At 73.4% G+C, this 57,356-nt stretch carries 50 protein-coding genes, 1 tRNA gene and 2 pseudogenes (1 of these 53 running past the window's edge); 39 read left to right on the top strand and 14 right to left on the bottom strand.

The window, feature by feature from the left end; genetic code table 11:
* Positions 1-233, top strand: partial view of an alpha-amylase family protein gene (locus GA0070214_RS12270; RefSeq protein ID WP_091262254.1) — the final stretch only. 1,420 nt of this gene lie to the left of the window's left edge; only the last 233 of its 1,653 coding nucleotides appear in the window; its start codon lies beyond the left edge, outside the window; its stop codon occupies positions 231-233.
* Between the two features lie 55 nt (positions 234-288).
* Complete coding sequence (fabG, locus tag GA0070214_RS12265; protein ID WP_091262252.1) at positions 289-1,047, top strand: 3-oxoacyl-ACP reductase FabG; 759 nt, start codon at positions 289-291, stop codon at positions 1,045-1,047.
* Here the strand turns inward: fabG and GA0070214_RS12260 are convergent.
* Positions 1,020-1,482: pseudogene (locus GA0070214_RS12260) on the bottom strand (hypothetical protein). The gene fabG and the pseudogene GA0070214_RS12260 overlap by 28 nt on opposite strands.
* Positions 1,475-1,870: a hypothetical protein gene (locus GA0070214_RS12255; RefSeq protein ID WP_091262248.1), complete on the bottom strand. Its 396-nt coding sequence runs from the start codon at positions 1,868-1,870 to the stop codon at positions 1,475-1,477. The pseudogene GA0070214_RS12260 and the gene GA0070214_RS12255 overlap by 8 nt, the downstream one beginning before the upstream one ends.
* Positions 1,871-2,044: 174 nt before the next feature.
* Here GA0070214_RS12255 and GA0070214_RS12250 point away from each other — a divergent pair, with 174 nt between their 5' ends.
* Positions 2,045-2,941, top strand: coding sequence for a Gfo/Idh/MocA family protein (locus tag GA0070214_RS12250; RefSeq protein WP_091262246.1), 897 nt, complete (start codon positions 2,045-2,047; stop codon positions 2,939-2,941).
* A gap of 367 nt (positions 2,942-3,308) precedes the next feature.
* On the top strand, positions 3,309-4,130 hold the full coding sequence (gene erm, locus GA0070214_RS12245; RefSeq protein WP_091262244.1) for an ErmE/ErmH/ErmO/ErmR family 23S rRNA (adenine(2058)-N(6))-methyltransferase: 822 nt from the start codon (positions 3,309-3,311) through the stop codon (positions 4,128-4,130).
* Between the two features lie 6 nt (positions 4,131-4,136).
* On the opposite strand, the gene GA0070214_RS12240 is transcribed toward erm, so the two are convergent.
* Entirely contained in the window at positions 4,137-4,328 is a 192-nt protein-coding gene (locus tag GA0070214_RS12240; RefSeq protein ID WP_091262242.1) for a DUF2795 domain-containing protein, read from the bottom strand.
* Positions 4,329-4,418: 90 nt separating this feature from the next.
* On the opposite strand from GA0070214_RS12240, the gene GA0070214_RS12235 reads away from it, so the two are divergent.
* Complete coding sequence (locus GA0070214_RS12235) at positions 4,419-5,675, top strand: erythromycin esterase family protein (protein ID WP_091262240.1); 1,257 nt, start codon at positions 4,419-4,421, stop codon at positions 5,673-5,675.
* A gap of 21 nt (positions 5,676-5,696) precedes the next feature.
* Here the strand turns inward: GA0070214_RS12235 and GA0070214_RS12230 are convergent, their stop codons facing one another.
* From GA0070214_RS12230 to GA0070214_RS12220, 3 genes are all read right to left on the bottom strand, one after another.
* Positions 5,697-7,877: an MMPL family transporter gene (locus GA0070214_RS12230; RefSeq protein ID WP_091262238.1), complete on the bottom strand. Its 2,181-nt coding sequence runs from the start codon at positions 7,875-7,877 to the stop codon at positions 5,697-5,699.
* A 31-nt stretch (positions 7,878-7,908) separates the two neighbouring features.
* Positions 7,909-8,454, bottom strand: coding sequence for a TetR/AcrR family transcriptional regulator (locus GA0070214_RS12225; RefSeq protein WP_091263071.1), 546 nt, complete (start codon positions 8,452-8,454; stop codon positions 7,909-7,911).
* A gap of 80 nt (positions 8,455-8,534) precedes the next feature.
* Positions 8,535-8,930 carry a winged helix-turn-helix transcriptional regulator gene (locus GA0070214_RS12220; protein WP_091262236.1) on the bottom strand — a complete coding sequence of 132 codons (396 nt, stop codon included), beginning with the start codon at positions 8,928-8,930 and terminating at the stop codon, positions 8,535-8,537.
* An 82-nt stretch (positions 8,931-9,012) separates the two neighbouring features.
* Between GA0070214_RS12220 and GA0070214_RS12215 the strand changes: the two genes are divergently transcribed.
* Positions 9,013-10,458, top strand: coding sequence for an MFS transporter (locus GA0070214_RS12215; protein WP_091262234.1), 1,446 nt, complete (start codon positions 9,013-9,015; stop codon positions 10,456-10,458).
* Positions 10,459-10,601: 143 nt separating this feature from the next.
* On the opposite strand, the gene pdxR is transcribed toward GA0070214_RS12215, so the two are convergent.
* Positions 10,602-12,008, bottom strand: a complete 1,407-nt coding sequence (pdxR, locus tag GA0070214_RS12210) for a MocR-like pyridoxine biosynthesis transcription factor PdxR (protein ID WP_091262232.1) — start codon at positions 12,006-12,008, stop codon at positions 10,602-10,604.
* Positions 12,009-12,055: 47 nt separating this feature from the next.
* On the opposite strand from pdxR, the gene GA0070214_RS12205 reads away from it, so the two are divergent.
* From GA0070214_RS12205 to GA0070214_RS12195, 3 genes are read left to right on the top strand one after another with little or no spacing between them, the layout of a single operon-like run.
* Positions 12,056-12,844 carry an isocitrate lyase/PEP mutase family protein gene (locus tag GA0070214_RS12205; RefSeq protein WP_091262231.1) on the top strand — a complete coding sequence of 263 codons (789 nt, stop codon included), beginning with the start codon at positions 12,056-12,058 and terminating at the stop codon, positions 12,842-12,844.
* Entirely contained in the window at positions 12,841-13,320 is a 480-nt protein-coding gene (locus GA0070214_RS12200; RefSeq protein WP_091262228.1) for a cupin domain-containing protein, read from the top strand. Before GA0070214_RS12205 ends, GA0070214_RS12200 begins: the two co-directional genes overlap by 4 nt.
* A gap of 58 nt (positions 13,321-13,378) precedes the next feature.
* Complete coding sequence (locus GA0070214_RS12195; protein WP_091262226.1) at positions 13,379-14,338, top strand: DNA polymerase domain-containing protein; 960 nt, start codon at positions 13,379-13,381, stop codon at positions 14,336-14,338.
* A gap of 44 nt (positions 14,339-14,382) precedes the next feature.
* Here GA0070214_RS12195 and GA0070214_RS12190 read toward each other — a convergent pair.
* The 4 genes from GA0070214_RS12190 to GA0070214_RS12175 all read right to left on the bottom strand — a co-directional run bounded on the left by GA0070214_RS12190 (position 14,383) and on the right by GA0070214_RS12175 (position 17,010).
* Positions 14,383-14,454, bottom strand: a tRNA-Arg gene (locus GA0070214_RS12190).
* Between the two features lie 181 nt (positions 14,455-14,635).
* The gene (locus GA0070214_RS12185; RefSeq protein WP_091263069.1) at positions 14,636-15,331 is read right to left on the bottom strand and encodes a winged helix-turn-helix domain-containing protein; all 696 of its coding nucleotides are present in this window, start codon (positions 15,329-15,331) and stop codon (positions 14,636-14,638) included.
* Between the two features lie 178 nt (positions 15,332-15,509).
* Positions 15,510-16,178, bottom strand: a complete 669-nt coding sequence (locus tag GA0070214_RS12180) for a DUF305 domain-containing protein (RefSeq protein WP_091262224.1) — start codon at positions 16,176-16,178, stop codon at positions 15,510-15,512.
* 10 nt (positions 16,179-16,188) lie between these two features.
* Positions 16,189-17,010, bottom strand: a complete 822-nt coding sequence (locus tag GA0070214_RS12175) for a DUF3105 domain-containing protein (RefSeq protein ID WP_091262222.1) — start codon at positions 17,008-17,010, stop codon at positions 16,189-16,191.
* Positions 17,011-17,109: 99 nt separating this feature from the next.
* On the opposite strand from GA0070214_RS12175, the gene argS reads away from it, so the two are divergent.
* The 10 genes from argS (at position 17,110) to GA0070214_RS12120 (ending at position 35,174) form a co-directional block, all read left to right on the top strand.
* Positions 17,110-18,774: an arginine--tRNA ligase gene (gene argS, locus GA0070214_RS12165; RefSeq protein ID WP_091262220.1), complete on the top strand. Its 1,665-nt coding sequence runs from the start codon at positions 17,110-17,112 to the stop codon at positions 18,772-18,774.
* Entirely contained in the window at positions 18,774-20,159 is a 1,386-nt protein-coding gene (gene lysA / locus GA0070214_RS12160) for a diaminopimelate decarboxylase (protein WP_091262218.1), read from the top strand. Before argS ends, lysA begins: the two co-directional genes overlap by 1 nt.
* Positions 20,156-21,466, top strand: a complete 1,311-nt coding sequence (locus GA0070214_RS12155; protein WP_091262217.1) for a homoserine dehydrogenase — start codon at positions 20,156-20,158, stop codon at positions 21,464-21,466. The genes lysA and GA0070214_RS12155 overlap by 4 nt, the downstream gene beginning before the upstream one ends.
* A 112-nt stretch (positions 21,467-21,578) precedes the next feature.
* Positions 21,579-22,628 carry a threonine synthase gene (gene thrC, locus GA0070214_RS12150; protein ID WP_091262215.1) on the top strand — a complete coding sequence of 350 codons (1,050 nt, stop codon included), beginning with the start codon at positions 21,579-21,581 and terminating at the stop codon, positions 22,626-22,628.
* Positions 22,629-22,751: 123 nt separating this feature from the next.
* Positions 22,752-26,018 (top strand): efflux RND transporter permease subunit, encoded by a 3,267-nt coding sequence (locus GA0070214_RS12145; protein ID WP_091262213.1) that lies wholly within the window; start codon positions 22,752-22,754, stop codon positions 26,016-26,018.
* A gap of 164 nt (positions 26,019-26,182) precedes the next feature.
* Positions 26,183-27,004: a polysaccharide deacetylase family protein gene (locus tag GA0070214_RS12140; protein WP_091262211.1), complete on the top strand. Its 822-nt coding sequence runs from the start codon at positions 26,183-26,185 to the stop codon at positions 27,002-27,004.
* Positions 27,005-27,013: 9 nt separating this feature from the next.
* Positions 27,014-28,258: an MFS transporter gene (locus GA0070214_RS12135; RefSeq protein ID WP_091262209.1), complete on the top strand. Its 1,245-nt coding sequence runs from the start codon at positions 27,014-27,016 to the stop codon at positions 28,256-28,258.
* 72 nt (positions 28,259-28,330) lie between these two features.
* Entirely contained in the window at positions 28,331-29,275 is a 945-nt protein-coding gene (gene thrB, locus GA0070214_RS12130; protein WP_091262208.1) for a homoserine kinase, read from the top strand.
* A gap of 293 nt (positions 29,276-29,568) precedes the next feature.
* Entirely contained in the window at positions 29,569-31,587 is a 2,019-nt protein-coding gene (gene rho, locus GA0070214_RS12125) for a transcription termination factor Rho (RefSeq protein ID WP_091262206.1), read from the top strand.
* A 140-nt stretch (positions 31,588-31,727) separates the two neighbouring features.
* Positions 31,728-35,174 carry a phosphodiester glycosidase family protein gene (locus GA0070214_RS12120; RefSeq protein ID WP_091262204.1) on the top strand — a complete coding sequence of 1,149 codons (3,447 nt, stop codon included), beginning with the start codon at positions 31,728-31,730 and terminating at the stop codon, positions 35,172-35,174.
* 88 nt (positions 35,175-35,262) lie between these two features.
* On the opposite strand, the gene GA0070214_RS12115 is transcribed toward GA0070214_RS12120, so the two are convergent.
* Positions 35,263-36,159 (bottom strand): phosphatase domain-containing protein, encoded by an 897-nt coding sequence (locus GA0070214_RS12115; RefSeq protein WP_091262202.1) that lies wholly within the window; start codon positions 36,157-36,159, stop codon positions 35,263-35,265.
* A 242-nt stretch (positions 36,160-36,401) separates the two neighbouring features.
* On the opposite strand from GA0070214_RS12115, the gene rpmE reads away from it, so the two are divergent.
* Together rpmE and prfA are read left to right on the top strand one after the other, a co-directional pair.
* Positions 36,402-36,626, top strand: a complete 225-nt coding sequence (gene rpmE / locus GA0070214_RS12110) for a 50S ribosomal protein L31 (protein ID WP_091262200.1) — start codon at positions 36,402-36,404, stop codon at positions 36,624-36,626.
* Between the two features lie 109 nt (positions 36,627-36,735).
* The gene (gene prfA / locus GA0070214_RS12105; RefSeq protein WP_091262197.1) at positions 36,736-37,824 is read left to right on the top strand and encodes a peptide chain release factor 1; all 1,089 of its coding nucleotides are present in this window, start codon (positions 36,736-36,738) and stop codon (positions 37,822-37,824) included.
* A 12-nt stretch (positions 37,825-37,836) separates the two neighbouring features.
* On the opposite strand, the gene GA0070214_RS12100 is transcribed toward prfA, so the two are convergent.
* The gene (locus GA0070214_RS12100; protein WP_091262195.1) at positions 37,837-39,390 is read right to left on the bottom strand and encodes a GGDEF domain-containing protein; all 1,554 of its coding nucleotides are present in this window, start codon (positions 39,388-39,390) and stop codon (positions 37,837-37,839) included.
* Between the two features lie 73 nt (positions 39,391-39,463).
* On the opposite strand from GA0070214_RS12100, the gene prmC reads away from it, so the two are divergent.
* The 4 genes from prmC (at position 39,464) to GA0070214_RS12080 (ending at position 43,891) form a co-directional block, all read left to right on the top strand.
* On the top strand, positions 39,464-40,411 hold the full coding sequence (gene prmC, locus GA0070214_RS12095) for a peptide chain release factor N(5)-glutamine methyltransferase (RefSeq protein ID WP_208602745.1): 948 nt from the start codon (positions 39,464-39,466) through the stop codon (positions 40,409-40,411).
* Complete coding sequence (locus GA0070214_RS12090; protein ID WP_091263067.1) at positions 40,411-41,055, top strand: L-threonylcarbamoyladenylate synthase; 645 nt, start codon at positions 40,411-40,413, stop codon at positions 41,053-41,055. The genes prmC and GA0070214_RS12090 overlap by 1 nt, the downstream gene beginning before the upstream one ends.
* A complete protein-coding gene (locus GA0070214_RS12085) occupies positions 41,056-41,667 on the top strand; it encodes an arsenate reductase/protein-tyrosine-phosphatase family protein (RefSeq protein WP_091262191.1) in 612 nt (203 codons plus the stop codon).
* A 112-nt stretch (positions 41,668-41,779) separates the two neighbouring features.
* Complete coding sequence (locus GA0070214_RS12080) at positions 41,780-43,891, top strand: transglycosylase domain-containing protein (protein ID WP_091262190.1); 2,112 nt, start codon at positions 41,780-41,782, stop codon at positions 43,889-43,891.
* A gap of 6 nt (positions 43,892-43,897) precedes the next feature.
* On the opposite strand, the gene GA0070214_RS12075 is transcribed toward GA0070214_RS12080, so the two are convergent.
* Positions 43,898-45,367, bottom strand: a complete 1,470-nt coding sequence (locus GA0070214_RS12075; RefSeq protein ID WP_091262188.1) for an SDR family oxidoreductase — start codon at positions 45,365-45,367, stop codon at positions 43,898-43,900.
* A 35-nt stretch (positions 45,368-45,402) separates the two neighbouring features.
* Here GA0070214_RS12075 and GA0070214_RS12070 point away from each other — a divergent pair, with 35 nt between their 5' ends.
* The 14 genes and pseudogenes from GA0070214_RS12070 to GA0070214_RS12005 all read left to right on the top strand — a co-directional run.
* Positions 45,403-46,692, top strand: a complete 1,290-nt coding sequence (locus GA0070214_RS12070) for a serine hydroxymethyltransferase (RefSeq protein WP_091262186.1) — start codon at positions 45,403-45,405, stop codon at positions 46,690-46,692.
* Positions 46,685-47,116 (top strand): hypothetical protein, encoded by a 432-nt coding sequence (locus GA0070214_RS12065; protein ID WP_091262183.1) that lies wholly within the window; start codon positions 46,685-46,687, stop codon positions 47,114-47,116. The genes GA0070214_RS12070 and GA0070214_RS12065 overlap by 8 nt, the downstream gene beginning before the upstream one ends.
* Before the next feature lie 210 nt (positions 47,117-47,326).
* The gene (locus tag GA0070214_RS12060; RefSeq protein WP_091263065.1) at positions 47,327-47,563 is read left to right on the top strand and encodes an AtpZ/AtpI family protein; all 237 of its coding nucleotides are present in this window, start codon (positions 47,327-47,329) and stop codon (positions 47,561-47,563) included.
* 11 nt (positions 47,564-47,574) lie between these two features.
* Positions 47,575-48,372 carry a F0F1 ATP synthase subunit A gene (atpB, locus tag GA0070214_RS12055; protein ID WP_091262181.1) on the top strand — a complete coding sequence of 266 codons (798 nt, stop codon included), beginning with the start codon at positions 47,575-47,577 and terminating at the stop codon, positions 48,370-48,372.
* A 65-nt stretch (positions 48,373-48,437) separates the two neighbouring features.
* Positions 48,438-48,671, top strand: a complete 234-nt coding sequence (locus tag GA0070214_RS12050) for an ATP synthase subunit c family protein (protein ID WP_046563803.1) — start codon at positions 48,438-48,440, stop codon at positions 48,669-48,671.
* A gap of 29 nt (positions 48,672-48,700) precedes the next feature.
* A complete protein-coding gene (locus tag GA0070214_RS12045) occupies positions 48,701-49,240 on the top strand; it encodes a F0F1 ATP synthase subunit B (protein WP_091262178.1) in 540 nt (179 codons plus the stop codon).
* The gene (locus tag GA0070214_RS12040; protein ID WP_091262176.1) at positions 49,240-50,061 is read left to right on the top strand and encodes a F0F1 ATP synthase subunit delta; all 822 of its coding nucleotides are present in this window, start codon (positions 49,240-49,242) and stop codon (positions 50,059-50,061) included. Before GA0070214_RS12045 ends, GA0070214_RS12040 begins: the two co-directional genes overlap by 1 nt.
* An 85-nt stretch (positions 50,062-50,146) precedes the next feature.
* Positions 50,147-51,799, top strand: a complete 1,653-nt coding sequence (atpA, locus tag GA0070214_RS12035) for a F0F1 ATP synthase subunit alpha (protein ID WP_091262173.1) — start codon at positions 50,147-50,149, stop codon at positions 51,797-51,799.
* 2 nt (positions 51,800-51,801) lie between these two features.
* Positions 51,802-52,731: a F0F1 ATP synthase subunit gamma gene (locus tag GA0070214_RS12030; RefSeq protein ID WP_091262171.1), complete on the top strand. Its 930-nt coding sequence runs from the start codon at positions 51,802-51,804 to the stop codon at positions 52,729-52,731.
* On the top strand, positions 52,731-54,167 hold the full coding sequence (atpD, locus tag GA0070214_RS12025) for a F0F1 ATP synthase subunit beta (RefSeq protein WP_091262169.1): 1,437 nt from the start codon (positions 52,731-52,733) through the stop codon (positions 54,165-54,167). Before GA0070214_RS12030 ends, atpD begins: the two co-directional genes overlap by 1 nt.
* A gap of 215 nt (positions 54,168-54,382) precedes the next feature.
* Positions 54,383-55,525: an LCP family protein gene (locus tag GA0070214_RS12020; protein ID WP_091262167.1), complete on the top strand. Its 1,143-nt coding sequence runs from the start codon at positions 54,383-54,385 to the stop codon at positions 55,523-55,525.
* A gap of 136 nt (positions 55,526-55,661) precedes the next feature.
* Positions 55,662-55,940, top strand: coding sequence for a F0F1 ATP synthase subunit epsilon (locus tag GA0070214_RS12015; protein WP_091262164.1), 279 nt, complete (start codon positions 55,662-55,664; stop codon positions 55,938-55,940).
* Positions 55,941-55,952: 12 nt separating this feature from the next.
* Positions 55,953-56,408, top strand: a complete 456-nt coding sequence (locus GA0070214_RS12010) for a DUF2550 domain-containing protein (RefSeq protein WP_091262162.1) — start codon at positions 55,953-55,955, stop codon at positions 56,406-56,408.
* Positions 56,409-57,072: 664 nt separating this feature from the next.
* Positions 57,073-57,356: pseudogene (locus GA0070214_RS12005) on the top strand (hypothetical protein); the annotation flags it as partial.

Below are 57,356 nucleotides of genomic sequence, written 5' to 3'. Positions count from 1 at the left end.
CGCCCGGCGTGCTGGCGCACCGGGCGGACGGGCCGACCGGGACTATGGTCTTCCTGCACAACCTCGGCACCGAGGACGCCGAGGTGGACCTGAGCGTCCTCGCTCCCGAGGCCGACCTGCCGATCGACGTGCTCACCGACCGCAACTACGAGGAGGTCGGCAAGCTGGACCGGCTGAAGCTCGCCGGTTACGGCTACCGGTGGATCCGCATCTGCCGGGGCAGCGGCCTCTGACGGCGGCCCCGGCGCTAAGCTCCTTCGATCGAGCCCAAGTTACCGGGAGGTAATCATGTCGGAGGAGCCCCGCGTCGCCATCGTGACCGGAGCCGCGCGCGGCATCGGCGCGGCCACCGCCCGGCGGCTGGCCGCCGACGGCATGGCCGTCGCCGTGGTCGACATCGAGGAGTCGGCGACCAAGGAGACCGTGGACGCCATCGCCGCTGCCGGCGGGCGGGCGCTCGGCGTGGGCGCCGACGTGTCCGATCGCGCCCAGGTGGAGGCCGCCGTGGAGCGCGTCGCCGCCGAGCTGGGCGCGCCGACCGTGCTGGTCAACAACGCCGGCGTGCTCCGCGACAACCTGCTGTTCAAGATGAGCGACGCCGACTGGGACACGGTCCTGGGGGTGCACCTGCGCGGCGCCTTCCTGTTCAGCCAGGCCGCACAGAAGCACATGGTCGAGCGGAAGTGGGGCCGGATCGTCAACCTCTCCAGCACCTCGGCGCTGGGCAACCGGGGCCAGGCGAACTACTCGGCCGCCAAGGCGGGCCTCCAGGGCTTCACCAAGACGCTCGCCATCGAGCTGGGCCCGTTCGGGGTGACCGTCAACGCCGTCGCGCCGGGCTTCATCGTCACCGACATGACGGCCGCCACCGCGGCCCGGATGAAGGTCGACTTCGCCGCGCTCCAGCAGCACGCCGCCGCCGAGATCCCGGTGCGCCGCACCGGCCGCCCCGAGGACGTCGCGCACACCATCTCGTTCCTGGCCAGCGAGGGCGCGTCCTTCGTCTCCGGCCAGGTCATCTACGTCGCCGGCGGCCCCAAGGACTGACGCGTACGCGTGCCGCCCGGCACGGCCCCGTCAGGCGGGGTCGTGCCGGGTGCGCCAGAGCCAGAACAGGCCGAGCACCGGCAGCACCAGCGGGATGTAGCCGTAGCCGCTGCCGAAGCCCGACCAGACCGTCTCGTCCGGGAACAGCTCGCGGTCGGCCAGGCTGAGGATGCCGACGCCGACCACCCCGACCAGCTCCACCGAGCAGCAGGCCAGCGCGACCCGGCGGCCGGTGTGCCCGGCCCGGGCCAGCCCGACCGCCGCCACGATGTAGATGAGGGCGGCGAGCGCGGAGAGCAGGTACGCGACCGGCGCCTCGTCGAACTTCGTGGCGATCTGAAGCCCGGCCCGCGAGGTCGCGGCGATCGCGAAGAGGATGTAGACCGCGATCAGCAGCCGGCCCGGCCCCCGGTTCGTCGCGCGCTGCTCAGCCACCGACGACCTCCCAGGTCTGCTGCAGGCGGACCACCACCACCGGGGTGACCAGGCAGACCGCGCAGACGATCGCCGAGCCCCACCGGGTCGGCTCCATCCGGGCCAGGACCCAGGCCAGCGGCGGCAGGCAGACCAGCGTCACCAGGTAGCCGAAGAACGCCCCCGGCTCGCCCGGCCGCTCGCCGCCGCCGAGCGCCACCAGCGCCACCACGGTGAGCGCCAGCAGGGCCACCTCCAGCACGGCCAGGCCGACGAACTGGAGCCGGTCCGGCGCGCGGTGGCGGACGGCCGCCACCAGGGCCCAGACCGCGACGAGGAGCGACAGCACGATCGAGGCCGTCGCGAGGATCCCGTCCACCGGCGAGCCGGCCGCCGCCGCGGTGGTCATCGACGCCGTCCCGGCGCAGTCGAATTCACCGGCACAGCCTACTAACCCGCGTAGTAGCCACCGTCGCCCGGCTCACCGGCGGGGTCGCGGCGCGCCGGCCGCGCCGGACGACTAGCGTGGATCACGGCCACCGGCGTACGCCGGTGGCGCAGGAACGACAGCAGGGGGTCCGCGGTGCGGTTCGGCTTGTTCGGCACGGGTCACTGGGCGGCGGAGACGCACGCCGCGGCCATCGACGCGCACCCGCGGGCCGAGCTGGTGGGGGTCTGGGGGCGCGACCCGGTGAAGGCCGGCGTGCTGGCCACCCGGCACGGCGTACCGGTCTTCGAGGACGTGGACGCGCTGCTCGGCGCGTGCGACGCGATCGCCGTGGCGCTGCCGCCGGACGTGCAGGCCGAGATCGCCGTCCGGGCCGCCACCGCCGGGCGGCACCTGCTGCTGGACAAGCCGCTCGCGCTGAGCCTCGCCGACGCCGACCGGGTGGTCGACGCCGCGCAGGCGTCCGGGGTGGCCTCGGTCGTCTTCTTCACCCAGCGGTTCCACCCGAACGTCACCGGCTTCCTCGCCGCGACGGCGGCGGCCGGCGGCTGGCAGCACGCCCGGGGGACGATGTTCGCCTCGATCTTCCAGCCGGGGAACCCGTACGGGAGCTCGCAGTGGCGGCGGGACCGGGGCGCGCTCTGGGACATCGGCCCGCACGCGCTGTCGCTGATCCTGCCGGTGCTCGGCCGGGTCAACCGGGTCACCGCCACGGACGGCCCGAGCGGTCTCGTGCACCTGCTGCTCACCCACGACGGCGGCGCCACCAGCTCGCTCTCGCTCACCCTCGACGCGCCGGCCGAGGCGGTCACCCGGGACTTCGTCTTCTTCGGCGAGAACGGCATCGAGACCGTCCCGCCGGGCGACGGCAGCGTCCTCCAGGCGTTCGGCACGGCCATCGACCAGCTGCTGGAGGAGGTCGAGGCGGGCACCCGTGACCACCGCTGCGACGTCCGGTTCGGGCGCGAGGTGGTGGCGGTGCTCGAGGCCGCCGAGACCGCCCGCAGCCAGCGGTGCAGCGTCGACCTCTGAGGAATTCCGTCGCGCGCCGGCCGGGCCGCCGCTAGCCTGGCCGGCATGTTCACGCACGCCCTGATCGACGTGGCCGTCGCGCCGGCCGCGTGGGGGCTCCTCCTGGTCGCCCGCCCGCGGGTCCGGCGCCCGGCCCTGGCCGGCCGGGACGCCCACCGCGCCTGACCTGACCGTCCGCACCGCCGGCCCCTGACCGGGCCGGCCGCCGCCGGCTGCCCGGTGCGCCGCCGCCCGCCCCGATCCGGGGTGTGCCGTCGCGTCCCCGCCGAACCTCCAGGGTCGTCCGAGTCCCGATCCGCTCGGACAGGCCCGCCTTCGCGCCGCCTGTCCGTTCCCGTCGCCGTCCGGCGACAGACAGGACGATCTCGTGGCGCCCCGCCGACCCACCGCGCGCGACCGGTTCCGTCGCGTACTGTCCCAGAACTTCCTCGCCGACCCGGCCGCCGTCGCGCGGCTGGTCCGGGCGGCCCGCCCCGGCCCGGACGACCTGCTGCTGGAGGTGGGCGCCGGGCGCGGTCAACTGACCCGGCCGCTGGCCGTCCGGTGCGGCCGGCTGCTCGCCTACGAGGTGGACCCCGCCGTGCTGCCGGAGCTGACCGCCGCCTGCGCGGACCTGCCGCACGTCGAGGTCCGGGCGGCCGACTTCCTGACCGCCGTCGCGCCCCGTGAGCCGTTCGCGGTGGTCGGCAACATCCCCTGGTCGCTGACCGCCGCCGTGGTCCGCTGGTGCCTCGCGGCGCCCGGCCTGCGGTCGGCCACCCTGCTCACCCAGCTCGACTACGCCCGCAAGCGCACCGGCGACCACGGGCGCTGGAGCCGGCTGACCGTGCTCACCTGGCCCGAGCACCACTGGCGGCTGGCCGGCCGGGTGCCCCGGGGCGCGTTCCGGCCGGTGCCCGCCGCCGACGGAGGGATCCTCCGGCTGGACCGCCGTCCCGAGCCGCTGCTGCCTCCGGCGGCGCTGCCCGCGTACCGGCGGATGGTGGAGCTGGGCTTCGGCGGGGTCGGCGGCTCGCTGGCCGCCTCGCTGCGCACCGGCCACCCGCGCCGGCGGGTCGACGGGGCGCTGCGGGCGGCCCGGCTCGCCCCGGACACCCCGGTCGGGCTGGTCTGGCCCGAGCAGTGGCTCGTGCTGTTCCGGCTGCTGCACGCCGTGGATCCCGGGCGGGCCGTGGACTCCGGGCGGTGACCGGGCTCAGACCAGGGTGTTGAGGGCCTCGCCCAGCTCGGCGGGGGTGTCGAACTCCTCCGCCGGCAACGCCTTGAGCATCTGCAGCATCTCGGTGCTGGCGCCGTTCTCCTGGCCCCAGCGGATGAGGTCCGCACGGGAGACCGGGTAGTCGAGCCCGGCCAGGAACTCCTGCAACTGCACCCCGGTGACGGTCATGCCGGCGGGCTACCCGCTGCGCCGGGCACCATGCCCGCCGGCATGGCCGCACCGGCGGTTTGCCCGGACGGGTCCCGGGTAGCCGCTCGCATGCTGGTACAGCGGCTCGGCGCGCCGAGCGACTTCGACCCGCTGCTGGAACGCGTCCGGGACGCGCGGATCGTCATGATCGGCGAGGCGACGCACGGCAGCTACGACTACTACCGGCTGCGCGAGCAACTGACCCGGCGGCTCATCGCCGAACAGGGCTTCGACTTCGTCGCGGTGGAGGGGGACTGGCCGGACTGCGACCGGGTGAACTGCTCGGTGGTGGGCGCGCCGGGCGGGCTGGCCGATCCGCAGACCGCGCTGGAACGCTTCGAGCGCTGGCCGACCTGGATGTGGGCCAACGCCGAGGTGGCCCGGTTCTGCCGCTGGCTGCGGGCGTGGAACCTGGAACGCCCCGAGGGGGAGCGGGCCGGCTTCCACGGGCTGGACGTCTACAGCCTCTGGGAGTCGATGCAGGCCATCTTCGACTACCTGGGCGAGGAGGACCCCGCCTCGCTGGAGGCGGCGCAGGAGGCGTACCGGTGCTTCGAGCCGTACGGCAAGCGGGTCGAGGACTACGGGACGGCCAGCCGGTTCGTCTCGGCCCGGTGCGAGGAGGAGGTGGTCCGGCTGCTGGCGCGTACCCGGGAACAGGCCGCCACCGACGGCGCGGACCGCTTCGCGGCCTGGCAGAACGCGGAGGTCGTGGCCGGCGCGGAGCGCTACTACCGGGCCATGGTGGGCGGCGGCCCGGAGTCCTGGAACATCCGCGACATCCACATGGCCGACACCCTGGACCGGCTGCTCGACCGCTACGGCCCGCAGGCGCGCGGGATCGTCTGGGCGCACAACACCCATGTCGGCGACGCCCGCGCCACCGACATGGCCGCGGACGGGCTCGTGAACATCGGCCAGCTCGGGCGGGAACGGCACGGCCGGGACGCGGTGGCGCTGGTCGGCTTCGGCAGCTACCGGGGCACGGTCGTCGCGGCGCCGCGCTGGGGCTCGCCGTCCGAGGCGATGATCGTGCCGCCGGCCCGGGACGGGTCGGTGGAGCGGCGGCTGCACGAGCTGATGCCGGAGCGGGCGGTGCTGGTCTTCGGCGGGGAGGACCAGCCGGAGTGGGTGACCGCGGCGACCGACCACCGGGCCATCGGCGTGGTCTACGACCCGAGCTTCGAGGCCTGGGGCAACTACGTGCCGACGAAGCTGGGCGAGCGCTACGACGCGTTCATCTGGTGCGACGAGGCGACCGCGCTGCACCCGCTGCCGGCGCCGGCCGCCCCCGGCGAGATGGAGACCTACCCGGCCGGCGTCTGACACCGGCCGGGCAGGTCCGCGTCACAGCCGCGCGGGCTCGCGTTCGGCGAGGTGGGCGCGCAGGCCCTCGCCCTCGACGTCCACGTTGGGCAGCACCCTGCCGAGCCAGCGCGGCAGCCACCAGGCGGCGTTGTTCAGCAGCGACATCACGGCCGGGACGATGGTCATCCGGACCACGAACGCGTCGATGGCGACACCGATCGCGAGCGCGAAACCCATCGACTTGATGACCGGGTCCTCCAGGAAGACGAAGCCACCGAACACCGAGATCATGATGAGTGCGGCGGCGGTGACCACCCGGGCGCCGTGCCCCATGCCGTTGATGGTGGCCTGCCGTGCCGTGTCGCCGTGCACGAAGTCCTCGCGCATCCGGGAGACCAGGAAGACCTCGTAGTCCATGGCCAGGCCGAACAGGATGCCGATGAGCAGGATCGGCAGGAAGCTGACCAGCGGGCCCGGGGTGTCCAGCCCGACCAGGCCGGCCAGGTGACCCTCCTGGAAGACCGCGACCGTGATGCCGAAGGTGGCCGCCACGGTGAGCAGGAAGCCCAGCGCCGCCTTGACCGGCACCAGGATCGACCGGAACACCAGCATGAGCAGCAGCACCGACAGGCCCACCACGAGCAGCAGGTAGACCGGGAGCGCGTCGGAGAGCTTCTCCGACACGTCGATGCCGATGGCGGTGACACCGGTCAGCAGCACGTCGGCGTTCTGGATGCCGCCGACCTGCGCGCGGATGTCGTGCACCAGCGTCTCGGTGGCCGCGTCGGTCGGCCCGGTCTTCGGGATCACCCCGAGCAGCGCGGTACGGCCGGTCTGGTCGACCTGCGGCGGGGCCACCGCCAGCACCCCGTCGGTCTTCTGGATCAGCGCGGTGACCTGCGGCAGGGCGGCCTGGGTGGCCTGCGGCGAGTCGGCGGTGACGACCACCGCGAGCCGGCCCGTGAAGCCCTCACCGAAGCCCTCCCGGATCAGGTCGTTGCTGACCCGGGCCGGGCTGCCCTCGGCGGCGGTGGCGGCGTCCGGCAGGGCCAGCCGCATGTCCTGCGCCGGGATCGCGAGCAGGCCGAGGCCGAGCAGGCCGACCAGGATGACCGGGATGCGCAGCCGGGTCACCCAGTGCGCCCAGCGGAACCCGAACCCGGACCGGTCCTCCGAGCCGGTGGCCGGGGAGGCCACGGCGTCCCGCCCGCGCAGCTTGCGGGGGAGCACCTTGCGCCCGGCGAAGCCGAGCAGCGCCGGGGCCAGCGTGATGGCCACCAGCACGGCCACGGTGACGGTGCCGGCGGCGGCCAGGCCCATCACGGTGAGGAACGGGATGCCCACCACGGCCAGGCCGGCGAGCGCGACCACCACGGTGGCGCCGGCGAAGACCACGGCGGAGCCGGCCGTGCCGACCGCCCGGCCGACCGCCTCCTCGGGGGAGAGGCCGTCGAGCAGGTTCTGCCGGTGCCGGGAGGTGATGAACAGCGAGTAGTCGATGCCGACCGCGAGGCCGAGCATCAGGGCCAGGATCGGCGCCGTGCTGGTGAGCTCGACCGCGCCGCTGAGCGCGTACAGGCCGGCCATGCCGACGCCGACGCCGATCAGCGCGTTCAGCATGGTCATGCCGGCCGCGACCAGCGAGCCGAAGGTGACGATCAGGACGATCGCCGCGACCAGCACGCCGAGCGCTTCGGTGGAGCCGACCTCCGGCTCGGCGTTGAGCACCTCGCCGCCGGGGGCGATCTGCCAGCCCTGGGCCTCGGCCTGCGCGCCGACCTTCTCGTACGCGTCGCGCTGGGCGTCGGTCACGTCGTCGGCCCGGCCCTGGAACTGCACCTGGATCAGCGCGTACCGGCCGTCCGGGGTGAGCGCCTGCGCCTGGTAGGGGTCGACCGCGCCGACCACCCCGGGCAGCGTGGCCGCCTCCTGGGTGACCTGCTTGACGATCGCCTGCCCCTCGGGCGTGGTGAGCTGGCCGGCCTGGGGCGCCTTGACCGCGATGGTGCCGGTCGCGCCGCTGGCCGCCGGGAACCGGTCGGCGAGCAGGTCGAGGGCCTTCTGCGACTCGGTGCCCGGCATGGTGAAGTTGCTCGCCGTCGGGCCCTTCAGGGTGGCCGCGGCGAGGCCGAGGCCGACGAGTACGACGAGCCACACGACGGCGACGAGCCGCCGGCGGCGCAACGATGCCCGGCCGAGCCGGTACAGCAGGGTCGCCATGGGTTTCCTTGTCCTCGGGTCGGAACGGGGATCAGGTGACGGGTTCGAGGGCCCGCCGGACCACGGCCAGCAGGGCGGGCCGCAGTTCCTCGTCGGGGATGTCGATGAACTCGGCGCACGTCTCGGCGATGCCGGCGAGCACCACGAGCGCGGCGATCCGCGCGGAGGGCCGGTCGGAGTTGCCGGCGAACGCGGCGATGAGCCGCTCCGAGATCTGCTGGACGTGCGCGAACGCGGGCTGCTGGAGCAGGTCCGGGAACTCGCCCCGGAGCAGCGCGATCTGCCGCCGGAAGCGCACCGCCAGGTCGACGAAGCCCTCGCCGGCGATCTCCTGCGCCGTCGCGCCGGTGGTGCCCGCGAGGCGGGCGTCGAGCGCCTCCAGCACCGCGATGGCGGGGGCCATCAGCTCACTAAGCAGGGCTTCCTTGTTGGCGAAGTGGTAGAGCACGGTCGCCTTGGAGCAGCCCACCGCACGGGCGATGTCCTGGAGCGAGGTGCCCTTGTAGCCGGTGACGGCGAAGCGCCGCGCCGCTGCCGCGAGGATCTCGCCGTGGGTCTCCGGTACCGCTCGTGCCATGCTCTCCAGCATGCCTGACCGATCGGTCAGCGCCTGACCGATCGGTCAGACGGATTGGGTGGCCTTCGCCACAGCGGCGCTCAGCCGACCGGTGCCCCGTGCTCCCGGTCGTACGCCGCCCGCGCCGCGCTGATCCCCTCGCGGTGCCGTTCCGCCCAGCGGGTGAGCGCCACCAGCGACTCGTAGAGCTCGCGGGCCATCGGGGTGGCCGTGTACTCGACCCGGGGCGGCACGGTGGGGTGGACGTGCCGGTGCAGCAGCCCGTCCCGCTCCAGGTTGCGCAGGGTCAGCGTGAGCATCCGGCGGCTGATCCCCTCGACCTGGCGCTCCAGCTCGGTGAAGCGGATCGGGCCCTGGGAGGCGGCGATGAGGATGCCGATGCTCCACTTGCCGCCGACCCGGTCCAGCGCCTCCCGCACGGTGCAGGCCCGCGCCTGGTCGGCCTGGATGGACACACACCTGTTCCCCTGGGACATCAAAGTGCCTCCTTCCGCTCCGCCTCATGGTCACAGACGATGGCCTCAGTAACAAACCGTGCACCAAGGAGGCGCTTCCACAATGACGGGGACCAACCGCTGGCCCGCGCTGCTCGTGCTCTGCGCCGGCAGCCTGATGATCATCCTGGACGGCAGCATCGTCGCCGTGGCGCTGCCGGCCGTCCAGGCCGACCTCGGCTTCCCGGCCGCCGGGCTGGCCTGGGTGGTGAACGCGTACCTGGTGGCCTTCGGCGGGCTGCTGCTCCTGGCCGGGCGGCTCGGCGACCTGCTCGGCCGGCGCCAGGTCTTCCTGGTCGGGGTCGCCCTGTTCACCCTCGCCTCGCTGCTCTGCGCGGTCGCCGCCGGGCCGGGCACCCTGGTCGCCGCCCGGTTCGCCCAGGGCGTCGGCGGAGCGCTCACCACCGCGGTCAGCCTCGGCATGATCGTCCGGATCTTCCCCGAGCCGGCCGAGCGGGCCCGCGCCATCGCCGTGTTCAGCTTCACCGGCGCGGCCGGTGCCTCGCTCGGGCTGCTGGTCGGGGGAGTCCTCACCGACCTGGCCGGCTGGCGGTCGATCTTCCTGATCAACCTGCCGATCGGCGTGGCCATCGTGGCCGGCGCCCTACGCCTGATCGCGCCGGACCGGGGCACCGGGCTGCGGGCCGGGCTGGACCTGCTCGGCGCCGTGCTCGCCACCGCCGGGCTGATGGCCGCGGTGCTGGCGATCGTGGGCGCCGGCGAGCACGGCTGGACCGCGCCGCGCACCCTCGGCGCGGGTGCCCTCGCCGCGGCGCTGCTCGCCGGCTTCGCCGCGCGGCAGCGGCGCGCCGCCACCCCGCTGCTGCCGCCCCGGGTGCTGCGCGCGCCCGGCCTGGTCGCCGCCAACGTCACCCAGTTCCTCATGGTGGCCGCCTACTTCGGCTTCCAGTTCCTGCTCGCCCTGCACCTGCAACTCGTCCTCGGGCTGGACCCGGCCGCCACCGGCTTCGCCTTCCTGCCCACCCCGCTGGCGATCGCGGCCGTCTCGCTGGGGCTGGCCGGGCGGCTGGTGGCCCGGTTCGGCGCCCGGACCGTGCTGGCCGGCGGCCTGGCGCTCGCCGTGATCGGGTTCCTGCTGCTGGCCCGCCTCCCGGTGGACGCCCGCTACGCGGCCGACGTGCTCCCGGCGCTGCTGGTCTTCGGCGTCGCGGGCGGCCTCACCCTGCCGGCGGTCACCACCCTGGCCATGGCCGGGGCGGAGCCCGCCGACGCCGGGCTCGCCTCCGGGCTGGCCAACACCACCCAGCAGGTCGGCGGGGCGCTCGGGCTGGCCGTGCTGGCCACCCTGGCGGCGAGCCGGACGGACGCCCTGCGCGCCGCCGGCACCGACCCCGTGGCCGCCCTCGGCCTCGGTTACCGGTACGCGTTCGCGGTCGCCGCGGGCCTGGTGGCCGCCGCCCTGCTGGTCGCCCTCCTCACCGCCCGCACCGCCCGCCACCCCGCCGCGCTGCCCACTCCCGCGGTCCCGGACACGCGCCCGGCCCGCTGACCCGTCGGGGCGTCGTCGCGTGATGCGATCCTGGCGAGTTCCCGTTGGCAACGAACGGGAACTCGCCAAGATCCGTGCGGCGCGGAGCCAGCTCCACGTCATCGACGCGGTGGGCATGTCGCCTTCCGCGTCGCCGCGCCCGGTCAGGCGCCCAGGTCGCGCAGCACCCCGCCGAGCAGGTCAACGGCGCCGGGGTACGCGTGCGCGGGCGGGCCGGCGTAGCCGACCACCAGGCCGGGCGGGCCGCTCTCCGGGTCGTGCCGGTGCATGCGCAGCCCGCCGACGGCGAGCCCGCGGGCGGCGGCCGCGGCCAGCACCGCCGCCTCGCCGGGGCCGTCCGGTCGGAGGTGGACGGTGGCGTGCAGGCCGGCCGCCACCCCGTCCAGCGCCGACCGGCGGCCCAGCCGCTCCAGAAGCAGGTCCCGTCGTTCGCGGTAGCGGCGCCGGACGGTGCGTACCTGCCGGTCGTAGCCGTGGTCGTCGATCAGCTCGGCGAGGGCGAGCTGCCCGATCGTCTCGCTGTGCAGGTCGAGGTGGCGCTTGGCCTCCACCACCGGCTCCACGAGCCGCGCCGGCAGCACCAGCCAGGCCAGGCGCAGCGCCGGACCCAGCGTCTTCGCCGCCGTGCCCACGTAGGCGACCTGCTCCGGCGCGGTGCCCTGCACCGCGCCGACCGGCTGCCGGTCGTAGCGGAACTCGCCGTCGTAGTCGTCCTCGATCACCAGGCCGCCGCTGGACCGGGCCCACTCCGCGAGTGCGTGGCGGCGCGCGGGGTGCAGGGTCACCCCGGTGGGGAACTGGTGTGCCGGGGTCACCACGGCGGCGCCCACCGGGGCCAGCGGCCCGGTGCCGAGCAGGTCGGTGCGGGCGCCGAGCCCGTCCACCGGAAGCGGCAGCACGGTGCCGCCGTGCCGGCGGACCACCGCCCGGTGGAAGGGCAGCCCGGGGTCCTCCATGGCCAGCGCCGGCGTGCCGGCGTCCCGGAGCACGCCGGTGAGCAGCACCAGGGCCTGGACGTAGCCGGTCGTGACCACGATCCGCTCCGGGTCGGCCAGCACGCCCCGGGCCCGCCCCAGGTAGCCGGCGAGCGCCCGGCGCAGCTCCGGCCGGCCACGCGGGTCGCCGTAGCCGTACGCCTCGACGGGGGCCACGGCCAGCGCCCGGCGGGTGGCCCGCAGCCAGGCGGCGACCGGGAAGAGCCCGACGTCGGGGCTGCCGGGGCGCAGGTCGTACCGGAAGGCCGGGGGTCCGGGCGGCGGCGCGGCCGGCGGCGGGGCGGCCCGGCGCAGCGCGCTCACCTGGGTGCCCGCGCCGATCCGGGCGACCAGCCAGCCCTCGGCGACCAGCTGGTCGTAGGCGGCGCTCACGGTGCCCCGGGACAGGCCCAGCTCGGCGGCGAGGGTGCGGGTGGCCGGCAGCCGGGTGGCGGGCGGGAGCCGGCCGTCGCGGATGGCGTCCCGCAGCGCCCGCTCCAGCCCGGCCCGCCGGCCACCGGTGGTGTCCAGCTCCAGGTGCAGGTCGACGCCGAGATCGGCCCAGTCCGTCGGCACGGAATTGGAGCTTACGGGTGGGCCGCAGGCCCGGCGAGACTGGCGGTATGACCGAGCTGATCCGGCGGGCTGCCGCGCTGCGCGCGCTGCACCGCCCCGGGGACCCGCTGACGCTGCCCAACGCCTGGGACCCGGGGTCCGCGCGGGCCGTGGTCGCGGCAGGCTTCCCGGCCGTCGCCACCAGCAGCGCCGCGGTCGCCGAGGCGCTCGGCCACACCGACGGCGAGGCCACGCCGGTGGGCGAGCTGTTCGCCGCGGTCGCCCGGATCGCCGCCGCCGTGCCGGTCCCGGTCACCGCCGACCTGGAACGGGGGTACGGGCTGCGCCCGGCCGAGCTGGTCGAGCGGCTGCTGGCGGCCGGCGCGGTGGGCTGCAACATCGAGGACTCCGACCCGCGTACCCACGAGTTGTCCGACGTGGCGGAGCAGGCCGAGCTGCTGGCCGGGATCCGGGCCGCCGCCGCGGCGGCCGGCGTGGATCTGGTGCTCAACGCCCGGGTCGACGTGCACCTGCGAGCGTACGGGCCGGCGGAGGGGCGGCTCATCGAGGCGGTCCGTCGGGCCCGTCGCTACCTGGCGGCGGGAGCGGACTGCGTCTACCCGATCCTGCTGGCCGGCCCGGAGGAGATCCGCGCCCTCGTGGCCGAGGTGGGCGCTCCGGTCAACGTCCTGGCCCGGCACGGTGCCCCGGCCCCGGCCGAGCTGGCCGCCCTCGGTGTGGCCCGGATCAGCTATGGCTCCGGCCTGTACGCGGCCGCCCGCGCCCGTATGGTCGGGATGCTCGCCGCGATCCGGGCGGGCGACGAGGTGTTTCCCAGCGGAGAGGAGGCCCCGTGACCTACCCACCGCCGCGCTACGCCGGGGACCCGGGCGAGCAGTCGGCCACCTACCGCCCGGCGGATCATCCCCCGGAGCTGGTCTACCCCTCCGGCGGTACGGCGCACTACCTCGCCACCGGCGCATCGACCAACGGGCAGTTCGGCCTCTACCGCTGGGAGATGGGGCCGCAGCCGAGCGGCCCGTCGCCGCATTTCCACCGGTCCATCTCGGAGTCCTTCTTCATCCTGTCCGGTTCCGTACGCATCTACGACGGCCGGCGCTGGATCGACACCGTGCCCGGGGACTTCGTGCACGTCCCCGAGGGTGGTGTCCACGCGTTCCGCAACGAGTCCGGCGAGCCGGCCTCGATGTTGCTGCACTTCGCCCCGGGCGCGCCGCGCGAGGGCTACTTCGAGGGCCTGCTGGACCTGGCCGACCGGAGCGAGGAGGAGAAGGCGGAGTTCTTCCTGCGGCACGACACGTTCTGGGTCTGACCCCGCCGGGACCCGTGTCGGGGTTGCCGACCCGCTCCCGGCCCGGGAAGGTGGGCGGATGGGTGCCGCTGACGAGACCCGGGCCGGGGTGTCGCTGACCAATCTGGACCAGCCGCTGTTCGACGGGGCCGGGGCCACCAAACGCGACTTGGTCGACTACCTGGACGCCGTCCACGAGCGGATCCTGCCCGGCCTGCGGGACCGGCCGCTGTCGGTGGTCCGGGTGCGGCCCGGCCAGGACCCGTTCATGCAGAAGAACCTGCCGAAGTACACGCCGGACTGGGTGCGCCGCACCTCGGTCTGGGCGGAGGCCTCGCACCGCAGCATCTCCTACGCGCTCTGCGACGACCGGCGCACCCTGCTCTGGTTCGCCAACCAGCGGGCCGTCGAATACCACCCGACGCTGGGCCACGCCGGCCACCCCGAACACCCCACCCACCTGGTGCTCGACCTGGACCCGCCACTGGGCGACTCGTTCACCGTGGCGGTCCGCACCGCGCTGCTGGTCCGGCAGGCGCTCACCGACGCCGGGCTGGCCGGGGCGGTGAAGACCAGCGGGGCGAAGGGGCTGCACGTGATCGTGCCGGTGGACCCGGCGACGACCGCCGAGGAGGCCGCCGCGGCGACCCGCGCCCTCGCTGCCCGCGCCGAGCGGCTCGATCCGGCACTGGCCACCACGGCCTTCATCGTCGAGGACCGGGGCGGCCGGGTCTTCGTCGACTCCACCCGGTCGTACGGGGCGACCGTGGTGGCCGCGTACAGCCCGCGGATCCGGCCGGGCACGCCGGTGTCGTACCCGGTCGGCTGGGCCGACGTCGAGTCGGCGACCCCGGCCGACTTCACCGTGAAGACGGTGCCGGGGCTGCTCGGCGACCGGGACCCGTGGGCCGAGGCGCTGCCCGCGCCGCAGCGGCTGCCGGAGGAACTGGTGGCCGAGGGCCGGACCATCCCGGTGGCCCGGGTGCAGGCCATGCACGAGGGCAAGCGCCGCGCGAAGGCCCGCCGCGAGGCCGGCTGAGCAGCGAAAAAGCCCGGGCCAGCGGCCCGGGCTTTTCGTGTCTGTGCCCCCGGCAGGATTCGAACCTGCGCCCCCGCCTCCGGAGGGCGGTGCTCTATCCCCTGAGCTACGGGGGCTCAGCGACCCGAGAAGACTAGCAAACGCCCACCCGGATCACCCAATCGGCATCCCACGCCGGCGTTTCTGCCGATCATGAGGTTGGCGGCGCAAGCGGAGATCCACATCGCCGCCAACCTCATGATCACCGGGCCGGGCGGGCGGGTGGCCCAGGCCGGGGCCGGGGCCGGGGTCGGGGGGTCAGGCGGCGGCGACGGGGCGACCGCAGCTCGGCAGCGGGTGGAGGACGATGCGGCGGGGCAGGCGGCGCGGCCACTCGTTGCGCGGCCAGGACCCGTCGACGATCAGGTGGACCGTGCGCTCCTCGGCGCCGCTGAGCCGCAGCACGAACTCGCGGGGGAGCGGCGGGTCGACCGTGGGCGTCGTGATCATGAAACGTACCCGGCCGCGCGATGAGACCGCGGAGATCACGTCCGCCGCCGGCATGGTGCCCCGCAGGCGTACGCGGCCGATCCAGTAGACCTCGGCGGCGTGCTCCTGGGCGGACCGGGTGATCGACGGGTACTCGCTGCGTACCCAGCGCTCGACCGCGCCCACGCAGAGCCCGCAGGCCCGCTCGCGGGGCTCCCGCGGACCCAACCCCCAGGCCCGCAGGTACGCCCCGACCGTGCCGGCGTCCATGGTCAACTCGAACTGGCGCTCGATGAGGGTGGTCAGGCTCTGTCGCGTCCAGAGCTCCTCGTCCAGGCCGAACTCGTCGGGGTGGACGCCCCGTAGCACGTCGATCAGTTCGAGTTCCTGTTCGCGGCTGAGCGTTCCCGGCTCGCCCTGCCGCAGTCCGCGACGGACGGCTGCCACCGCCCCGTCACCGCCGATAGTGTGCCGCCGGCACCAACTGGTGACCGACCGCCCTGCGTCTCTGAGTGCAACCCCCACGTCCTGCGCAACGAGCCCGAATCGCAACTGGTCACGATATGTGTGGAGAAAAGTCTCCAAGCAGTGCAATGGGTTGTTCAACCCAAAACGTTATAAAGCGGCGAAACGGGCGCGGCCCGGCCCGGGGTACGCGAAGGGCCCGCGTCGCGCACGACGCGGGCCCGCGGACGAGCGGTTGCTAGACCGTGCCGCCCAGGCGCTTGAGTGCCGCCGTGAGGTTGGCCAGATCCTTCTGCTGGGTGTTCTTCATGACCTGGGCGACGGCCAGCACGTCGTCGTCGTGCCCCTGGTCGAGGATCCCGTCGATCATGTGCACCCCGCCGACGTGGTGCCGGATCATCATCTGCAGAAAGAGCACGTCGAACTCGCGCCCGCTCGCGGCGCGCAGCTTCGCCATCTCCTCCGGCGTGGCCATGCCCGGCATCAGCCCGTTCTTCACCGCCGCGCCGTCGGACATCCAGGCCATCGGCGGCTGGTCGCCGGTCGGGTCCAGCTTCCAGGAGCGCAGCCAGGTCTGCATGGTGCCGATCTCACCCTGCTGCCCGGTGGCGATGTCGCTGCCGATCTGGCGGACCTCCGGGTCCTGGCCCTGCCGGAACGCCAGCAGCCCCATGGCCACGGCCTGGGAGTGGTGGCTGGTCATGTCCCGGGCGAAGCCGGCCTCGGCCGAGTTGTCACCCGGACGGGTGAGCGTCGGGGTGAGCAGGCCGCCCGCGTACCCGAGGAGGAGGCCGACCACGACGGCGACGGCCAGCGCCAGGACGCCGAAACGCCGCGCCGACCCCCGGTCACCGGCGTCGGTGACCGGGGCCTCGTCGAGGTCGGTGTCCGTGGTCGCGGCGGTCATCGCGGCGTCCTCACTGGGTCGGCTGCTCGGGCATGTTGTTGCCGAGGTTGTCCCGCGGAGTGGTGCCGGTGGCGGTGACGCCCTGGTCGCACAGCGCGGTCGGACCCTCGACGGAGGCGTTCACGCGCAGCGTCTTGATGAACTCGTCGATCCGGCCGTCGTCGGCGTTGTCGACCTTGAGCTGGAAGCCCCAGGCCTGGAGCGAGATCGGCTTGTCCAGCCCCTCGAACGGGCTGAGCATCAGCTTCTCCTTGCCCTCGACCTTGGCCTTGAGCTTGGCCACCTGGTCGGCGGGCAGGTCGGGGCGGTAGGTGATCCAGACCGTGCCGTGCTCCAGGCTGTGCACCGCGTGCTCGTTGGCGATCGGGGCGTCGTAGACGTCGCCCATGCAGTTCTGCCAGGCCTGGTTGTGCGGGCCGCCCACCGGGGGAAGCACGTCGTACTTGATCGAGCCCGCCTGGTGGTTGCCGCCCTTGACCAGGTCCTTGTCCTTCTTGCGGAAGTCGACGATGCCGTTGATCGCGTCGGCCCGCTTCTGCCAGGGCTGCGAGCCCTGGTAGACCGCCCACGCGCCCACGCCGATGATGCCGACGGCCAGCACGCCGACCGCGACGAACAGGGCGATCGGACCCCACGCGCGACCCTGGCTCACCTTCACCGGGGTGACCGGCTTGCGGCCCTTGCCGCCGGTCCGCGGCGGGGTGCCCTTGCCGGCCCCGGCCTTGCCGCCGGCGGGCTTGTCGGCAGCCGCGGGCCGGCCGGCGGCCGGCTTCTTGCCGGTGCTGACCACGGTCGGACGGCGCTCCGGGCCGCCCGGGGTGCTGATGCTCATCGTGCCTCGTCAGGTCGGTCGGTCAGGGGAGCCGCGGGGCCGGTTCACATGCTGGGTCGCCGCCGCGGGGACCGAGTCTACCCCCGATAACATGGTTCGGTGACTCCCGCAGAACTCGCCGAGGTCGTCCTCTCCGCAGCCCACGCCGTCTTCGAAGACCGGGGCCTGGATCGCTCCGCGCTGCCCGCGCAGACCACCGTCGAGCGACCCCGCAACCCCGAGCACGGCGACTACGCCTCGACGCTGGCGCTGCAGCTCAGCAAGAAGGTCGGCGTGCCCCCGCGGGAGCTGGCCACCGCCCTGGCCGACCAGCTCGGCAAGGCGGCCGGGGTCAAGTCGGTGGAGATCGCCGGCCCGGGCTTCCTCAACATCCGGCTCGACGCGGCCGCCGCCGGTCAGCTCGCCAAGGTCATCGTCGAGGCCGGCCCGGCGTACGGCCGCAGCGACGCCCTCGCCGGCCAGCGGATCAACCTGGAGTTCGTCTCGGCGAACCCGACCGGCCCGGTGCACATCGGCGGCGTCCGCTGGGCGGCCGTCGGCGACGCGCTCAGCCGGCTGCTCCGGGCCACCGGCGCCGACGTGGGCACCGAGTACTACTTCAACGACGCCGGGTCCCAGATCGACCGGTTCGCCCGCTCGCTGCTCGCCGCCGCCCAGGGCCAGCCGGCCCCCGAGGACGGCTACGGCGGCGCGTACATCGCGGAGATCGCGGCCGAGGTGGTGAAGCGCCGGCCCGAGGTGCTCGACCTCGACGAGGCCGCCGCCCAGGAAATCTTCCGGGTCGAGGGCGTCCAGCTGATGTTCGCCGAGATCAAGTCGTCGCTGCGCGACTTCGGCGTGGAGTTCGACACCTACTTCAACGAGAAGGACCTGCACGACCGGGGCGAGCTGGACAAGGCGCTCGACCGGCTGCGTGAGCAGGGCCACCTCTACGAGTCCGAGGGCGCCACCTGGCTGCGCACCACCGATTTCGGCGACGACAAGGACCGGGTGCTGCGCAAGTCCAACGGCGAGTGGACCTACTTCGCCGCCGACTGCGCCTACTACCTGGACAAGCGTGAGCGCGGCTTCGAGCGCGTGGTGATCATGCTGGGCGCCGACCACCACGGCTACATCGGCCGGATGAAGGCCATGGCCGCGTGCTTCGGCGACGACCCGGACCGCAACCTGGAGATCCTCATCGGCCAGCTGGTCAACCTCCTCCGCGACGGCGCTCCGGTGCGGATGAGCAAGCGGGCCGGCACCGTGGTCACCCTGGAGGACCTGGTCGACGCGATCGGTGTGGACGCCTCCCGCTACGCGCTGGCCCGCTACTCCAGCGACTCGCCGATCGACATCGACGTGGAGCTGTGGACCCGGGCCACCCGCGACAACCCGGTCTACTACGTGCAGTACGTGGCCGCCCGCACCGCCAGCGTCGGCCGCAACGCCGCCGAGGTGGGGCTGACCCGGGGCGAGGCCGCCGGCTTCCACGCCGAGCTGCTCTCCCACGAGAAGGAGAACGAGCTGCTCAAGGCGCTCGCCGAGTTCCCCGCCGTGGTCTCCTCGGCGGCCGAGCTGCGCGGCCCTCACCTGGTCGCCCGCTACCTGGAGCGGCTGGCCGGCGCCTACCACCGGTTCTACGACAACTGCCGGATCCTGCCGCGCGGCGACGAGGAGGTCACCGACCTGCACCGGGCCCGGCTCTGGCTCAACGACGCCACCCGGGTGGTCATCGCCAACGGCCTGCGCCTGCTGGGCGTCTCGGCTCCGGAGCGGATGTAATGCGGGCGCACGAGGCCGGTGCCCTGCACGGCGACATCGGCAACCGGGGGCCGGCCTGGCTGCGTACCCCGGTCGACGTCAACGACCTGGTCCCGCAGCTGTGGCCGCGCAACGTGGTGCGCGGCCCGGGCGGCGCGCTGGCGGTCGCGGGCCTGGACGTCCGCGACCTGGCCGCCGAGTTCGGCACCCCGGTGTACGTGCTGGACGAGGACGACCTGCGCGGCCGCGCCCGCGAGTTCCGCGACGCCTTCCCCGATGCCGACGTCTACTACGCCGGCAAGGCGTTCCTCTGCCGGGCGGTGGTCCGGATGATCGCCGAGGAGGGCCTGTTCCTCGACGTCTGCAGCGGGGGTGAGCTGGCCACCGCGCTGTCGGCCGGCATGGATCCCGCGCGGATCGGCTTCCACGGCAACAACAAGTCGGTGGCCGAGCTGACCCGGGCCGTGGACGCCGGGGTGGGCCGGATCATCGTCGACTCGTTCGCCGAGATCGACCGGCTCACCGCGCTGGCCCGCGAGCGCGGCGTGCGCCCGAGGGTGCTGGTCCGGGTGACCGTCGGCGTCGAGGCGCACACCCACGAGTTCATCGCCACCGCGCACGAGGACCAGAAGTTCGGCTTCTCCCTGGCGGGCGGCGCGGCCGCGGCGGCCGCCTTCAAGATCCTCGACGAGGACGTGCTGGAGCTGCGCGGCCTGCACTCGCACATCGGATCGCAGATCTTCGACGCCAGCGGCTTCGAGGTCTCCGCCCGCCGGGTGCTCGCCCTCCAGGCGCAGATCCGCGACGCGCGCGGGGTGGAGCTGCCCGAGCTGGACCTGGGCGGTGGCTTCGGCATCGCGTACACCACGCAGGACGACCCGGCCGCGCCGCACGAGCTGGCCAAGCGGCTGCGCAAGATCGTCGACGGGGAGTGCGCGGCGGAGAAGCTGGCCGTGCCGCACCTGTCCATCGAGCCGGGCCGGGCCATCGTCGGTCCCGCCGTGTTCACCCTCTACGAGGTGGGCACGGTCAAGGACGTCGACGGCATCCGCACCTACGTGAGCGTGGACGGGGGGATGAGCGACAACATCCGCACGGCGCTCTACGACGCCTCCTACTCGGCGACCGTGGCCAACCGGGCCTCGGCCGCGGAGCCGATGCTCGCCCGCGTGGTGGGAAAGCACTGTGAGTCCGGGGACATCGTGGTGAAGGATGAATTCCTGCCCGCCGACGTGCAGCCCGGAGATCTTGTCGCGGTGCCCGGCACCGGGGCCTACTGCCGGAGCATGGCCAGCAACTACAACCATGTCCCGCGGCCCCCGGTCGTCGCCGTCCGCGACGGTCGGGCGCGGCTGATCGTCCGCCGGGAGACCGAAGACGACCTGCTCGCATTGGATGTCGGATGACCTCACCCGTTCGCTTGGCGCTGCTCGGCTGCGGCACGGTCGGCAGCGACGTGGTGCGGCTGCTGCACGAGCAGTCGGCCGACCTCGCCGCCCGGATCGGCGCCCCGCTGGAGATCGCCGGCATCGCCGTGCGCCGGCTCGGCCGCGACCGCGGCGACCTGCCGGTCGACCCCGCCCTGTTCACCACCGACCCGCTCGGCCTGGTCAAGCGGGACGACGTGGACGTCGTGGTCGAGGTGGTCGGCGGGATCGAGCCGGCCCGCACCTGGCTGGTCGAGGCGCTGCGCGCCGGCAAGAGCGTGGTCACCGCCAACAAGGCGCTGCTCGCCGAGGACGGCGCCACGCTGCACGACGCGGCCGCCGAGGGCGGCGCGGACCTCTACTACGAGGCCAGCGTCGCCGGCGCCATCCCGCTGCTGCGCCCGCTGCGCGAGTCGCTGCACGGCGACCGGATCAACCGGGTCACCGGCATCGTCAACGGCACCACCAACTTCATCCTCTCCGCCATGGACGTCACCGGCGCGGGCTTCGCCGAGGCACTGGAGGAGGCCACCGAACTGGGGTACGCCGAGGCCGACCCGACGGCCGACGTGGAGGGCTTCGACGCGGCCGCCAAGGCCGCCATCCTCGCCTCGCTGGCGTTCCACACCCGGGTCACCGCCGCCGACGTGCACCGCGAGGGCATCACCGAGGTGACCGCCGCCGACGTGGCCAGCGCCAAGGCCATGGGCTGCACCATCAAGCTGCTCTGCATCGCGGCGCGGGGCGCCGACGCGGCCGGGCGCGAGACGGTCAGCGTCCGGGTGCACCCGGCCATGATCCCGCTGACCCACCCGCTGGCCGGCGTCGGCGACGCGTTCAACGCGGTCTTCGTCGAGGCCGAGGCGGCCGGGCAGCTCATGTTCTACGGCCGGGGCGCGGGCGGCGCGCCGACCGCCAGCGCGGTCCTCGGCGACGTGGTGGCGGTGGCCCGCAACCGCCTCGCCGGGGTGCACGCGGCCAGCGAGTCGGCGTACGCGGACCTGCCGGTGCGGCCGATGGGCGAGGCGCTCACCCGCTACCACGTCAGCCTGGACGTGGCCGACCGGCCGGGTGTGCTGGAGGCGGTGGCCGGGGTCTTCGCCCGGCACGAGGTCTCCATCGCCACCGTGCGGCAGGGCCCGGGTGGCGGCGGCTCCGACGCCGAGCTGGTCATCGTGACCCACGTGGCGCCGGACGCCGCGCTCGCGGCCACCGTCCGCGAGCTGCGCGGCCTGGACATCGTCCGCTCGGTGACGAGCGTGCTGCGGGTCGAGGGCGGGGCGTAGCCGACCGTCCCGCCTGATGGTTATCCGGAGGTGTGCCGGCGAGCGGTCGGGAAGGCTGGTCCACGCTGGTAGGGGCCCCACGGACCGGGGCGGCAGAGGCGAGGAGCGCGACATGTGGCGGGGTCTGATCGAGGCGTACCGGGATCGGCTGCCGGTCACCGACGCCACTCCCGTCGTCACCCTGCACGAGGGGAACACGCCGCTGCTGCCGGCACCGGTGCTCTCCACCCGGGTCGGCGCCGACGTGTGGCTCAAGGTCGAGGGAGCGAACCCGACCGGCTCGTTCAAGGACCGGGGCATGACGCTCGCCGTCTCCAAGGCCGTCGAGGCCGGTGACAAGGCGATCATCTGCGCCTCCACGGGCAACACGAGCGCCTCCGCCGCCGCGTACGCGGCCCGGGCCGGGATCACCTGCGCGGTCCTGGTGCCGCAGGGCAAGATCGCGCTGGGCAAGCTCGCCCAGGCGCTCGTGCACGGCGCCAGGCTGCTCCAGGTGCAGGGCAACTTCGACGACTGCCTGTCGCTGGCCGGCAAGCTCGCCCAGGACTACCCGGTCGCGCTGGTCAACTCCGTCAACATCGACCGGCTGCACGGGCAGAAGACCGCCGCGTTCGAGATCGTCGAGGCGCTCGGCGACGCGCCCGACATCCACTGCCTGCCGGTGGGCAACGCCGGCAACATCTCCGCCTACTGGATGGGCTACTCGGAGGACCTGCGCGACGGCAACGCCACGAGGGCCCCGAAGATGTACGGCTTCCAGGCGGCCGGTGCGGCGCCCATCGTCACCGGTCAGGTGGTCCCGGAGCCGTCCACCATCGCCACCGCCATCCGGATCGGCAACCCGGCGAGCTGGACCAAGGCGATCGACGCCCGCGACGCCTCCGGCGGGTCGATCTCGGCGGTCACCGACCGGGAGATCCTCTCGGCGTACCGGCTGCTGGCCCGCGAGGTCGGGGTCTTCGTCGAGCTGGGCAGCGCGGCGAGCGTGGCCGGGCTGCTCCAGCAGGCCGCCGCCGGTCGGGTGCCGCCGGGCGCCACCGTGGTGTGCACGGTGACCGGCCACGGCCTCAAGGACCCGGAGTGGGCCATCTCCACGGCCCCCGCCCCGCTCACCATCGCCAACGACGCCCTCGCCGCCGCCCGCTCGCTCGACCTGATCTGACGCGCCCTCGCGGGGCCGGAGCGCGCTCCGTCACGCGGGCCGGGGTCCGTGCGTGGGAGCGTGATCGGGTGCGGCAGACTCCAGAGCACCCCGTACACCCCTTTCCAGGAGTGAGTAACGCCCATGTCGCTGCTCGCCAGATTCAGTCTCGCCAACCGGGGCCTGATCGCCCTCATCGCACTGGTGACCGCGGCGTTCGGGGCGTTCGCCGTGCCGTCGCTGAAGCAGCAGCTGCTGCCGTCGCTGGAGTTTCCCGCCGCGTTCATCGTCGCGCCCTTCCCGGGCGCCGCGCCGGAGATCGTCGAGTCCCAGGTCGCCGAGCCGATCGAGAACAGCCTCCAGGGCATCCCGGGGCTGGAGAAGGTCACCTCCACCTCGCGCGAGGGCTCCGCGACCGTCCAGGTGCAGTACGAGTTCGGCACCGACCTGGACGACGTGGTCAACAAGATGCAGACCGCGCTGAGCCGGATCGACGCCCAGCTCCCCGAGGGCGTCGACCCGCAGGTGATCGCCGGCAGCACCGACGACCTGCCCGCCGTGGTGGTCGCCGCGACCGGCGGCGGCGACGAGCAGGCGTTGGCCGAGAAGCTGCGCGCCACCGTCGTACCCGAGCTGGAAGGGCTGGACGGGGTCCGCACGGTCGACGTGACCGGCGCCCGCGACCAGGTCGTGACCATCGTCCCCGACCCGGCGAAGCTGGCCGCGGCCCGGCTCGCTCCGACCGCGATCGCCCAGGCGCTGAAGACCAACGGCGTGGCGCTGCCGGCCGGCGCGGTGACCGACGGGAGCCGCTCCCTGCCGGTGCAGGTCGGCACCCCGATCCGCACCGTGGACGACCTGCGCGGGATCGTGCTCAGCACCGCACCCGCCGCCCCGGTACGCCTCGGCGACGTGGCCCGCGTGGAGCAGCAGCTCGCCCCGGCCACCGCCTTCACCCGCACCAACGGCAAGCCCAGCCTCGGCATCGCCGTCACGGCCTCGCCGGACGGCAACGCGGTGGCCATCTCGCACGACATCCGGGACCGCCTGGACGAGCTGGAGGCCGCCTCCGGAGCCGACCTGACCGTGGTCTTCGACCAGGCCCCGTTCGTCGAGCGGTCCATCGAGAGCCTCACCACCGAGGGCCTGCTCGGCCTGCTCATGGCGGTCGTGGTGATCCTGGTCTTCCTGCTCTCGGTCCGCTCGACCGTGGTCACCGCGGTCTCCATCCCGCTGTCGGTGCTGGTCGCGCTGATCGTGCTGTGGGCCGGCGACTACTCGCTGAACCTGCTCACCCTCGGCGCGCTGACCATCGCCGTCGGCCGGGTGGTCGACGACTCGATCGTGGTGCTGGAGAACATCAAGCGGCATCTGGAGTACGGCGAGCCGAAGCGGGACGCCATCCTGGCCGCCGTCCGCGAGGTGGCCGGCGCGGTGACCGCCTCCACCCTCACCACGGTCGCCGTCTTCGCGCCGATCGCCCTGGTGGGCGGCTTCGTCGGGCAGCTCTTCGCGCCGTTCGCGATCACCGTGACGGTGGCCCTGCTCGCCTCGCTGCTGGTCTCGCTGACCGTGATCCCGGTCCTGGCGTACTGGTTCCTCAAGCCGCCGCGCGGCGGGGCCGACGAGGCCGCGGCCCGGCACGCTGCCGCGGAGAAGGAGCTGCGCAGCCCGTTGCAGCGGGCGTACCTGCCGGTGATCGGCTTCGCCACCCGCTCCCGGGGAACCCGCTGGGCCACCGTGGCGCTGGGCCTGCTGGTGCTGTTCGGCACCTTCGGCCTGGCGCAGAAGCTGGAGACCAACTTCCTGGACGACTCCGGCCAGGACACCCTGGCCATCCAGCAGGAGCTGCCGGCGGGCACCGGGCTGACCGGCACCGACCAGGCCGCCGCGCGGGTCGAGGAGATCCTCCGGCGCACGCCAGGCGTGGCGACCTATCAGGTCAGCGCGGGTGGCGGCGACAACCCGTGGGCGGGCGGCGGCAACGACACCGCCTCCTGGTCGCTGGCGCTCACCGACGACACCGACGCCGCGGAGGTTCGCGAGAAGCTGCGCACCGAGTTCGACGCGCTGGGCGCGGAGGCCGGTGAGCTGACCTTCGGTGGCGGGCAGAACGCCTCGGCCAACCAGCTCGAGGTGGTCGTGCAGGCCGCCGACCAGGACACGCTGACCCGGGCCGCCGAGGCCGTCCGGGACGCGATGGCCGGCACGGCGGGGGTCGAGGACGTCACCACCGGCCTGGCCACCCGGGTGCCCCGGGTGGAGGTGACCGTGGACCGGGTCGCCGCGGCCCGCGCCGGGCTGACCGAGGCGGCCGTGGGGCAGGTCGTCGCGCAGGCGTACCGGGGGGCGCCGCTGGGCCAGGTCACCCTGGACGGCACCCCGCAGAACGTGGTGCTGAGCACCGGGGCCCGGCCGCCGCTGAGCGTGGCCGAGCTGCGGGCGCTGCCGGTCGGGCCGGTGAAGCTGGACGACATCGCCGACGTGAACCAGGTCGAGGGCCCGCAGCAGGTGACCCGGATCGACGGCGAGCGGAGCGTGTCGGTGACCGGCACGGCGACCGGCTCGAACCTCGGCGCCACCACGCAGGAGCTGCAGAAGAAGCTGGACGCGCTGGACGTGCCGGGGGCGACGTTCGTCATCGGCGGGGTCAGCGCGGACCAGGCCGACGCCTTCGCCGACCTGGGGCTGGCCGTGCTGGCCGCGATCGCGATCGTGTTCCTGATCATGGTGGGCACGTTCCGTAGCCTGACCCAGGCGCTGATCCTGCTGATCTCCGTGCCGTTCGCGGCGACCGGCGCGATCGGGCTGCTGCTGCTCACCGGGACCCCGCTGGGGGTGCCGGCGCTGATCGGCGTGCTCATGCTGGTCGGCATCGTGGTGACCAACGCCATCGTGCTGCTCGACCTGATCAACCAGTACCGGGGACAGGGCATGGGCGTGACCGAGGCGGTGGTCGAGGGCGGCCGGCGCCGGCTGCGCCCGATCCTCATGACCGCGGTCGCCACCGTGTTCGCGCTGCTGCCCATGGCGTTCGGCCTGACCGGTGAGGGCGGCTTCATCTCCAAGCCGCTGGCCGTCGTGGTGATCGGCGGTCTGCTCAGCTCGACGCTGCTCACGCTGATCCTGGTGCCGACGCTCTACACGATGGTGGAGCGCACGAAGGAGTCCGTCCGCGAGCGCCGGGCGCGCCGCCGGGGCACGCCGGTGCCCGCCGAACCGCCGGCCCCGGCGCCGGCCCGGGTCCCGGTGACCGTCGGGGGTGGGGAGGGCCCGGCCGAGGCCGCCGCCCCGGCCGCCGACCCGCCGGCCCGCCCGGCGCCCTCGGCCGCGCTGATCGACGGTACGGACCAGTTCGAGGTGCTCCGGCTGCCCAAGAGCCGCCGGTCCCCGCTCCCGCCGACGGAGTAGGCGCAGGATCCCCGGAAGAGGTGGCCGTCCCCTGGACGGCCACCTCTTCCGTTGTGGGGCATGGAACGCCGCCTGGGCACGGTACGGTGAGTGAGATTACATGTACTCTCTGTGGCGTAGTGCCCCGATGTGCCGGGGCGGCCGGCCGGAGCGGGAGCGGGGCGATGGCGGAGGGCGTGGCCCGGTGGACCCGGCGCAGGGTGCTGCGCCGCACCGCGCTGCTGGCGGGAGGCGCCGCGCTGGGCTCCGCCGGGACCTCGCAGACCACCTGGATCGCCGACCGCCGGCTCCCGCTGGCCGGCGGTCCGGCCAGCGCCACGCTGGGCAGCCGCTACCAGCAGGTGGGCGGCGGCGGGGTCGAGGTGGTCTGGGCGGTCCGCACCGCCGACCCGCTGGTCGCGCTCACCTTCGACGACGGGCCGCAGCCACAGTGGACCCCGATGGTGCTGGACACCCTGGCCGAGCACCGGGTGCCGGCCACCTTCTTCCTGGTCGGGGAACGGGCCCGCCGGCACGCCGCGCTGGTTTACGACCGGCTCGGCGGGCACGAGGTGGGCAACCACAGCTGGGCGCACCACGACCTGGCCCGGATGGACGCCCGTGCCGCCTACGACGACCTGCGGCGCAGCCACGAGGCCATCGCGGCGGCCACCGGGGTGGCGCCCCGGTTGCTCCGCCCGCCCTGGGGGCACCTGGGCGGCGCGGTGCTCCACGCCGCCGCCCGGCTCAACTACCGGCTGGTCCTCTGGACGCTCCAGATGGTCGAGGGGGAGTACCCGCACGACCCCGCCGGGCACGCCCGGCGGATCGTGGCCGACGTGCGGCCGGGCACGATCCTGCTCGGCCACGACGTCGGCCCCGGGCGGCGGCTGGTCGCGTTGCGGGGGCTGCCCGACATGATCACCGGGCTGCGCGCCCGGGGCTACACCTTCGTCACCGTCTCCGACCTGCTCCGCCGCGCTGCCGTGCTGGGAGCGGCCCGATAGGGTTCCGGCGTGTCACCCACCGTCTCGGTCCTCGTCCGCAACCGCGACTTCCGCAACCTCTTCCTCGCCGAACTGGTGGTCTTCGGAGCCGACTGGTTCGTCATGGTGCCGCTGCTCGTGCTCCTGCCGGCGCTGACCGGCAGCGGGGTGTGGGGCGCGCTGGTGCTCGCCGTGGACACCGGCATGACCGCCCTGCTGCTCCCGTACACCGGCACCATCGCCGACCGGTTCGACCGCCGGAAGATCATGATGGCGGCGAACCTCGCGGCGCTGGCCGGCATCCTGCTGCTGCTCGGCGTCCGCAATGCCGGCACCGCCTGGCTGGCCCTCGTGTCGATCGCCGCCGTGGCGGTGGCGAAGGCGTTCTACTCGCCGGCCGCCCAGGCCGCCCTGCCCAACGTGCTCGACCCCGCCGACCTGGCCGCCGGCAACGCGATCGCCGGCTCGGCCTGGGGCACCATGACGGTGGTCGGCGCCTCGCTCGGCGGCATGCTGAGCGCCGCCGCCGGCCCGTACGCGAGCTTCTGGGTGGCGGCGGCCGGCCTGGCCGGGGCGGCGGGCCTGGCCGCGCGGATCCGCCGCCCGTTGCAGGCGCCACGCGACCCGGCGGCGGTCGTCCCGCGCACCTGGCCGGCGATCCGCGAGGCGCTGGGCTACATCGCCCACCGGCCGCGGGTGCTCGCCCTGGTCACCGTGAAGTCGGCGGTCGGCCTGGGCAACGGCGTGCTGACCGTCTTCCCGCTGCTCGCCGGGCTGTACGGGGTCGGCGCCATCGGCACCGGCCTGCTCTTCGCCTCCCGCGGCGCCGGCGCGCTGGTCGGCCCGATCCTGATGCGCCGGGTGCTCAGCAACCGCGCCTGGCTGCTGACCGGCCTGGCCCTGTCGATGTCCCTCTACGGCCTGGCCTACGTCGGGGTCTCGGTGGTGAGCTGGTTCCCGCTGGTGCTGGTGCTGGTCTTCCTGGCCCACCTGGGCGGCGGCAGCAACTGGGTGCTCTCCAACTACGCCCTGCAGGGCGAGGTGCCGGACCGGTTGCGCGGCCGGGTCTTCGCCACCGACATGATGCTGGCGACCCTGGCCATCTCGGTCAGCCAGCTGGTCGTGGCCCTGGTGGTCGACGCGGTCGACGAGCGCGTCGTGCTGGCCGGCTGCGGCCTGGTCACGGTGGTCTACGCGGCGGGCTGGCGACTCGCGACCCGGCGGCTGTCGCTCACCGACCCGGTCGAGGAGCAGGAGACCTGCCGCACCCCGTGAGCGGGAGGGCTCGCCCTTCCCACGGTCCGGGCGATCCGGCGCGCCGTCGGTGCCGGGACCTAGCATGAGCCCGTGCCGACGACTTTCACCTCCGGTGCGGTCCGGGTCCGGGTGCCCGCGACCAGCGCGAACCTCGGCCCGGGCTTCGACTCGCTCGGGCTGGCCCTCGGGCTGCACGACGACGTGGCGGCCGAGGTGACCGCCGGCGGCGTACGGGTGGCGGTGACCGGGGAGGGCGCCGGCGAGCTGCCCGGCGACGACCGGCACCTGGTGGTGACCGCCATGCGGGCGGCCTTCGACGTGCTCGGGGCGCAGCCGGCCGGGCTGGCCCTGGAGTGCGTCAACCGGATCCCCCAGGCCCGCGGCCTCGGCTCCTCCTCGGCGGCCATCGTGGCCGGGGTCCTGTTGGCCCGGGCGCTGGTCGCCGACGGCGCGGCGCGGCTGGACGACGCCGCCGCGCTCCGGCTGGCCTCCGAGCTGGAGGGCCACCCGGACAACGTGGCGCCCTGCCTGCTCGGCGGCTTCACGGTCGCCTGGACGGAGCCGGCCGGCGCCCGGGCGATCACGCTGCCCGTGGCGGAGGCGGTCCGGCCCACCGTCTTCGTGCCGGGCGAGCGCGGGCTGACCTCGGTCGCCCGGGCGGCGCTGCCGGCCGCCGTGCCGCACGGCGACGCCGCGCTGAACGCCGGCCGGGCCGCGCTGCTGGTGCACGCGCTGACCGCCGAGCCGGCGCTGCTGCTGCCGGCCACCGTCGACCGGCTGCACCAGGACTACCGGGCCGAGGGGATGCCGGCCACCGCCGCACTGGTGGGCGCGCTGCGTGCGGCCGGTGTGGCGGCTGTGGTCAGTGGGGCGGGCCCGACCGTCCTGGCGTTGTCCGAGGTCCCCGCGGGATTCCAGGCGGGAACAGATTGGCGCCGGTGGGAGTTGCCGATAGACGTCAGCGGTGCCCGGGTCGCCCGGGGTAGACTTGGACACGCCGAGCGGGACCCTGTTGCCGCAGGTCGGATGAGTTGATTACGCTCTACACCTAGCACAGCCGCGAAGCATGCGATCTCCTGCGGGTCGGCGCACCCCCGAAGCTCTCGGCGGTCAGCCCGTCACCCCTGCCAAGGCCCACGCCGCACCGCAGTTTCCACAGGTCGCCGCAGACGGCGAGACCTGCTCACCGATGTTGGTGAGTCGGGAAACCGACCGGCTGCTGTGTCACAGACTCCCGCGACGCGTCCATGCGAGGCGGGTGCACCGAGGCCGCCCGGCCACCTGTTCTCGACTCCGGGCAGCCCCGGCCTATCGAGGGAAGGACTCCATTGAGCGACACCACCGACGTGACGTCGGATGTTTCCAACGTCGCTGGCGATGCCACCACTGCCGCCCCCACACGCCGTCGGCGCAGCGGCACCGGCCTGTCGGCGATGCTGCTGCCTGAGCTCCAGAGCCTGGCCGCGTCGCTCGGGATCTCCGGTACGGCTCGCATGCGCAAGGGCGAGCTGATCAGCGCGATCACCGAGCGGCAGGGCGGCGCCGCCGCCGGAACCCCTCGACCGCGGGCCGAGGTCGCGGCCGCGGCCGCTCCCGCCCGCGAGGAGGTGCACGCCGAGGTCCGCGAGGAGCGGGCCGAGAGCGAGCGCACCGCCGCGCCGGCGGCCGAGGCGACCGAGGGCCGCACCCGCAGCCGCCGGAGCCGTGCGGCCGCCGCGACCGCCGAGGCGCGGCCGGCCGAGACGCGTGCCGAGGAGGCTCCCGCCGAGACCGGCGAGCGGGCCGAGCGCGGCGAGCGGGCCGAGCGCGGTGACCGTGCCGAGCGCGGTGACCGTGCCGAGCGTGGCGAGCGGGCCGAGGGCCGGGGCCGCGAGCGGGCCGAGCGCACCGACCGTGGCGAGCGGGCCGAGCGTGGCGGTGACCGGGCCGAGCGCACCGACCGTGGCGAGCGGGCCGAGCGCGGCGAGCGCAACGAGCGGGCCGAGCGCGGTGACCGGGGCGAGCGCAACGAGCGCAACGACCGGGGTGACCGCAACGACCGCGGCGACCGTAACGACCGGGGCCAGCGCGCCGAGCGCAACGACGACGGTGACGACGACGGCGAGGGCGGCGGCCGGCGCGGCCGGCGCAGCCGGTTCCGGGACCGCCGGCGCGGCCGTGGCGAGCGTGCCGAGGGCGGCGACGGTGGCGGCCGCGAGCCGCAGGTCGGCGAGGACGACGTGCTCGTCCCGGTGGCCGGCATCATCGACGTGCTCGACAACTACGCCTTCGTCCGGACCACCGGCTACCTGGCCGGCCCGAACGACGTGTACGTCTCGATGTCCCAGATCAAGAAGTACGGCCTGCGGCGCGGTGACGCGATCACCGGCGCCGTGCGGGCCGCCCGGGACGGCGAGCAGCGGCGGGACAAGTACAACCCGCTGGTCCGGCTCGACACCATCAACGGCATGGAGCCGGACGAGGCGAAGCGCCGGCCCGAGTTCTACAAGCTCACTCCGCTGTACCCGCAGGAGCGGCTGCGGCTGGAGACCGAGCCGAACGTGCTGACCACCCGGGTCATCGACCTGGTGATGCCGATCGGCAAGGGCCAGCGGGCGCTGATCGTCTCGCCGCCGAAGGCGGGTAAGACGATGGTGCTGCAGGCGATCGCGAACGCGATCACCCGCAACAACCCGGAGTGCCACCTCATGGTGGTGCTGGTCGACGAGCGGCCGGAAGAGGTCACCGACATGCAGCGGTCGGTGAAGGGCGAGGTCATCGCGGCCACGTTCGACCGCCCGCCGCAGGACCACACCACGGTGGCGGAGCTGGCGATCGAGCGGGCCAAGCGCCTGGTCGAGCTGGGCCACGACGTGGTCGTGCTGCTCGACTCGGTGACCCGGCTCGGCCGGTCGTACAACCTGGCGGCGCCGGCCAGCGGCCGGATCATGTCGGGTGGTATCGACTCCACCGCGCTCTACCCGCCGAAGCGCTTCCTGGGCGCGGCGCGGAACATCGAGAACGGCGGCTCGCTGACCATCCTCGCGACGGCGCTGGTGGAGACCGGCTCGATGGCCGACACGGTCATCTTCGAGGAGTTCAAGGGCACCGGCAACGCCGAGCTGAAGCTGGACCGGAAGATCGCCGACAAGCGGGTCTTCCCGGCGATCGACATCAACCCCTCCGGCACCCGCAAGGAGGAGGTCCTGCTCGCGCCGGAGGAGCTGGCGATCGTCCACAAGCTCCGCAAGGTGCTGCACTCGCTGGACTCGCAGGCGGCGCTCGACCTCCTGCTGGACCGGCTCAAGCAGTCCCGCACGAACATCGAGTTCCTGATGCAGATCGCGAAGTCCACCCCGGGCGAGTGATCTGAGGAGTTCCCGAGAGAGGGGCACGGCCTGCGGGCCGTGCCCCTCTTCGCGTACCCGGGCGGCGAGCCGTGAAGTTTTTCTTCGGTTAAGCCGGAGGGTATTGAAACTTCTGTTCATTCTCGGGTTGACTGTGGTCCATGCGAATCCGCAGTCGATCCGCCCGTCTTGCCGGCGTCCTGCTGCTGACGCCGCTGCTCACCGTCACCGCCCCGGTCCCGCCGGGTGCGGCGGCGGCCGTGGCCCAGCCGCACACCCCGGCCGAGGACGCGCCCGCCGCCTCCTCCCGTCCCGACTCCGCGGTCGCCCTCGCCGCCGACTCCGGTGTGGAGCCGGCCGGCGGACTGGAGACCGCGAAGACCACCCGTCCGGTCGCCCCCGGACTCGACCTGACCTCCTTCGACCGGTACGACGCCGACGGCTGGCTGCGGGCCGACGCCCTCACCGCCGACCTCTCCGGCGACGTCACCGTCGACTACGTCAACTCCGGCGCCGTCACCCGCGACGAGCCGCTGCGTGCGGCGGTGGACCGCTCCCGGGCGGTGGCCGCGGTCAACGGCGACTTCTTCGACATCAACGCCTCCGGCGCCGCGCAGGGCATCGGCATCCGCTCCGGCGAGCTGGTGCAGTCGCCGGTCGCCGGGCACACCAACGCCGCCGCGATCAGCGCCGAGGGCATCGGGCGGGTCGTCCAGGTCGGCTTCGAGGGCACCGCGACCCTGCCCGCCGGCCCGGTGCCGCTGACCCAGTTCAACAACATGGTGCAGCCGGGCGGCGTGGGCGTCTTCACCCCGCTCTGGGGCACGTACACCCGCAAGCGGGCCGTCGAGGGCGCGGCGCGGGTCGTCGAGGTGACGGTGACCGGCGGCCGGGTCGCGACCGTGGCCACCACGGCGGGGGAGGGCCCGATCCCGGCCGGGACCACGGTGGTGCTCGGCCGTGAGGCCGGCGCCGACGCCCTCGCGGCGCTGCGCCCCGGCGACCCGGTCGACCTGACCTGGCGGCCGAAGGCGTCCGACGGGAGCAGCCCGCGCGCCGCGGTCGGTGGCGGCAGCGTGCTGGTCCGCGACGGCGTGGTCCAGACCATCGCCGACCAGAGCCTCGCGCCGCGCACCTCGGTCGGCTTCTCGGCCGACGGCCGCCGGATGATCCTGCTGACCGTGGACGGCCGGCAGGTGGACAGCCGGGGCGTCACCCAGACCGAGATGGGCCGGATGATGGTCGAGCTGGGCGCGTGGAACGCGCTCAACCTCGACGGCGGCGGCTCCTCCACCCTGCTGGCCCGGGAGCCGGGCGCGGCGGCGGTCCAGGTGGAGAACAGCCCCTCGGACGGCAGCGAGCGGCCGGTGCCGAACGGCCTGGCCATCTACGCGCCGGAGGGCAGCGGCCGGCTCACCGGCTACTGGCTGGAGACCGCGACCGACCCGACCGCCGCGCCGGGCGTCGCCCCGATCCGCGGCGGCCGCCCGGACCGGGTCTTCCCCGGCCTCACCCGCCGGCTCACCGCGGCGGGCTACGACGAGACGTACGGGCCGGCCGCCGGCGCGCCGCACTGGCGGGCCAACCCGGCCGCCCAGGGCACCGTGGACGACGGGGTGTTCCGGGCCGGGAAGCCCGGGCGCAGCACCGTCACCGCCTGGCGCGAAGAGGCGCGGGGCACGCTCGACCTCACCGTGCTCGGCCCGCTGCAGCGCATCGACTCCACGGTGGACCGGCTCGGCCTCAACCAGCAGGGCGACACCGGCCTGTTCGGCGTGGTCGGCTACGACGCGGAGGGCAACACCGCGCCGATCGAGCCGGCCGACCTGAAGCTGGCGTACGACCACGACCTGCTCGACGTCACCCCCACCGCGGACGGCAACCTCGCGGTCAAGGCGCTCGGTGACGGCTCCGCGCTGGTCACCGTGCGGGTCGGCGCGAAGACCACGGTGCTCCCGGTCACCGTCGGGCTCACCGACGTGCCGGTCGCCGGCTTCGACGACGCCGCCTCCTGGAAGTTCAGCCAGGCGCGGGCCAGCGGTTCGGTCGCCCCGGCCGAGGGGCACACCGGCACCGGCCTGAGGATGTCGTACGACTTCGGCCAGTCCACCGGCACCCGCGCCGCGTACGCGGACCCGCCGGCCTGGATCCCGGTCCCCGGCCAGCCGCAGGCGTTCGGCATGTGGATCAAGAGCAACGGCACGGGCGAATGGCCCAGCCTGCACCTGCACGACGCGCAGGACACCCAGTTCGTGCTGCGCGGCCCCTACCTGACCTGGACCGGCTGGCGGTACGTCGAGTTCACGGTGCCGCCCGGCGTGCAGTACCCGGTGCGGGTGCGCCGGTTCTACGTGGCCGAGACCGACCCGGCCAAGCAGTACAAGAGCGAGGTCGTCATCGACGACCTCGTGGCCCGGGTGCCCCCGACGGTGCAGGCGCCGGAGGAGCCGAACATCACCGACCGGGTGGTGCTGCGGGACGGCACTGTGGATGGTGCGCCCTGGCGCTTCGCGGTCATGTCCGACGCCCAGTTCGTGGCGGCGAACCCGGACAGCGACCTGGTCGCCCAGGCCCGCCGCACACTCCGCGAGATCCGCGCGGCGAAGCCCGACTTCCTGGTCATCGACGGGGACTTCGTTGACACCGCCTACCCGGCGGACTTCGCGCTGGCCAAGCGGATCCTCGACGAGGAACTGGGCGGCGAGCTGCCCTACTACTACGTCCCGGGCAACCACGAGATCATGGGCGCCCCGATCGACAACTTCCGCAGCGTGTTCGGGGACACTTCACGGGTCTTCGACCACGAGGGCACCCGCTTCGTCACCCTGAGCACGGCCACCGGCTCGCTGCGCGGCGGCGGGTTCGACCAGGTGGAGCTGCTGCGGAACACGCTCGACGCGGCGGCCACCGACCCGGCGGTCGGTTCGGTCACCGTGCTCTTCCACCACCCGCCCCGTGATCCCAGCCCGGCCAAGGCCAGCCAGCTCGGCGACCGGAAGGAGGCCGCCCTCGTGGAGCAGTGGCTGGCCGACTTCCAGCACCGCACCGGCAAGGGCGCGCTCATGGTCAACGGGCACGTGGGCACCTTCCACGCCGACCGGGTGGACGGCGTGCCGTACGTGGTCAACGGCAACTCGGGCAAGGATCCGTCCACCCCTCCCCAGCTCGGCGGCTTCACGGGCTGGACCGAGTTCGGCGTCGACCCGGTGACCCCGCAGGAGGCGGAGCGGGCCCGCCGGGACCCGCTCGCCGAGGGCCCGAGCTGGATCGCGGCGGAGTTCCACGCCCACGTCGACCGCCTCGCCCTGGCCGCCCCGGCCGAGGTCGCGGTCGGCGCCCCGGCCGCGGTCACGGCCACGATCACCCAGCCCGGTGGCCGTACCGTCCCGGTGGCCGCCCCGGTCAGCGCCGACTGGTCCGGCTCGCCCAACCTGCACATCGGCACCGCAGATGACGTGAAGCCCTGGCACGTGGCCCGGTTCGACCCGGCGACCGGCCGGCTGACCGCGCTGCGCCCCGGCGTGCAGGTGCTGCTCGCGGTCACCGTCAACGGCGTCCGCGCCGAGGCGGCGGTGACCACCGCGGCGGCGGAGGCGCCCGCCGCCTGACCGGCCCCGCGGCGGTCCACGCCGCCCGGCCGGCCGCCCGCCGGCGGGCTCCTCGACCTGGGGGAGGAGCCCGCCGGCGGTCGCGGCGTCAGAAGTCGCCCTCGGCGACCTGGAACACGGTCAGGCCGAGTGAGCGCCACATCCGGACCACCTGCTGCCGGTCGTCGAAGACACCGACCACCCGGTAGCGGTCCCTGATCTCCCGCTCGTAGATCTCCTGCTTCACCACGGCGTCCTTGCGGTGGTCGCCGACGGCCCGCAGGTGCAGCGCCAGGTAGGGCACCCGGACGTGCCGGGCCAGCCACGCCTCGGTGTCGGCCCGGGCCGTGGCGTCCCGGCCGGAGCAGAAGACCACCCCGTGCCCCGCCGCGTGCATGGCCCGCACCGCCGCGATGACCGCCTCGTTGGGGGCGTCCTCGCCGACCCGGGTCATGTCGTACGGGCTGCGCGACACGGTCAGCGCCACCGTGCCGTCGATGTCGACCAGCACGATGTCGGGGCGCTCGGGGCCTTCCTGCTCCACGCGGGCCGGGCCGCCGGTCCGGGCGGTCGGCACCGGCAGCGGCAGCGCCCGGTTCGCCAGGTAGCGCTCGTGCAGCCGGCGGATCGCCGCCTCGCCGACCCGGTCCACCTCGGGGCGCGCCGCGTCCCGGCGCAGGCACTCCTCCAGCGGGACGTCGGTGAAGTCGTGCACCTCGAACGCCGCGCCGTACCGGGCGGCCAGCTCGGCCCAGTCCCGCAGGGTGCGTGAGCGCAGGTTGGTGTCGTCCACGCAGACGCTCACCCGGGCCGCCAGCAGCGCCTCCACCTGGGCCCGCTGCACGCGGGTGACCTGTCCCTCGGCCCACTGGGTGAAGAGCCGCTCGCCGTGCATCATGCGGCGCAGGTCGTCCCGGTTGATCCGGACCACGCCGGGCTGGAGCCGGCGGGCGAAGGTGCTCTTGCCGGAGGCGGGCAGCCCGCGGGTGGCGATCAGCCGGAACATCCCGTACCTCCCGTTCATCCCTCTCCCCGCCTCCACGAATGCCCCCGGGACGGGCGGGAATGCGTACCGGGAGGCGAGCGTTACTCCTGCCGGACCTGGTTGTGCGGCCCGCCCGACGGGCCGGCGGAAGCGCATGGCACACTGGTCAATCGGCCACCGGTTCCGGTTCACGCCCGAGCCCGTCGTGACGACGGGGAGCACGACGGCGACCCGGCGACCACCGACGAAAGGACCGAGGCGACATGAAGCCCAACATCCACCCGGAGTACGTGACCACCGAGGTCCGCTGCTCCTGCGGCAACACGTTCACGACCCGCAGCACCGCCAAGGGCGGTTCGATCAGCGTCGAGACCTGCAGCGCCTGCCACCCGTTCTACACGGGCAAGCAGCGCGTGCTGGACACCGCCGGCCGGGTCGCGAAGTTCCAGCAGAAGTACGCCAAGGTTCAGGCCAAGAAGGCCAAGTAGCTCCGTCGACGACGCCCGTGTCCGGCTCCGTGCCGGGCACGGGCGTTCGTCCGTTCGTGCCCGTTTCCGCCCGTCCCTGCCGGGTCGTCGCCGAAGGAGCATCCGCAGCATGAGCAGTGAGCGCCTGGCCGCCCTCCTCGACGAGTACGCCGAGCTGGAGCAGCGCCTGGCCGACCCCGCCATCCACGCCGACCAGGGCACCGCCCGCCGGGTCGGCCGGCGCTACGCGGAGCTGGTCCCGCTGCACAAGGCCGCCGGCGAGCTGGAGCAGGCGCGGGCCGACCTGGCCGCCGCCCGCGAGCTGGCCGCCGAGGACCCGGCCTTCGCCGCCGAGGCCGAGGCGATCGCGGCGTCAATGCCGGCGCTCGAGGAACGGCTGGCCGAGCTGCTGATCCCGCGCGACCCGCACGACGCCAAGGACGTGATCGTCGAGATCAAGGCCGGCGAGGGTGGCGAGGAGTCGGCGCTGTTCGCCGGCGACCTGCTGCGCATGTACACCCGCTATGCCGAGCGGCGCGGTTGGGTCACCGAGGTGATCGACGCGCAGGACTCCGACCTCGGCGGGGTCAAGGACGTCTCCCTGGCGATCAAGACCAAGGGCGTGCCGGAGGGCGGCAACGGGGTCTGGTCCCGGCTCAAGTGGGAGGGCGGCGTGCACCGGGTGCAGCGCGTTCCGGTGACCGAGTCGCAGGGCCGGATCCACACCAGCGCGGCCGGCGTGCTGGTGCTGCCCGAGGCCGAGGACGTGGACGTCACCATCGACCCGAACGAGCTGCGGATCGACGTGTTCCGCTCGTCCGGGCCGGGCGGCCAGTCGGTCAACACCACCGACTCGGCGGTCCGGATCACCCACGTGCCCACCGGGATCGTGGTCTCCTGCCAGAACGAGAAGTCGCAGTTGCAGAACCGCGAGCAGGCCATGCGCATCCTGCGGGCCCGGCTGCTGGCCGCCGCCCAGGAGCAGGCCGACGCGGCCGCCTCCGACGCCCGCAAGGCGCAGGTGCGCACCGTGGACCGGTCGGAGCGGATCCGCACCTACAACTTCCCGCAGAACCGGATCACCGACCACCGGATCGGCTACACGGCCTACAACCTCGACCTGGCGCTGGGCGGCGAGCTGGACGGGGTGCTCGACGCCCTGGGCGAGGCCGACCGCGCCGCCCGGCTGGCCGGCGAGACGGAGCTGGCCCGGCGCTGACCCGCCCCGCACTCAGGAGGCGCGGAGGCGGTCCTTGGCGCGCAGCATCTCCCGGTCGGCCAGCTCGAACGCGGCGCCCAGCGCCTCCCGGACGCTCACCCCGCCGCCCCCGTCGACCTCGGCGAAGCCGATGCTTACGCCCACCGGGGTGCCGGGGACCAGGGACTCCCAGTCCTCGGTGTGCACGGCGGCCTGGATCCGCCGGGCCACCTCGGACGCCTCGGCCATGCCGGTCTCCGGCAGCACCACGACGAACTCGTCCCCGCCGTAGCGGGACACGAAGTCGCCCCGCCGCATCACCCGGTTGATCACCCCGGCGATGCGTTGCAGCACCAGGTCGCCGGAGTGGTGCCCGTGCCGGGTGTTGACCGCCTTGAACCCGTCGAGGTCGCAGACGCCGATCACCACCCGCTCACCCCGGGCCACCACGGCGGCGATGTAGCGCTCCAGCCGCCGCCGGTTGGGCAGCCCGGTGAGCGGGTCGGTCAGCGCCTCGCCCTCGTAGCGGGCGGCCTCGCGGCGCATCTCCTCGTGGTCGATCCGGGCGGCGATGCCGTCGATGTAGACGTCCCGCAGCCGGTCGCTGCGCTGCGCGGCCAGCCGGAACGCGTGCCGGTCGGCCCGGTGCGCGGCGGCGTGGTCACCGGCCCGGGCGAGCGCGATGCTGCGCAGCCGGGGCGCCTCGGCGGCACCCAGCGTCTCGTCGGACACCCGGATGGTGTCCAGCCGGGTGACCGCCTCGATCGGGCGGCCCTCGCCGACGGCCAGGCAGACCTGACCGAGCTGGCGCAGGTCACGGGCGCGGGCGCTGTCGCCGCCGTGCCCGATCAGCCGGGCCGGGTCGGCGTCCCCGCCGGAATCCACCCGGTCGCCCAGCGCGGCCCGCCGGGCCGCCGCGTAGCCGTAGGCGGCCAGGCTGCTCGGCCGCAGGCTGCCGGCCCGCCCGGCGCGCAGGAACCGCGCCAGGTCGCCGGCCACGTCGCGGAGCACCCGCAGGCAGCCGTCGCTGTCGCCGTTGTGGTCCAGCGCCACCGCGTTGCGCAGCCGGATGCCGGGCGCGGCGAAGGTCTCCTCCGGAATGCCCGCGGTCAGCCCCACCTGGCGGGCGCGCTCGATCGCGCCGAGCGCGTGCCCGTGGAAGCTCAGGTAGGAGTAGGCCATGGCCAGGTCGTGCCAGCCCCAGGCGGTGTCCCGGTCCGGGTCGTCGTCGGCGCTCAGCGCCCGGGCCGCCCGGACCAGGTGCGTGACGCAGCGGTCCAGCGCGCCCTGGTGGTGCGCGGCGAGCGCGGCGAGCGCGTTGAGGTGCCCGTGCAGGTAGGGCTCGGCCAGGTCCCGTACGGCGGCGGAGGCCTCCTCGATGGCCCGGGTGAACTCGGCCGTCCGACCGAGATTGATCAGTGCGGAGAGGCGCTGCACCAGGGCGTCCGCCCGCGTGCACGGGTCGTCGGTGGTGCGGATGACCCGGTCCAGCAGCGCGCACGCCTCCGCCGAGCGGCTGACCTCCTGCAACGCCCGGGCGCGCCGGAGGGCGTCAACCTGGTCCTCGACCCGGTCGAGCCAGCCCACTCGCGACCTCCTGTAGGTGTGCGCCCGGACGCACCCGCTCGTGAGGTGACCCGCGACGCTTCATGATTATGTCGTGACCTCCCTCCCGCAACACCCGTCCGAAGGGTCAGAACGCGAGCGCCCCTCACTGGTGGTCGCCCGTGCGGCCCGGGCCCTGGCCGCGGCGGGCGTCGAGGCGGCCCGCGCCGAGGCCGAGCAGCTGGCCGCGTACGTGCTGGACGTGCCGCGCGGCCGGCTGGCGCTGGCCGACGGGTTCACCCCGGCCCAGCGCGACCGCCTCGACACGCTGGTCGACCGGCGGGTGGCCCGGGAACCCCTCCAGCACCTCACCGGCACCGCCGGCTTCCGCCATCTGGAGCTGGCGGTCGGCCCGGGCGTCTTCGTGCCCCGGCCGGAGACCGAACTGCTCGCCGGCTGGGGGATCGAGCAGGCGGGCCGGCGGGGCGAGCCGCTGGTCGTCGACCTGTGCAGCGGGTCCGGCGCGATCGCCCTGGCGGTCGCCCAGGAGCTGCCGTCGGCCCGGGTCGTGGCGGTGGAGCGGTCCCCGGCGGCGCTGGACTGGCTGCGCCGCAACGCCGCCGAGCGGGCCGCCGCCGGGGACCGGCCGATCGAGGTGGTCGCCGCCGACGTCACCGACCCGGCGCTCCTCGCCGACCTGGTGGGCCGGGTCGACGTGCTGCTCTGCAACCCGCCGTACGTGCCCCGGTCGGTGGCGGTGCCGCCCGAGGTGGCCGGCCACGACCCGGACGAGGCGGTGTTCGGCGGCGCGGACGGGCTGGACGTCATCCGCCCGGTGGTGGACCGGGCCGCCGCCCTGCTGCGCCCCGGCGGCGTGCTCGGCGTCGAGCACGACGACACCCACGCCACGGCGGTGCCCGCGCTGCTCGCCGCGGACGGCCGCTACGAGCGGGTCGAGGAGCACGCCGACCTGGTCGGGCGGCCCCGGTACGCGACCGCGTCCCGCCGGGCGGACGGCCAGCACGCCGACCCCGCCCCGGCGTGGCAGACTGGCTCCTCGTGATGCTCTACGACTGTCGGTCGCCCGCCGACCGGGACCGCGGCATCGAGGCGGCCATCGAGGCGGTCAAGAACGGGGAGCTCGTCGTCCTGCCGACCGACACGGTCTACGGCATCGGCGCCGACGCCTTCACCCCGTACGCCGTGAAGGCCCTCGCGGACGCCAAGGGTGGCACCCGGCAGGCGCCGCCGGTGCTGATCGGTTCCCGGCACACCCTCGACGGCCTGGTCTTCTCGCTGCCCCGTTCGGCCCGCGAGCTGGTCGAGGCGTTCTGGCCGGGCGCGCTGACCATCGTGGTCGAGCACTCCCCGAGCCTGGCCTGGGACCTGGGCGACTCCAGCGGCACGGTGGCGGTGCGGATGCCGCTGCACCCGGTGGCGCTGGAGGTGCTGCGGGAGACCGGGCCGATGGCGGTGGCCTCGGCCAACAAGGTCGGCCAGCCGGCCGCGCTCACCGCCGAGGAGGCGCGCGACCAGCTCGGCTACGGTGTCCGCGCCTACCTGGAGGCCGGCCCGGCGCTGGACCCGGTGCCGAGCACCATCGTCGACCTGACCGGCGAGGTGCCCCGGGTGCTGCGGCAGGGCGCGGTGACGCTGGAGAAGCTGCGCGACGTGGTGCCGGACATCCTCGACGAGCGGGGGGTCTGAGTGCCGCCGTTCACCGTGCTGCACGTCTGCATGGGCAACATCTGCCGGTCCCCGATGGCCGAGCGGCTGCTGGTGCTCGCCGTCCGCGAGCGGCTCGGGCGGCTCGGCGTCGATCCGGAGCGCTCCGACGAGCTGGTGCACAGCCACAGCGCCGGCACCGGCGGCTGGCACGCCGGCGAGGAGATGAACCCGCCGGCGGCCCGCCAGGTGACCTCGCGGGGTGGCGCGGTGGACGGGTTCGCCGCCCGCCGGCTCCGCTCCGACCTCATCGATGCCGCCGACCTGGTCCTCACGGCCACCGCCGACCAGCACGAGTACGTGGTGGCGCTGCGCCCGGACGCCGCCGGGCGCACCTTCGTGCTGGGCGAGTTCGGCCGGCTGCTCGGCGCGCTGGACCGGGCCGGGCTGCCCCCGGTGGAGGCCACCCCCGACTCGGTGTACGCCCGGGGCGTCGCGCTGGTCGAGGCCGCGGACGCGGCACGCCAGGGCAGCAGCGCACTGCCCACCGACGACCTCGACGACCCCTGGGGTCGCGGTGACCAGTGCTTCAGCCGGGTGGCCGACGAGATCGAGGAGACCGTCCAGCCGCTGGCCACCGCGCTGCTTCCCTGAGGTTCATCCTTTCTCGCGAACTTCCTGCGCGTTTCGCCGAAGATTGCGGCGAAACCGCCGATTCCGGTCATTCTGAACGGGTCCGTACGGCCGGCTCCTGCGGGGAGAGCTGATGAACCGGGCCCATCTGAACAAGCTGTTCACCGTCCTGCTCGCCGGCGTGCTCGCCGGACTCGCCCTGGGCGCCGCCGCGCTTCCGGTGGCACTGGTCTTCGGGCTCGGCTTCAAGAACCTGATGCCCTACGCCGCGCTGCCGGAGTCGCTGAAGACGCCGCAGCCGGCCCAGCGCTCCAACCTCTACGCCAGCGACGGCCGCACGCTGATCACCTCGTTCTACGTGGAGGACCGGGTGGACGTGCCGGTCGAGGAGGTGGCGCCGGTGATGCGGCAGGCCATCGTCGCCGCCGAGGACGTCCGGTTCTACCAGCACCACGGCGTCGACGTGCGCGGCGTGGCACGGGCCTTCACGGCCAACCGCCGGGAGGGCACCCGGCAGGGCGCCTCCACGCTGACCATGCAGTACGTGCGCAACGCGCTGGCCGGGGATCCCCGGCTGACCGAGGAGCAGCGCGCCCGGGCCACCGAGATCACCGTCGGCCGCAAGATCCGCGAGATGCGGTACGCCCTGACCCTGGAACGCCGGATCAGCAAGGACGAGATCCTCGGGCGCTACCTGAACATCGCCTACTTCGGCGCCGGCGCCTACGGCATCGCGGCGGCCAGCAAGCGCTACTTCTCCACCACACCGGCCAAACTCACCCTGGCCCAGTCGGCGCTGCTCGCCGGGCTGGTCCGTTCACCGGACACCGACGACCCGATCAACGGCGACGCCGATTCGGCGCTGGGCCGCCGGGCGTACGTGCTGGACCGGATGGTGGAGACCGGCCAGGTGGCCGAGGCGGACGCCGCGCGGGCCAAGGGCGAGCTGCTCAACCTCAAGCCCAGCGCCACCCCGAACGACTGCACCGCGGTGCCCGCCGGGCACAACGACTGGGGCTTCTTCTGCGACTGGTTCACCCAGTGGTGGAACGCCCAGCCCGCCTTCGGCAAGACGGTGGACGAGCGGCAGCGCACGCTGCGCCGGGGCGGCTGGTCGATCGTCTCCTCGCTCGACGCGGACGTGCAGGCCAAGGCCACCGAGCAGGTGCTGCGGATCTACCCGAACAGCAACGAGCGGGCCGCGCCGACCGCGGTGGTGCAGCCGGGCACCGGCCGGGTGCTGGCCATGGCGGTGAACCGCACCTACAGCGTGGCGCCGAACGCGGCCGCCGGGCAGAATTACCCCAACACGGTCAACCAGCTGGTCGCGGGCGGCGGGGGCATCGAGGGCTACCAGGCCGGCTCGACGTTCAAGCTCTTCGCCGTGCTGGCCGCGCTGGAGGCCGGGCTGCCGCTGAACACCGAGTTCGACTCGCCCAGTGTCTTCGTCACGAAGTACCCGATCGACGGCGGCCCGGCGAGCTGCGGCGGCCACTGGTGCCCGGAGAACGCCAACCCGGCGTGGATGGACGGCGACCGCACCATGTGGGACGCCTTCGGCCGGTCGGTGAACACCTACTTCGCCTGGCTGACCGAGCGGGTCGGCGCGGACCGCGTGGTGGAGATGGCCGAGCGGCTGGGCATCGTGTTCCGCTCGCCCGAGGACGCCCGGCTGGCCCGGGACGGCGCGAAGAACTGGGGGCCGTTCACCCTGGGCGTCTCCTCCACCACCCCGCTCGACCTGGCCAACGCGTACGCCACGGTGGCCGCCGAGGGGACCTGGTGCCGGCCCACCCCGATCAGCTCGATCACGGACCCCACCGGCCGGAAGGTGGCCGCCGGCAACCCGGACTGCCGCCAGGTGCTCGACACCGAGGTGGCCCGGGCGGCGACGGACGCGGCCCGCTGCCCGGTCGGCGACCAGACGATGTACCGCGGCTGCGACGGCGGCACCGCCGAGCAGCTGGCCCCCGGGCTGCGCCGCCCACTGGCCGGCAAGACCGGCAGCTCCGAGCGGAACGCGACGGAGACCGTGGTCGCCTTCACGCCGCAGCTCTCCGTCGCGACCATCGCCGCGAACCCGGACAACCCCCGCGACGCGGTGGGCGGCGGGGTCCAGGTCCGCCAGATCGAGGCCGTGGGTCGCCTGCTGGCGTGGGCCCTGCGGGACGAGCCCGTCCTGGACTTCGTCCCGCCGAGCCAGACCGTGGCCTTCCAGCGCACCAGCCCCCGCACCGGGAACTGACCCCGGTCAGCGGGGGCCGGGCCGCTCGGCGCCGCGGGCGATGTTGCGGGCCATGCCGCCGAAGACGACGGCGTGGAACGGGGCGACCGAGGCCCAGTAGAGGTGGCCGGGGAGGCCGTGGGGGAGGAAGACGGCGCGCTGGACGTACCGGCTGCGGCCGTCGCCGTCCGGCGCGACGCGCATCTCCAGCCAGGCACGGCCGGGCAGCCGCATCTCGGCGCGCAGCCGCAGCAGCTCGCCGGGGACGATCTCCTCGACCCGCCAGAAGTCCAGCGCCTCGCCGACCTGGAGGCGGTGCGGGTCGCGCCGGCCCCGGCGCAGCCCGACCCCGCCGACCAGCCGGTCCAGCCAGCCCCGCACCGACCAGGCCAGCGGGAACGAGTACCAGCCGTGCTCGCCGCCGACCCCCTCGACGACCCGCCACAGGACCGCCGCCGGTGCGCCCACCGCCCGTTCCCGAACGTCCGTGTACGCCGTCCCGCCCGACCACTCCGGGTCACTCGGCAGCGGCTCGGCCGGTGCGTCCGGGACGCTCGCGGTCGACCAGCGGGTCTCCACCTGGGCGTCGCGCACCTTCGTGAGGGCCAGGGCGACCGCCTGGTCGAAGCCGGTGAGCCCGCCGGGCGGGTCGGGCACGTACCGGGCGATGTCGTGCTCGCGGGCGACGGCCTCGTGGACCAGGCTCTCCACCAGCGGCCGGGCGATCGCGTTCGGCACCGGGGTGATGAGGCCGACCCAGTAGGAGGAGAGGGCCGGGGTCAGCGGCCGCACCGGCAGGATCATCCGCCGGCGCAGGCCGGCCACCCGCGCGTACCGCTGCATCATCTGCTCGAAGGTGAGCACGTCCGGCCCGGCGATGTCGAAGGCCCGGTTGACCTCGGGCGGCAGGTCCACGCAGCCGACCAGGTAGCGCAGCACGTCGCGGACGGCGATCGGCTGGATCCGGTTGCGCACCCAGCGCGGGGTGACCATGGCCGGCAGCCGCTCGGTCAGGTGGCGCAGCATCTCGAACGAGGCCGACCCGGAACCGATGATCACGGCGGCCCGCAGCACCGCCGTCGGCACCCCGCCGGCCAGCAGGATCCGGCCGACCTCCGCGCGGGACCGCAGGTGCGCCGACGGGACCTTCCGGTCGGCCGCCGGCTCCGGCCCGCCGAGATAGACGATCCGGCGTACGCCCGCGGCGCGGGCCGCGGCGGCGAAGTTCTCCGCGGCCTCCCGGTCGGCCGCCTCGAAACCCCGCTGGCCGAGCGAGTGGACCAGGTAGTACGCCACGTCCACGCCCTCGAACGCGGCCGGCAGCGTCTCGGGCCGGCGCAGGTCCCCCTCGGCGATCTCGGCCCGGGACGCCCACGGCACGTCGCGCAGCCGACCCGCCTTGCGGGCCAGGCAGCGCACGGTGTGCCCGTCGGCCAGCAACCGGGGCGCGAGGCGCCCGCCGATGTAACCCGTGGCGCCGGTGACGAGGCATCTCACGGCTTCCAGTCTGGCGCTCCGTAGACTCCTTCGCTGTGGAGAACGCGAGGGACACCTTCTGGGGGCCGGACTTCCAGCAGCTCAGCGCCGTCGATCCGGAGATCGCCGAGGTGGTGCTGGGGGAGCTGGCCCGGCTGCGCGACGGGCTGCAACTGATCGCCAGCGAGAACCTCACGTCGCCGGCGGTGCTGGCCGCCCTGGGCTCCACGCTGACCAACAAGTACGCCGAGGGCTACCCGGGCCGCCGCTACTACGGCGGCTGCGCCGAGGTGGACCGGGCCGAGGAGCTCGGCATCGCCCGGGCGAAGGAGCTGTTCGGCGCCGAGCACGCCAACCTCCAGCCGCACTCCGGCGCGAGCGCCAACCTGGCCGCGTACGCCGCCCTGGTGCAGCCCGGCGACACCGTGCTGGCCATGGACCTGCCGCACGGCGGGCACCTCACCCACGGGAGCCGGGTGAACTTCTCCGGCAAGTGGTTCCACCCGGTCGGCTACACGGTCCGGCCGGACACCGAGCTGATCGACTACGACGAGGTGCGCGACCTGGCCCTGGCGCACCGGCCGAAGCTGATCATCTGCGGCGCGACGGCGTACCCGCGGCTGATCGACTTCGCCCGGTTCCGCGAGATCGCCGACGAGGTCGAGGCCTACCTCATGGTGGACGCGGCGCACTTCATCGGTCTGGTCGCCGGCCGGGCGATCCCGTCCCCGGTCCCGTACGCCGACGTGGTCACCTGCACCACCCACAAGGTGCTGCGCGGGCCGCGCGGCGGCATGATCCTCTGCCGGGAGCCGCTGGCCGCCCGGATCGACAAGGCGGTCTTCCCGTTCACCCAGGGCGGCCCGCTGATGCACGCGGTCGCCGCCAAGGCCGTCGCCCTGCGCGAGGCCGCCCAGCCCGAGTTCCGGGCGTACGCCTCCCAGGTGGTCAGCAACGCCCAGGCGCTCGCCGACGGGCTGGCCGCCGAGGGCATGCGGCCGGTCTCCGGCGGCACCGACACCCACCTGGCCCTCATCGACCTGCGCGAGGCCGGGGTGACCGGGGCCGCGGCCGAGGCGCGCTGCGACGCCGCGGGCATCACGCTGAACAAGAACGCCATCCCGTACGACCCGCAGAAGCCGATGGTCGCCTCCGGCATCCGGGTCGGCACGCCGAGCGTCACCACCCAGGGGATGCGCGAGGGGGAGATGCGCCGGATCGCCACGCTGATCGCCCGCGCGGTGCGCACCGACCCGGAGTCGCCGGGGGGCACGGACGAGCTGGGCCGGATTGCCGGCGACGTGACCGAGCTGGTCGGGGCCTTCCCGGCGTACCCCCGTGGCTGAGCCCGGGACGCGCGCGGCGGAGGCGGCCGCGGACCGCGGCTGGCGGCTGCGCCACCTGCCCGTGCTGGTGATCGCGTCGGTGCTGATGGCCGCCGTGGCGGCGGTGGCCGGCGGGCTGGCCCGGGGCGCCGACGGCGCGCTCGGCGCGGCGGCCGGGGTGGCCGTCACGGCGGTCAGCTACACGGTGACCACGGTGGTGCTGGCCTGGGCCGACGCCCGGGACCCGCAGCTCGTGCTGCCGTTCGGGGTGGGCGTCTACATTGCCAAGATGACCCTGCTCGGCGGGGTGATGGTGCTGGTCGCGTCGACCGGCTGGCCGGGGCTCGTCCCGTTCGCCCTGGGCATCGCCGCGGGCGTGGTGGTCTGGACCGGAGTGCACATCTGGTGGCTGGCCACGGTGCACGCCCGCAGGGTCCCACGCTGATCACAGCGGGCGGACCCGTGCGGAGTCGATCGACGGCGCTGTCCCATCCTTCGGACGCGCGCGGGTGTGTCCGCGATCGGTCATTCTCTCAGTGGCGGGAGGGGAGTAGCGTGCCTCCAGACGACTTCGCCCACCCGTGTCCCACACAACCAGGTTGTGCGGGGGGTGAGGCACAGCCTCTTCGGCTCGACTGATATCGTTCGCCCCGTCATGGCCGGTGACCAGAAACCCCCCAACGCTGGCGGCTCGGGCGACGTTCCGCCCGGTGCCGGTCAGGGTTGGACCGCGCTCTCATACCTCATCGGGGGCATGCTCGTCTGGGGTTTCATCGGCTGGCTGGTCGACCGTTGGCTCGACACCGGCGGCATCGCCACCGGGATCGGGATCGTGCTCGGCATGGCCGGGGGGATCATCCTGGTCGTCCGCCGGCTGGGCACGCCTACTTAGGAAGGGACGCGGTGTTCGGACAGGCGAACGTCCTGGCTCAGGGCCAGGCGGAATTCCCACCGACGGTGGGGGACTTCTACCTGCCCAGCATCCTGCCCTGGGGTGCCGAGAACTCGTACTTTTTCACCAAGATCACGGCGATGGTGTGGATCGCCGTCGGCGTTCTGATCATCTTCTTCCTGGCCAGCTACCGGAACCCCCAGCTGGTGCCGACCAAGAAGCAGTGGTTCGCCGAGTCGATCTACGGCTTCGTGCGCAACAACATCGCGGTCGACATGATCGGCCACCAGGGCGTGCGCTTCGCGCCCTACTTCACCACGCTGTTCTGCTTCGTCCTGCTGACGAACGCGTTCGCGATCATCCCGTTCTTCCAGATCTCGCCGAACTCGCACATCGCCTTCCCGGCCTTCCTCGCCGTGATCAGCTACGTGCTCTTCAACTACATCGGCATCCGGCACCACGGCTTCGTGAAGTACTTCAAGAACTCCCTGATCCCGCCGGCGCCCTGGTACATCCTGCCGCTGCTGATCCCGATCGAGTTCTTCTCCACCTTCCTGGTCCGGCCGTTCTCGCTCGCCGTCCGTCTCTTCGCGAACATGTTCGCCGGTCACATGCTCCTGCTGGTCTTCACGCTCGGCGGGTTCGCCATGCTCAGCGCCAACGCCTGGCTGGCCCCGGTCTCGGTGGTGTCCTGGGTGATGACGATCGCGCTGACCTTCCTCGAGTTCCTGGTGATCTGTCTGCAGGCGTACGTCTTCACGGTGCTGACCGCCAGCTACGTGCAGGGCGCGCTCGCCGAAGAGCACTGATCCACTTCGCACCAACCGTTGTCGTCCCGCGTGACCGTCACGCGTGATAACCAGGAGGAACCGCAATGAGCATCCTTGCCGAGGTAACGGGCAGCACCGCTGCCATCGGTTACGGCCTGGCCGCCATCGGCCCGGGCATCGGCGTGGGCCTGGTCTTCTCGGCCTACATCCAGTCGACGGCCCGCCAGCCGGAGTCGTCCCGGATGACCCTCCCGTACGTCTGGATCGGCTTCGCCGTCATCGAGGCCCTGGCGCTGCTCGGTATCGCCTTCGGCTTCATCTGGGCCGGCACCGCCTGATCCAGCCCCTCTGACCGGGAGGTTTCCCCATGTACTTCCTCGCCGCTGAGGGTGGTGAGACGACCCACAACCCGATCATCCCGCTCTGGCAGGAGATCGTGGTCGGTGGGATCGCCTTCATCGTGCTCTGCTTCGTGCTGATGAAGTTCGTCTTCCCCCGCATGGAGCAGACGTTCCAGGCTCGGGTCGACGCGATCGAGGGCGGCATCAAGCGCGCCGAGGCCGCCCAGGCCGAGGCGAACCAGCTGCTCGAGCAGTACCGGGCCCAGCTCGCGGAGGCGCGTACCGACGCCGCCAAGATCCGCGACGACGCCCGGGCCGACGCCGAGGGCATCCGCCAGGACATCCTCGCCAAGGCGCGCGAGGAGTCCGACCGGATCATCGCGGCCGGCAAGGAGCAGCTCGCCGCGGAGCGGGCCACCATCGTGCGCGAGCTGCGCACGGAGGTCGGCACCCTCGCGGTGGACCTCGCCAGCAAGATCGTCGGTGAGTCGCTCGCCGACGAGGCGCGTCGCAAGGGCACCGTGGACCGGTTCCTGAGCGGTCTCGAGAGCACGGGGGCCCGCTGATGCAGGCCGCCAGCCGGGAGTCGTACAAGGTCGCGGCCGACCGCCTCGACGAGTACGCCCGCGGCGCGGAGCCGTCGGCGGTGGCCTCCACCGCCGACGACATCCTCTCCGTCGCCGCCCTGCTGCGGCGCGAGCCGCGGCTGCGCCGGGCGCTCTCCGACCCGGCCCGGTCCGGGTCGGACCGGGCCGGCCTGCTCGGCGAGATGCTGCGCGGCAAGATCGGCGCCGACGCGCTCGACCTGCTCGCCTCGCTGGTCTCCGGTCGCTGGTCGGCTCCGTCGGAACTGCTCGACGGTGCCGAGCGGCTGGGCATCGAGGCGCTCCTGGCGAGCGCGGACAAGGCCGGCGAGCTGGGCGAGGTCGAGGACGAGCTGTTCCGCTTCGGGCAGGTCGTCTCCGGCAGCCCGGAGCTGTCCAACGCGCTCTCGGACCAGATGGCCCCGGCCACGCAGCGGGCCACCCTGGCCGACCAGCTGCTCGACGGCAAGGCCCGGCCGATCACCGGTTACCTCGTCGGGGCCGCGCTCGGTGGCTTCGGGGGACGCTCCTTCACCGGGGCGCTCACCCGGCTGGTCGAGCTGGCCGCCGACCGGCGGGACCGCCAGGTCGCGTACGTGACCGTCGCGGCCCCGCTGAGTGACGAGGAGGAGCGACGCCTGGGTGCCCGCCTCTCCCAGATGTACGGTCGGGAGGTCTCCGTCAAGCAGACGGTGAACCCCGACGTGCTCGGCGGGGTGAGCGTCCGGGTCGGTTCCGACCTGTACGACGGCACCGTCCTGCGCCGCCTCAACGAGACCCGCAACGCGCTCGCGAAGCGCTGATCAGCGCCCACGCAGCCCTGATTCGATGCCATCGGACCGGTCGGTACTAGGTATCCCGGGCCCCTGATACTTAAGGAAGCAGAGGATGGCCGAGCTGACCATCTCGACGGAGGAGATCCGCGGCGCCCTGGAGCGCTACGTCTCCTCCTACACGGCCGACGTCTCCCGTGAGGAGGTCGGCACCGTCGCCGACGCCGGCGACGGCATCGCCCACGTCGAGGGTCTGCCCTCGACCATGACCAACGAGCTCCTGGAGTTCGAGGACGGCACGCTCGGCGTGGCGTTGAACCTCGACGTCCGGGAGATCGGTGTCGTCGTCCTCGGTGACTTCGGCGGGATCGAAGAGGGTCAGCGCGTCAAGCGCACCGGCCGGGTGCTCTCCGTGCCGGTCGGTGACGCGTTCCTCGGCCGCGTGGTCAACGCGCTCGGCCAGCCGATCGACGGCCTCGGCGACATCGCCAACGAGGGCTACCGCGAGCTGGAGCTCCAGGCCCCGAACGTGATGGCCCGGCAGTCGGTCTTCGAGCCGATGCAGACCGGCATCAAGGCCGTCGACGCCATGACCCCGATCGGCCGCGGCCAGCGCCAGCTGATCATCGGTGACCGGAAGACCGGCAAGACCACCGTCGCCCTGGACACCATCCTCAACCAGCGGGACAACTGGCGCTCCGGCGACCCGAAGAAGCAGGTCCGCTGCATCTACGTCGCCGTCGGTCAGAAGGCCTCCACCATCGCCTCCATCAAGGGGACGCTGGAGGAGGCGGGCGCGATGGAGTACACCACCATCGTGGCCTCCCCGGCCTCCGACCCGGCCGGCTTCAAGTACCTCGCCCCGTACACCGGCTCGTCCATCGGGCAGCACTGGATGTACGGCGGCAAGCACGTCCTGATCGTCTTCGACGACCTGAGCAAGCAGGCCGAGGCGTACCGGGCCGTGTCGCTGCTGCTGCGCCGCCCGCCGGGCCGCGAGGCCTACCCGGGTGACGTCTTCTACCTGCACTCCCGGCTGCTGGAGCGCTGCGCCAAGCTCTCCGACGAGCTGGGCGGCGGCTCGATGACCGGTCTGCCGATCATCGAGACCAAGGCGAACGACATCTCGGCGTTCATCCCGACCAACGTCATCTCCATCACCGACGGCCAGATCTTCCTCGAGACCGACCTGTTCAACCAGGGCGTCCGGCCGGCCATCAACGTCGGCACCTCGGTCTCCCGGGTCGGTGGCGCCGCGCAGGTGAAGCCGATGAAGAAGGTCGCCGGCTCGCTGCGGCTCAACCTGGCCCAGTACCGCGAGCTGGAGGCGTTCGCCGCCTTCGCCTCCGACCTGGACCGGGCCTCCCGCGCCCAGCTGGACCGCGGTTCCCGCCTGGTCGAGCTGCTCAAGCAGCCGAACTACTCGCCGTACCCGGTGCAGGAGCAGGTCGTCTCCGTCTGGGCCGGCACCGAGGGCAAGCTGGACGACATCCCGGTGGGCGAGGTCCGCCGCTTCGAGTCGGAGTTCCTCCAGTACCTCCGGCACAAGCACGAGGGCGTCCTGGCCGCCATCGCCGACAACAAGTGGGACGACGACATCATCGGCTCGCTCGACTCGGCCATCACCGAGTTCAAGAAGGTCTTCCTGGGCAAGGAGGACGAGCAGCGGATCAACGAGCCGGCCGCGCAGCCGATGGAGGGCGAGGAGAACCGCGAGACGGTGACCCGCTTCCGCGACGGCTCGACCGACCGCCCGGCTGAGAGCTGACGATGGCCGCGCAGGTTCGCGTTCTTCGTCAACGGATCCGCTCGGCGAAGTCGATGAAGAAGATCACCAAGGCGATGGAGCTCGTCGCGACGAGCCGCATCGCCAAGGCCCAGGCCCGGGTGGCGGCTTCGCTTCCGTACGCCCAGGCGATCACCGGCGTGCTCACGGCGCTGGCCTCGAACGCGCGGATCGACCACCCGCTGCTCACCCCGCGCGAGCGGGTGCGGCGGGCGGGCGTCCTGCTCGTCACGGCCGACCGTGGCCTGGCCGGTGGTTACAGCACCAACGCGATCCGGACCGCGGAGTCGCTGATCGCCCGGCTGCGGGAGGACGGGAAGGAACCCGTCCTCTACGTGGTTGGACGTAAGGGCGTGACGTACTACCGGTTCCGCAACCGGGAGATCGCGGCCAGCTGGACGGGCTTCTCCGAGCAGCCGGGCTTCTCCGACGCCCGCGAGGTGGGCGAGACGCTGATCAAGGCGTTCTCGGCCGGCGCGGACGACGTGGATGGGCAGGCTGGGGCGGACGGGATCCTCGGCATCGACGAGCTGCACATCGTCTACACCGAGTTCCAGTCCCTGATGACCCAGAACCCGGTCGCGAAGATCATCGGCCCGATGCAGGTCGAGGACCGGCCGCGGTCCGAGGGCCTGCTTCCGGCGTACGAGTTCGAGCCGGAGGCGGAGGCGCTGCTCGACGCGCTGCTGCCGAAGTACATCAACACGCGGATCTACGCGGCGTTGCTGGAGTCGGCGGCCAGCGAGTCGGCGGCCCGTCGGCGGGCCATGAAGAGCGCCACCGACAACGCCGAAGAGATGATCGAGAAGTACACGCGTGAGATGAACTCGGCCCGCCAGGCCGGGATCACCCAGGAGATCAGTGAGATCGTCGGCGGCGCGAACGCGCTGGCCGCGTCGGGAAGTGAAGTGTGATGACTGCCCCAGTAGAGACCAAGACGGCCACGGGTCGCGTGGTCCGGGTCATCGGCCCGGTCGTCGACGCCGAGTTCCCGCGCGACGCCATGCCCGACCTGTTCAACGCCCTGCACGTGGACGTGACGCTGTCCGGCGGCGAGAAGACGCTGACCCTCGAGGTCGCCCAGCACCTGGGTGACAACGTGGTCCGCGCCATCTCGATGCAGCCGACCGACGGCCTGGTTCGCGGCTCCGAGGTCCGGGACACCGGCTCGCCGATCACCGTGCCGGTGGGCGACGCGGTCAAGGGCCACGTGTTCAACGCGATCGGCGAGGTCCTCAACCTCACCGAGGGCGAGACGCTCGAGGCGGACGACCGCTGGCAGATCCACCGCAAGGCCCCGGCCTTCGCGGACCTGGAGCCGAAGACCGAGATGCTGGAGACCGGCATCAAGGTCATCGACCTGCTCGCCCCGTACGTCAAGGGCGGCAAGATCGGCCTGTTCGGTGGCGCCGGCGTGGGCAAGACGGTGCTCATCCAGGAGATGATCACCCGGGTGGCCCGGAACTTCGGTGGTACCTCGGTCTTCGCCGGCGTGGGTGAGCGCACCCGTGAGGGCAACGACCTCATCGCCGAGATGACCGAGTCCGGCGTCATCGACAAGACCGCGCTGGTCTACGGCCAGATGGACGAGCCGCCGGGCACCCGGCTGCGGGTCGCCCTCTCCGCGCTGACCATGGCGGAGTACTTCCGCGACGTGAAGAAGCAGGAGGTGCTGCTCTTCATCGACAACATCTTCCGCTTCACCCAGGCCGGTTCCGAGGTCTCCACGCTGCTCGGCCGCATGCCGAGCGCCGTGGGTTACCAGCCGACCCTGGCCGACGAGATGGGCGAGCTCCAGGAGCGGATCACCTCCGTCCGGGGCCAGGCCATCACCTCGATGCAGGCGATCTACGTGCCCGCCGACGACTACACCGACCCGGCGCCGGCCACCACGTTCGCCCACCTGGACGCGACCACCAACCTGGAGCGGTCGATCTCCGACAAGGGCATCTACCCGGCCGTGGACCCGCTGGCGTCCTCGTCCCGGATCCTCGCCCCGGACTTCGTCGGCGCCGAGCACTTCGCGGTCGCCACCGAGGTGAAGCGGATCCTGCAGCGCTACAAGGACCTGCAGGACATCATCGCCATCCTCGGCATCGAGGAGCTCTCCGAGGAGGACAAGGTCACGGTGGGCCGGGCCCGCCGGATCGAGCGCTTCCTGTCGCAGAACACCTACGCCGCCGAGCAGTTCACCGGCGTACCGGGCTCGACGGTCCCGATCAAGGAGACCATCGAGGCGTTCAAGAAGATCAGCGAGGGCGAGTACGACCACTTCCCCGAGCAGGCGTTCTTCATGTGCGGCGGTCTGGAGGACCTCGAGAAGAAGGCCAAGGAGCTGATGGAGGGCTGAGAGCCCGATCACACTCCACAGAGGCCGCCCCGACGACGTCGGGGCGGCCTCTGCCTGTTCAGGGCCCCGCGTTACCAGATGCCCGGTTCGCGGGCAAGCGCTTCGCCAGACCGCGCGGTACCGTTCGTGACACGACGTTCACATCATGCGCGTTGATCTCTGCAACGAAATGGAACCGGGCGCCCGTCTACCAGTCGTGGGCGTGACGATTGGAGATGCTCGTGGGAAAGGCCGGCACGGACCGCGGCAAGCGGGGCCTGTGGCGTGGCGTGCCGCGGTGGGCCCGGGTCTGCACCATCCTCGGCGTCGTCATGATGGTGCTCAGCGGCTCGGTGCTCGTCGGCTACCAGGCGCTGGTCGCCCGCTACGAGGGCGCGGTCGGCAAGGGCGACCTCTTCGGGGACCAGGCGGCCGGTGCCAAGGAGAAGAAGAGCGACATCAAGGGCCCGCTGAACATCCTGCTGGTGGGCGTGGACCCCCGCAGCGCGAAGGCCCGCCCGCTCGCCGACTCGATCATGGTCCTGCACGTGCCGGCCGGCATGGACCGGGGCTACCTCTTCTCGCTCCCGCGCGACCTGCGGGTGGAGATCCCCGAGTTCCCGAAGGCCGGCTACGGCGGCGGCACCGACCGGATCAACGCCGCCATGTCGCACGGCAGCGTCGTGGCCGGGCAGAACCCGAGCGCGGCCCAGGGCTTCGAGCTGCTCGCCAAGACCGTGCAGCAGGTCACCGGGATCCAGCGCTTCGACGCCGGGGCGATCATCAACTTCACCGGCTTCAAGAAGATCGTCGACGCCATGGGCGGCGTCGACATGTACATCGAGCGGGACGTCAAGTCCGAGCACCTGCAGCCGGACGGCACACCGCGCCAGCTCAAGCCGGGCGGCGGGGGCTACCTCGGCCCGCAGGCCGTCTACCAGAAGGGCAACGCCCACCTCAAGGGCTGGCAGGCGCTGGACTACGTCCGGCAGCGCTACCCGAAGAACGGCGTCCCGGACGCCGACTACGGCCGGCAGCGGCACCAGCAGCAGTTCATCAAGGCGATGGTGAGCCAGGCGTTCAGCGCCGACGTGGTCGCCAACCCGGTGAAGCTGGACCGGGTGCTCCGCGCGGCCGGCCAGTCGCTGGTCTTCAACGGCCGGGGCAACAGCGTCGTCGACTTCGCCCTCGCCCTGAAGGGCATCCGGGCCGACTCGATCGAGACCATCAAGCTGCCCGGCGGCCCGGTCGAGACCAGCCGGGGATACCAGGGGGAACGCCTGCTGCCGGCCGCCGAGGACTTCTTCGCGGCGCTGCGCAACGAGCAGCTCGACGCGTTCCTGCTGGAGCACCCCGACTTCAAGCAGAAGACCAAGTAGCGTGAGCGCCAACGGGCCCCGGCGGGTGCCGGGGCTCGTCGGCGTGACCGTGGCGCAGCTCTCCCCACCCGCGTTGGGTGGCCCCCGGGGGCGCGACTAGACTTTCGGCAATCCGCCGCCGCAGCAAGGAGACAGCGTGGCACAGCAGCTTCACGTCGAGCTCGTAGCCGTCGAGGAGAAGGTCTGGTCCGGCGAGGCCGAAATGGTCGTCGCCCGGACGACCGAAGGTGAGCTGGGTGTGCTGCCGGGGCACGCGCCCCTGCTCGGCCAGCTCGCGGAGCCCAGCCAGGTCCGGATCAAGCAGGCCGGCGGCGAGCAGCTCGCGTACGACGTGGCGGGCGGCTTCCTGTCGGTGACCGGTGAGGGCGTGACAGTCCTCGCCGAGAGCGCCACCCCGGCCACCCCGGCGCGCTGAGCCGACCCGCCGATGGAGATCGTGGAAGGGATCGGAATCGGCGTCGCGGTCATTCTCGTGGCGCTTCTGATCCTCTTCATTCGGCGGGCCCTGTTCACCCGCAGCGGAGGCATCATCCGGCTCAGCGTCCGGGTCTCCACGATTCTCGACGGCCGAGGCTGGTCACCCGGCTTCGGCCGTTTCGTCGGCGACGAGCTCCGCTGGTACCGCATGTTCAGCTTCGCCCTGCGTCCCAAGCGGGTGCTCTCCCGCAAGACGCTGGCCGTGGAGCGGCGCCGGCTGCCCGAGGGCCAGGAACGGCTCTCCATGCCGGCCGACTGGGTGATCGTGCGCTGTACCAGCAACCACGCCCCGGTCGAGATCGCCATGGCACGGTCCACGGTCACCGGCTTCCTCTCCTGGCTCGAGGCCGCCCCACCCGGGGCGGCCTCGCCGCGTCTGGCCTCCCAGGACTGGCCCGCCGCCTGACCAGACCGGCCCACCCTCCAGCCCGGCGTGGTGGCGGTGCGCGGCGTGCGCGAATCCCGCCGCCCGTGATCCACTCCAGCTCGGCGAGGTGGCGGTTTCGGCTGGTGTCGGATGCCCCCACCTCGGCGGTCTGGAGTCGATCACGTCCGCCATCCCGCGCGACTCGCGTGGATCTTGGAGACTTGTCGTTCGCCGCGAAGGAACTCGCCAAGATCGCAGGTGGTTGGCGCGAGGAATGTCCGGTTCGTGTCGTCGCTCGACCCGTGAGTGGAACGCTGTGGGTGTCTCCGGGGCCGGGATGCACCCATGGTGTTCCACCGACCGTCGTGGTCTGGGCGGGGTGTCCGTTTCGTGGGGTGGCCGGTGGCACCCTGGCGGCGGAATGGCGGGCGGGCGGGGGTCGTTGTATCCGGGTGAACGGCCGAGGAAGGCGCCCCGCCCGGCGGGGTGACCGGCCCCCTCCGGGAACCGCCCCGCCAATCAAGGTGGGTGTGCCGGGCCCGGAATGATGGCGGCCAGCCGGTCGTTGTACATGGTCCCGGCGCGACGAAGTGGCCTCAGCCCCGCGCGCCGATGCTCCCCAAGACTTTTCTTGAGCGCCTGACGGTGCTTGCGCACGGCCGACCCCCATCGGCGTGTGCGCCGACCCCCAAGGAGCTTTGTCATGAACTCGATGCTGCGTAAGAGCGTGCTGGGTATTGCTGGTCTGGCTTTCACCGGTGGCGTGTTCGCCGGTCCGGTCGCCGCTCACGCCGACGCCCGCCCGGTGGAGGGCAAGCCGGTCGCGGTCGCGACGGTGCAGGGCGCCCAGTCGAAGATCGACCTGAACGGTGAGCAGACCGCGAACGCCAAGGCGATCATCGCGGCGACGAAGAAGGCCGGTCTGCCGGAGCGGGCCGCGGTGATCTCGATCGCCACCAGCCTGCAGGAGTCGAAGCTGGAGAACCT

It is taken from the genome of Micromonospora chaiyaphumensis, from assembly GCF_900091435.1.
Lineage (GTDB): Bacteria > Actinomycetota > Actinomycetes > Mycobacteriales > Micromonosporaceae > Micromonospora > Micromonospora chaiyaphumensis.
The sequence above is the reverse complement of the archived record's forward strand: the minus strand, read 5'-3'. Positions and strand labels throughout refer to the sequence as shown.

Coding starts and splice junctions, on each gene's coding strand:
- GA0070214_RS12220 (WP_091262236.1), bottom strand. CDS start 8,930: ATGTCCCAGGGGAACAGGTGTGTGTCCATCCAGGCCGACCAGGCGCGG.
- GA0070214_RS12010 (WP_091262162.1), top strand. CDS start 55,953: ATGGAGATCGTGGAAGGGATCGGAATCGGCGTCGCGGTCATTCTCGTG.
- GA0070214_RS12050 (WP_046563803.1), top strand. CDS start 48,438: ATGAGCATCCTTGCCGAGGTAACGGGCAGCACCGCTGCCATCGGTTAC.
- GA0070214_RS12080 (WP_091262190.1), top strand. CDS start 41,780: ATGAACCGGGCCCATCTGAACAAGCTGTTCACCGTCCTGCTCGCCGGC.
- thrC (WP_091262215.1), top strand. CDS start 21,579: ATGTGGCGGGGTCTGATCGAGGCGTACCGGGATCGGCTGCCGGTCACC.
- atpD (WP_091262169.1), top strand. CDS start 52,731: ATGACTGCCCCAGTAGAGACCAAGACGGCCACGGGTCGCGTGGTCCGG.
- GA0070214_RS12040 (WP_091262176.1), top strand. CDS start 49,240: ATGCAGGCCGCCAGCCGGGAGTCGTACAAGGTCGCGGCCGACCGCCTC.
- GA0070214_RS12255 (WP_091262248.1), bottom strand. CDS start 1,870: ATGACCACCGCGGCGGCGGCCGGCTCGCCGGTGGACGGGATCCTCGCG.
- GA0070214_RS12030 (WP_091262171.1), top strand. CDS start 51,802: ATGGCCGCGCAGGTTCGCGTTCTTCGTCAACGGATCCGCTCGGCGAAG.
- GA0070214_RS12155 (WP_091262217.1), top strand. CDS start 20,156: ATGACCTCACCCGTTCGCTTGGCGCTGCTCGGCTGCGGCACGGTCGGC.
- GA0070214_RS12020 (WP_091262167.1), top strand. CDS start 54,383: ATGCTCGTGGGAAAGGCCGGCACGGACCGCGGCAAGCGGGGCCTGTGG.
- GA0070214_RS12175 (WP_091262222.1), bottom strand. CDS start 17,010: ATGAGCATCAGCACCCCGGGCGGCCCGGAGCGCCGTCCGACCGTGGTC.
- GA0070214_RS12090 (WP_091263067.1), top strand. CDS start 40,411: ATGCTCTACGACTGTCGGTCGCCCGCCGACCGGGACCGCGGCATCGAG.
- rpmE (WP_091262200.1), top strand. CDS start 36,402: ATGAAGCCCAACATCCACCCGGAGTACGTGACCACCGAGGTCCGCTGC.
- GA0070214_RS12225 (WP_091263071.1), bottom strand. CDS start 8,454: ATGGCACGAGCGGTACCGGAGACCCACGGCGAGATCCTCGCGGCAGCG.
- prfA (WP_091262197.1), top strand. CDS start 36,736: ATGAGCAGTGAGCGCCTGGCCGCCCTCCTCGACGAGTACGCCGAGCTG.
- GA0070214_RS12205 (WP_091262231.1), top strand. CDS start 12,056: ATGACCGAGCTGATCCGGCGGGCTGCCGCGCTGCGCGCGCTGCACCGC.
- GA0070214_RS12240 (WP_091262242.1), bottom strand. CDS start 4,328: ATGACCGTCACCGGGGTGCAGTTGCAGGAGTTCCTGGCCGGGCTCGAC.
- GA0070214_RS12215 (WP_091262234.1), top strand. CDS start 9,013: ATGACGGGGACCAACCGCTGGCCCGCGCTGCTCGTGCTCTGCGCCGGC.
- GA0070214_RS12140 (WP_091262211.1), top strand. CDS start 26,183: ATGGCGGAGGGCGTGGCCCGGTGGACCCGGCGCAGGGTGCTGCGCCGC.
- GA0070214_RS12235 (WP_091262240.1), top strand. CDS start 4,419: ATGCTGGTACAGCGGCTCGGCGCGCCGAGCGACTTCGACCCGCTGCTG.
- GA0070214_RS12115 (WP_091262202.1), bottom strand. CDS start 36,159: ATGTTCCGGCTGATCGCCACCCGCGGGCTGCCCGCCTCCGGCAAGAGC.
- GA0070214_RS12045 (WP_091262178.1), top strand. CDS start 48,701: ATGTACTTCCTCGCCGCTGAGGGTGGTGAGACGACCCACAACCCGATC.
- GA0070214_RS12145 (WP_091262213.1), top strand. CDS start 22,752: ATGTCGCTGCTCGCCAGATTCAGTCTCGCCAACCGGGGCCTGATCGCC.
- fabG (WP_091262252.1), top strand. CDS start 289: ATGTCGGAGGAGCCCCGCGTCGCCATCGTGACCGGAGCCGCGCGCGGC.
- GA0070214_RS12120 (WP_091262204.1), top strand. CDS start 31,728: ATGCGAATCCGCAGTCGATCCGCCCGTCTTGCCGGCGTCCTGCTGCTG.
- GA0070214_RS12060 (WP_091263065.1), top strand. CDS start 47,327: ATGGCCGGTGACCAGAAACCCCCCAACGCTGGCGGCTCGGGCGACGTT.
- GA0070214_RS12180 (WP_091262224.1), bottom strand. CDS start 16,178: ATGACCGCCGCGACCACGGACACCGACCTCGACGAGGCCCCGGTCACC.
- lysA (WP_091262218.1), top strand. CDS start 18,774: ATGCGGGCGCACGAGGCCGGTGCCCTGCACGGCGACATCGGCAACCGG.
- GA0070214_RS12195 (WP_091262226.1), top strand. CDS start 13,379: ATGGGTGCCGCTGACGAGACCCGGGCCGGGGTGTCGCTGACCAATCTG.
- atpA (WP_091262173.1), top strand. CDS start 50,147: ATGGCCGAGCTGACCATCTCGACGGAGGAGATCCGCGGCGCCCTGGAG.
- GA0070214_RS12230 (WP_091262238.1), bottom strand. CDS start 7,877: ATGGCGACCCTGCTGTACCGGCTCGGCCGGGCATCGTTGCGCCGCCGG.